The sequence below is a fragment of the Serratia sp. 2C06 genome (assembly GCF_050037615.1).
Lineage (GTDB): Bacteria > Pseudomonadota > Gammaproteobacteria > Enterobacterales > Enterobacteriaceae > Serratia > Serratia ureilytica.
In genome coordinates, this window is sequence record NZ_CP188298.1 from 1 (window position 1) to 57,671 (window position 57,671).

The 57,671-nt window shown below is 54.3% G+C and carries 52 protein-coding genes and 7 pseudogenes; 44 read left to right on the top strand and 15 right to left on the bottom strand.

Annotated features, from left to right (window positions below):
• Nucleotides 1-2: 2 nt before the first annotated feature.
• Nucleotides 3-473, bottom strand: coding sequence for a transglycosylase SLT domain-containing protein (locus ACP3TA_RS00005; RefSeq protein ID WP_426784258.1), 471 nt, complete (start codon nt 471-473; stop codon nt 3-5).
• 419 nt (nt 474-892) lie between these two features.
• Between ACP3TA_RS00005 and traM the strand changes: the two genes are divergently transcribed.
• The 3 genes from traM (at nt 893) to ACP3TA_RS00020 (ending at nt 2,785) form a co-directional block, all read left to right on the top strand.
• Nucleotides 893-1,294: a conjugal transfer relaxosome DNA-binding protein TraM gene (traM, locus tag ACP3TA_RS00010; protein WP_426784259.1), complete on the top strand. Its 402-nt coding sequence runs from the start codon at nt 893-895 to the stop codon at nt 1,292-1,294.
• Nucleotides 1,295-1,373: 79 nt separating this feature from the next.
• Nucleotides 1,374-2,036, top strand: coding sequence for a VUT family protein (locus ACP3TA_RS00015; RefSeq protein WP_426784260.1), 663 nt, complete (start codon nt 1,374-1,376; stop codon nt 2,034-2,036).
• Nucleotides 2,037-2,053: 17 nt separating this feature from the next.
• Nucleotides 2,054-2,785 carry a metallophosphoesterase family protein gene (locus ACP3TA_RS00020; RefSeq protein WP_426784261.1) on the top strand — a complete coding sequence of 244 codons (732 nt, stop codon included), beginning with the start codon at nt 2,054-2,056 and terminating at the stop codon, nt 2,783-2,785.
• Here the strand turns inward: ACP3TA_RS00020 and ACP3TA_RS00025 are convergent.
• Nucleotides 2,778-3,266 (bottom strand): hypothetical protein, encoded by a 489-nt coding sequence (locus ACP3TA_RS00025; RefSeq protein ID WP_426784262.1) that lies wholly within the window; start codon nt 3,264-3,266, stop codon nt 2,778-2,780. The genes ACP3TA_RS00020 and ACP3TA_RS00025 overlap by 8 nt on opposite strands.
• A 3-nt stretch (nt 3,267-3,269) precedes the next feature.
• Complete coding sequence (locus ACP3TA_RS00030) at nt 3,270-3,923, bottom strand: helix-turn-helix domain-containing protein (protein WP_426784263.1); 654 nt, start codon at nt 3,921-3,923, stop codon at nt 3,270-3,272.
• A gap of 203 nt (nt 3,924-4,126) precedes the next feature.
• Here ACP3TA_RS00030 and ACP3TA_RS00035 point away from each other — a divergent pair, with 203 nt between their 5' ends.
• The 33 genes from ACP3TA_RS00035 to ACP3TA_RS00195 all read left to right on the top strand — a co-directional run bounded on the left by ACP3TA_RS00035 (nt 4,127) and on the right by ACP3TA_RS00195 (nt 38,634).
• Nucleotides 4,127-4,324 (top strand): TraY domain-containing protein, encoded by a 198-nt coding sequence (locus ACP3TA_RS00035; RefSeq protein ID WP_099784891.1) that lies wholly within the window; start codon nt 4,127-4,129, stop codon nt 4,322-4,324.
• A gap of 126 nt (nt 4,325-4,450) precedes the next feature.
• The gene (gene traA / locus ACP3TA_RS00040; RefSeq protein ID WP_099784889.1) at nt 4,451-4,816 is read left to right on the top strand and encodes a type IV conjugative transfer system pilin TraA; all 366 of its coding nucleotides are present in this window, start codon (nt 4,451-4,453) and stop codon (nt 4,814-4,816) included.
• A gap of 9 nt (nt 4,817-4,825) precedes the next feature.
• A complete protein-coding gene (traL, locus tag ACP3TA_RS00045) occupies nt 4,826-5,131 on the top strand; it encodes a type IV conjugative transfer system protein TraL (RefSeq protein ID WP_038883523.1) in 306 nt (101 codons plus the stop codon).
• Nucleotides 5,132-5,140: 9 nt separating this feature from the next.
• Entirely contained in the window at nt 5,141-5,707 is a 567-nt protein-coding gene (gene traE / locus ACP3TA_RS00050) for a type IV conjugative transfer system protein TraE (RefSeq protein WP_426784264.1), read from the top strand.
• Nucleotides 5,694-6,440: a type-F conjugative transfer system secretin TraK gene (traK, locus tag ACP3TA_RS00055; RefSeq protein WP_426784265.1), complete on the top strand. Its 747-nt coding sequence runs from the start codon at nt 5,694-5,696 to the stop codon at nt 6,438-6,440. The genes traE and traK overlap by 14 nt, the downstream gene beginning before the upstream one ends.
• Complete coding sequence (gene traB, locus ACP3TA_RS00060) at nt 6,427-7,818, top strand: F-type conjugal transfer pilus assembly protein TraB (RefSeq protein WP_426784266.1); 1,392 nt, start codon at nt 6,427-6,429, stop codon at nt 7,816-7,818. Before traK ends, traB begins: the two co-directional genes overlap by 14 nt.
• Nucleotides 7,818-8,408, top strand: coding sequence for a hypothetical protein (locus ACP3TA_RS00065; protein ID WP_426784267.1), 591 nt, complete (start codon nt 7,818-7,820; stop codon nt 8,406-8,408). The genes traB and ACP3TA_RS00065 overlap by 1 nt, the downstream gene beginning before the upstream one ends.
• Nucleotides 8,405-8,623, top strand: a complete 219-nt coding sequence (locus ACP3TA_RS00070) for a GTPase domain-containing protein (protein ID WP_197817291.1) — start codon at nt 8,405-8,407, stop codon at nt 8,621-8,623. Before ACP3TA_RS00065 ends, ACP3TA_RS00070 begins: the two co-directional genes overlap by 4 nt.
• Nucleotides 8,620-9,159 (top strand): type IV conjugative transfer system lipoprotein TraV, encoded by a 540-nt coding sequence (traV, locus tag ACP3TA_RS00075; RefSeq protein WP_426784268.1) that lies wholly within the window; start codon nt 8,620-8,622, stop codon nt 9,157-9,159. The genes ACP3TA_RS00070 and traV overlap by 4 nt, the downstream gene beginning before the upstream one ends.
• A gap of 12 nt (nt 9,160-9,171) precedes the next feature.
• Nucleotides 9,172-11,802 carry a type IV secretion system protein TraC gene (gene traC / locus ACP3TA_RS00080; RefSeq protein WP_426784269.1) on the top strand — a complete coding sequence of 877 codons (2,631 nt, stop codon included), beginning with the start codon at nt 9,172-9,174 and terminating at the stop codon, nt 11,800-11,802.
• Nucleotides 11,799-12,227 (top strand): type-F conjugative transfer system protein TrbI, encoded by a 429-nt coding sequence (gene trbI / locus ACP3TA_RS00085; RefSeq protein WP_426784270.1) that lies wholly within the window; start codon nt 11,799-11,801, stop codon nt 12,225-12,227. Before traC ends, trbI begins: the two co-directional genes overlap by 4 nt.
• Nucleotides 12,224-12,457 carry a hypothetical protein gene (locus ACP3TA_RS00090; RefSeq protein WP_426784272.1) on the top strand — a complete coding sequence of 78 codons (234 nt, stop codon included), beginning with the start codon at nt 12,224-12,226 and terminating at the stop codon, nt 12,455-12,457. The genes trbI and ACP3TA_RS00090 overlap by 4 nt, the downstream gene beginning before the upstream one ends.
• Entirely contained in the window at nt 12,454-13,392 is a 939-nt protein-coding gene (locus tag ACP3TA_RS00095; RefSeq protein ID WP_426784274.1) for a DsbA family protein, read from the top strand. Before ACP3TA_RS00090 ends, ACP3TA_RS00095 begins: the two co-directional genes overlap by 4 nt.
• Nucleotides 13,392-14,027 (top strand): type-F conjugative transfer system protein TraW, encoded by a 636-nt coding sequence (traW, locus tag ACP3TA_RS00100; protein WP_197817287.1) that lies wholly within the window; start codon nt 13,392-13,394, stop codon nt 14,025-14,027. Before ACP3TA_RS00095 ends, traW begins: the two co-directional genes overlap by 1 nt.
• Nucleotides 14,028-14,038: 11 nt before the next feature.
• A complete protein-coding gene (locus tag ACP3TA_RS00105) occupies nt 14,039-14,416 on the top strand; it encodes a hypothetical protein (RefSeq protein WP_197817286.1) in 378 nt (125 codons plus the stop codon).
• The gene (gene traU, locus ACP3TA_RS00110; protein ID WP_197817285.1) at nt 14,413-15,411 is read left to right on the top strand and encodes a conjugal transfer pilus assembly protein TraU; all 999 of its coding nucleotides are present in this window, start codon (nt 14,413-14,415) and stop codon (nt 15,409-15,411) included. The genes ACP3TA_RS00105 and traU overlap by 4 nt, the downstream gene beginning before the upstream one ends.
• A gap of 10 nt (nt 15,412-15,421) precedes the next feature.
• On the top strand, nt 15,422-16,096 hold the full coding sequence (trbC, locus tag ACP3TA_RS00115) for a type-F conjugative transfer system pilin assembly protein TrbC (protein WP_426784276.1): 675 nt from the start codon (nt 15,422-15,424) through the stop codon (nt 16,094-16,096).
• Nucleotides 16,093-17,997, top strand: a complete 1,905-nt coding sequence (traN, locus tag ACP3TA_RS00120; RefSeq protein WP_426784277.1) for a type-F conjugative transfer system mating-pair stabilization protein TraN — start codon at nt 16,093-16,095, stop codon at nt 17,995-17,997. Before trbC ends, traN begins: the two co-directional genes overlap by 4 nt.
• 41 nt (nt 17,998-18,038) lie before the next feature.
• A complete protein-coding gene (traF, locus tag ACP3TA_RS00125; protein WP_426784290.1) occupies nt 18,039-18,788 on the top strand; it encodes a type-F conjugative transfer system pilin assembly protein TraF in 750 nt (249 codons plus the stop codon).
• A gap of 10 nt (nt 18,789-18,798) precedes the next feature.
• On the top strand, nt 18,799-19,113 hold the full coding sequence (locus tag ACP3TA_RS00130) for a type-F conjugative transfer system pilin chaperone TraQ (protein WP_426784278.1): 315 nt from the start codon (nt 18,799-18,801) through the stop codon (nt 19,111-19,113).
• A gap of 4 nt (nt 19,114-19,117) precedes the next feature.
• Nucleotides 19,118-19,651, top strand: a complete 534-nt coding sequence (gene trbB, locus ACP3TA_RS00135; RefSeq protein WP_426784291.1) for a type-F conjugative transfer system pilin assembly thiol-disulfide isomerase TrbB — start codon at nt 19,118-19,120, stop codon at nt 19,649-19,651.
• The gene (gene traH / locus ACP3TA_RS00140) at nt 19,648-21,018 is read left to right on the top strand and encodes a conjugal transfer pilus assembly protein TraH (RefSeq protein ID WP_426784279.1); all 1,371 of its coding nucleotides are present in this window, start codon (nt 19,648-19,650) and stop codon (nt 21,016-21,018) included. Before trbB ends, traH begins: the two co-directional genes overlap by 4 nt.
• A complete protein-coding gene (gene traG / locus ACP3TA_RS00145; protein WP_426784280.1) occupies nt 21,018-23,852 on the top strand; it encodes a conjugal transfer mating-pair stabilization protein TraG in 2,835 nt (944 codons plus the stop codon). The genes traH and traG overlap by 1 nt, the downstream gene beginning before the upstream one ends.
• Nucleotides 23,849-24,382, top strand: coding sequence for a hypothetical protein (locus ACP3TA_RS00150; RefSeq protein ID WP_426784281.1), 534 nt, complete (start codon nt 23,849-23,851; stop codon nt 24,380-24,382). Before traG ends, ACP3TA_RS00150 begins: the two co-directional genes overlap by 4 nt.
• 2 nt (nt 24,383-24,384) lie before the next feature.
• Complete coding sequence (locus ACP3TA_RS00155) at nt 24,385-24,594, top strand: hypothetical protein (protein ID WP_055313819.1); 210 nt, start codon at nt 24,385-24,387, stop codon at nt 24,592-24,594.
• The gene (gene traD, locus ACP3TA_RS00160) at nt 24,584-26,785 is read left to right on the top strand and encodes a type IV conjugative transfer system coupling protein TraD (protein ID WP_426784282.1); all 2,202 of its coding nucleotides are present in this window, start codon (nt 24,584-24,586) and stop codon (nt 26,783-26,785) included. The genes ACP3TA_RS00155 and traD overlap by 11 nt, the downstream gene beginning before the upstream one ends.
• Nucleotides 26,785-32,091, top strand: coding sequence for a conjugative transfer relaxase/helicase TraI (gene traI, locus ACP3TA_RS00165; RefSeq protein WP_426784283.1), 5,307 nt, complete (start codon nt 26,785-26,787; stop codon nt 32,089-32,091). Before traD ends, traI begins: the two co-directional genes overlap by 1 nt.
• Nucleotides 32,092-32,169: 78 nt before the next feature.
• On the top strand, nt 32,170-32,388 hold the full coding sequence (locus tag ACP3TA_RS00170) for a hypothetical protein (protein ID WP_038883546.1): 219 nt from the start codon (nt 32,170-32,172) through the stop codon (nt 32,386-32,388).
• A complete protein-coding gene (locus ACP3TA_RS00175; protein WP_426784284.1) occupies nt 32,381-32,935 on the top strand; it encodes a phospholipase D family protein in 555 nt (184 codons plus the stop codon). Before ACP3TA_RS00170 ends, ACP3TA_RS00175 begins: the two co-directional genes overlap by 8 nt.
• A 13-nt stretch (nt 32,936-32,948) precedes the next feature.
• Nucleotides 32,949-33,731 carry a TraX family protein gene (locus tag ACP3TA_RS00180; RefSeq protein WP_426784285.1) on the top strand — a complete coding sequence of 261 codons (783 nt, stop codon included), beginning with the start codon at nt 32,949-32,951 and terminating at the stop codon, nt 33,729-33,731.
• 158 nt (nt 33,732-33,889) lie between these two features.
• Nucleotides 33,890-34,141: a replication regulatory protein RepA gene (gene repA, locus ACP3TA_RS00185; RefSeq protein ID WP_426784286.1), complete on the top strand. Its 252-nt coding sequence runs from the start codon at nt 33,890-33,892 to the stop codon at nt 34,139-34,141.
• 431 nt (nt 34,142-34,572) lie between these two features.
• Nucleotides 34,573-35,520, top strand: a complete 948-nt coding sequence (locus tag ACP3TA_RS00190; RefSeq protein WP_426784287.1) for a Replication protein — start codon at nt 34,573-34,575, stop codon at nt 35,518-35,520.
• A gap of 1,173 nt (nt 35,521-36,693) precedes the next feature.
• On the top strand, nt 36,694-38,634 hold the full coding sequence (locus ACP3TA_RS00195) for a hypothetical protein (protein WP_426784288.1): 1,941 nt from the start codon (nt 36,694-36,696) through the stop codon (nt 38,632-38,634).
• A gap of 452 nt (nt 38,635-39,086) precedes the next feature.
• Here ACP3TA_RS00195 and ACP3TA_RS00200 read toward each other — a convergent pair.
• Nucleotides 39,087-40,301, bottom strand: a pseudogene (locus ACP3TA_RS00200) (IS91 family transposase).
• 179 nt (nt 40,302-40,480) lie between these two features.
• Between ACP3TA_RS00200 and ACP3TA_RS00205 the strand changes: the two are divergent.
• The 4 genes and pseudogenes from ACP3TA_RS00205 to ACP3TA_RS00220 form a co-directional block, all read left to right on the top strand.
• Entirely contained in the window at nt 40,481-43,591 is a 3,111-nt protein-coding gene (locus tag ACP3TA_RS00205; RefSeq protein ID WP_426784289.1) for an autotransporter outer membrane beta-barrel domain-containing protein, read from the top strand.
• Nucleotides 43,592-44,591: 1,000 nt separating this feature from the next.
• Nucleotides 44,592-45,768: pseudogene (locus tag ACP3TA_RS00210) on the top strand (IS256 family transposase).
• A gap of 579 nt (nt 45,769-46,347) precedes the next feature.
• Nucleotides 46,348-46,511: pseudogene (locus tag ACP3TA_RS00215) on the top strand (IS91 family transposase); the annotation flags it as partial.
• Between the two features lie 58 nt (nt 46,512-46,569).
• Nucleotides 46,570-46,755, top strand: a pseudogene (locus tag ACP3TA_RS00220) (IS3 family transposase); the annotation flags it as partial.
• A gap of 76 nt (nt 46,756-46,831) precedes the next feature.
• Here ACP3TA_RS00220 and pldA read toward each other — a convergent pair.
• A complete protein-coding gene (gene pldA / locus ACP3TA_RS00225; protein WP_342186029.1) occupies nt 46,832-47,710 on the bottom strand; it encodes a phospholipase A in 879 nt (292 codons plus the stop codon).
• Nucleotides 47,711-48,042: 332 nt separating this feature from the next.
• Here pldA and ACP3TA_RS00230 point away from each other — a divergent pair.
• A pseudogene (locus ACP3TA_RS00230) lies at nt 48,043-48,193 on the top strand (hypothetical protein); the annotation flags it as partial.
• A 21-nt stretch (nt 48,194-48,214) separates the two neighbouring features.
• On the opposite strand, the pseudogene ACP3TA_RS00235 reads toward ACP3TA_RS00230, so the two are convergent.
• From ACP3TA_RS00235 to ACP3TA_RS00245, 3 genes and pseudogenes are all read right to left on the bottom strand, one after another.
• Nucleotides 48,215-49,042: pseudogene (locus ACP3TA_RS00235) on the bottom strand (IS5 family transposase).
• A 530-nt stretch (nt 49,043-49,572) separates the two neighbouring features.
• A pseudogene (locus tag ACP3TA_RS00240) lies at nt 49,573-50,688 on the bottom strand (IS91 family transposase).
• Between the two features lie 263 nt (nt 50,689-50,951).
• Nucleotides 50,952-51,182, bottom strand: coding sequence for a hypothetical protein (locus tag ACP3TA_RS00245; RefSeq protein ID WP_342186032.1), 231 nt, complete (start codon nt 51,180-51,182; stop codon nt 50,952-50,954).
• Between the two features lie 777 nt (nt 51,183-51,959).
• On the opposite strand from ACP3TA_RS00245, the gene ACP3TA_RS00250 reads away from it, so the two are divergent.
• The 3 genes from ACP3TA_RS00250 to ACP3TA_RS00260 all read left to right on the top strand — a co-directional run bounded on the left by ACP3TA_RS00250 (nt 51,960) and on the right by ACP3TA_RS00260 (nt 53,325).
• Nucleotides 51,960-52,220 carry a hypothetical protein gene (locus tag ACP3TA_RS00250; protein WP_089186747.1) on the top strand — a complete coding sequence of 87 codons (261 nt, stop codon included), beginning with the start codon at nt 51,960-51,962 and terminating at the stop codon, nt 52,218-52,220.
• A gap of 146 nt (nt 52,221-52,366) precedes the next feature.
• Nucleotides 52,367-52,528: a hypothetical protein gene (locus ACP3TA_RS00255; protein WP_426784231.1), complete on the top strand. Its 162-nt coding sequence runs from the start codon at nt 52,367-52,369 to the stop codon at nt 52,526-52,528.
• 218 nt (nt 52,529-52,746) lie between these two features.
• Nucleotides 52,747-53,325, top strand: a complete 579-nt coding sequence (locus ACP3TA_RS00260; protein WP_226908205.1) for a tyrosine-type DNA invertase — start codon at nt 52,747-52,749, stop codon at nt 53,323-53,325.
• Between the two features lie 272 nt (nt 53,326-53,597).
• On the opposite strand, the gene ACP3TA_RS00265 is transcribed toward ACP3TA_RS00260, so the two are convergent.
• The 7 genes from ACP3TA_RS00265 to ACP3TA_RS00295 form a co-directional block, all read right to left on the bottom strand.
• Entirely contained in the window at nt 53,598-54,089 is a 492-nt protein-coding gene (locus ACP3TA_RS00265; protein ID WP_426784232.1) for a DM13 domain-containing protein, read from the bottom strand.
• 50 nt (nt 54,090-54,139) lie between these two features.
• Entirely contained in the window at nt 54,140-54,466 is a 327-nt protein-coding gene (locus tag ACP3TA_RS00270; RefSeq protein WP_089186750.1) for a carboxymuconolactone decarboxylase family protein, read from the bottom strand.
• Between the two features lie 21 nt (nt 54,467-54,487).
• The gene (locus ACP3TA_RS00275; RefSeq protein ID WP_187321722.1) at nt 54,488-54,931 is read right to left on the bottom strand and encodes a DUF417 family protein; all 444 of its coding nucleotides are present in this window, start codon (nt 54,929-54,931) and stop codon (nt 54,488-54,490) included.
• Nucleotides 54,932-54,966: 35 nt separating this feature from the next.
• Nucleotides 54,967-55,527: a TetR/AcrR family transcriptional regulator gene (locus ACP3TA_RS00280; protein WP_426784234.1), complete on the bottom strand. Its 561-nt coding sequence runs from the start codon at nt 55,525-55,527 to the stop codon at nt 54,967-54,969.
• A gap of 41 nt (nt 55,528-55,568) precedes the next feature.
• Complete coding sequence (locus tag ACP3TA_RS00285; protein WP_089186753.1) at nt 55,569-55,829, bottom strand: DUF1471 domain-containing protein; 261 nt, start codon at nt 55,827-55,829, stop codon at nt 55,569-55,571.
• A gap of 369 nt (nt 55,830-56,198) precedes the next feature.
• A complete protein-coding gene (locus ACP3TA_RS00290) occupies nt 56,199-56,426 on the bottom strand; it encodes an ANR family transcriptional regulator (RefSeq protein ID WP_193158402.1) in 228 nt (75 codons plus the stop codon).
• Between the two features lie 140 nt (nt 56,427-56,566).
• Complete coding sequence (locus tag ACP3TA_RS00295) at nt 56,567-57,595, bottom strand: CAP-Gly protein (protein ID WP_426784235.1); 1,029 nt, start codon at nt 57,593-57,595, stop codon at nt 56,567-56,569.
• Nucleotides 57,596-57,671: the final 76 nt, after the last annotated feature.

Below are 57,671 nucleotides of genomic sequence, written 5' to 3' on the forward strand. Positions count from 1 at the left end.
AACTACGGGTTCTGAACGTGGAGGGGTTGCTGCTTGCTGGATTTTATCGCCCGGTAGGTTTTCTCGATTTTGCTTGCATACTTGTAACGTCGTTGCGCCTGCTTAGGCGAATCTTTAAATCCTGCATTATAAGCGCCCACTGCCTGCCAGGTCGCTCCCCACTTCTTAAAGGCAATCGCGAGATAATAAGCACCGGTGTAGATGTTCATGCACGGATCTTGCTTCAGGTGCCGTTCTGAAACCCCTATCGATGAGAGCGAGTTAAAGTGCTGGGAGTCAATTTGCATTAACCCCACGCCGTACCCTGTTGTAGGATTTTGGCCGATAGCCACGGGATTAAAACGTGACTCGTTCCATGAAATAGCACGTAGCAGATCCGGGTCGATGTGATAATCCCGACCCGCCATGTCAAAACAATCAGCCATAGTGGCCGTTGAACTGAATAGCATTAATGCTGCGATGAGGTTCTTCATGGTTTCCTTAAAATCCCTAGACCTGGTGAAAATCTAGCCTTTTCGGGATCTCGAGTCAACAAATTCGCGCTCTTTGGGGTAACAGCATCACACCCCACGCAAAATTGTATTTTGCAGAATTATTCATTAAAAACATGTGGTTATATTCTTTAAATGATTGTTGTACTTTTATATTGCAAGAAGATAGAGTCGTGTGAGACTCTAACTAGAGTCGTTATTCGAGTTCATACTCGACTCTATATAGAGTTATCACTAAATTTCATATAGATAAGCGGACTCGACCCTAGAGGCGAGTTGTGTGTTTTTGCTTTCCTAGCTATCATTAGACTCGCAATTAGAGTCGGATTTGATTCGTGCAGGCCAACTCAAAATACATACAGATTATCTGTCAGCTAATAATGTCATGGAGTAAAAATTATATGGCAAGAATTCAAGCATATGTCAGCAAGGAGGCGGTTGAAAAGATTCACGCGATTGTTGAACAGCGCCGTCAAGAAGGGGCTGCTGAAACAGAAGTAAGTACATCTAGTGTTATTTCTATGCTTCTTGAACTCGGTCTCAGAGTCTATGAAGCACAGATGGAAAGAAAAGATGACCCGTTTAATCAGACTGAGTTTAACAAAACTCTTTTGGAAAATGTATTGAAAACTCAACTTGCAATGGCAAAGGTTCTTGGTGCAAGTACTCTAGCTCCACATGTTGCAGATAAACCAAAACTCAATAACTACCAGCAAATTATTTCAGAAATAAAAGACTCGGTTCAAGAAGATTTGCAACGGTTCTTTTTGGTTAACGACAACTTTGAACATGGTGATGATTGAAGCTGGTTTTTAGTGTGATTTTAAATATTTCCATTATAGTCAAAGTGAAAGTGATGTTTAATTTAATAAAGGAGTGTGTATGCAAGGAAATCTAAAACTATATGGCTTTTTTGTTGGGCTAACTGTTACCATAATGATTACATGTGATACCTTGGTTTACAAGGTTCTCGATGTGTATGGTTTCAAAATAACTGCAAGTGGTATTGTATTTTCGTTGTGTTTTTTAATATCAACACTCCTAACAGAGGTGTATGGCTATAAGTTGTCTGTAAGAGCTATTTGGATAATGGTTATATGTCAAAGCTTATATGTTTTGATTCTTAATGTAGCTGCTATTATACAACCTGAAGAGAATGCTATTGCAAGTGGTTATTATTTTCTATATCACGAGTTCTGGAGGGTTATGATTGGGACTTGGGTGTCTGTACCAGTATCATATTTTGTTAACGGATTTATTATATCGAAAATGAAAATAGTGTTTTCTGGAAAGTACTTTTTTGTGAGATATATCGTAGGTTCTATGACTACGCAAGCAGCTTTATTGCTAACAGCTTATCCAATTAGTCTATCCGGCAAGTACACATTCATGGATTTAGTAAATATCATCAGTACAACATGGTCATATAAAGTCGTTGTCTCAATAATCTTGTTACCCCTTGCTATATATTTGGTCGGTATTGTAAAAAGAATTGAAAAAACCGACCACTATGATTGGGGTGCATCTTACAACCCGTTCAAGTAATAGCAGAAGGATTTGCCATGAGAATTATACAAATCACTGATACACACATTTATTCTGAAGGGAATAAGATTGGGTTAAAACACCTTTCTAATCTGAGATGTATTATTGACTTTATTGAGTCAAATCTTGATCGGATTAACGCAGATTTAATCATGGTTACTGGGGATGTATCTCATGATGGTGGAGAGGCGTCTTACGAGAAGTTTTTTAAAGCGATGAGTCATGTTTCTTTACCTGTCTATGTTATACCTGGAAATCATGATAACAAACAGAGGTTGCGTTATGTTTCCGAGAAATATGATTGTGGTTTAAATGTTAATTCATTTTGTAATAAGGACTGGCGTATACTGAGTGTCGATTCTGTTGTGGATAATGAGGATTATGGTTTTATAAAAAATAATGATTTGGTTAATTTTGAAAAGGAAATTTTAGCAAGTCAAAGTAAAAGAATTGCAGTATTCTTACATCATCATCCTATTCAAGTTGGCACTCCGATTGTAGATGATTGTATGTTGATGAACGCATCTGAATTTCTTGATGTTTGCCAGCGTTTGAATGTTGCCTTTATTGGTTCAGGACATGCTCATACACTGTTTCAACGTAAGATTGGAGATGCCCTGGTGTCAGTTTCTCCAGCTGCGTGTTCTCAATGGAATAATGGAACTAGAGAGGTTTCCTTCATTGATAATAGCGCGTTTAGTGTAGTTAACCTTAGTGAACATGTGCATGTAGCACCTTGGTTTATTTGATTAATGTAAGTTTTGTTTTTTTAGGTTTTATTTTTAAGATTTGATTTTTTGATTGGGCAGAGAGCTCTCTGCCTTCTTTTATTCCTGTATAAAATGCAATTTTTGTTGCATCTAATGAATCGGTTTTATCAACGATATCTCTGTTTCTCACAAACTCTATGCCTGAAATTGATATTGAGTTAATCCCATTCCTTAGAGTCCAAGTACAGTTTCTTTTTTCTTCCAATATTGTATATTTTCTTGATTCCATTTTAATCTTTGATTCGGTTTCTGCTATATGAGCTATGTCTTTCGGATTGACATGCCTTAAAAAATCTCCCTCAACTAGTTGATTCCAACTTTTTTTTACAAACGTATGTGTTCCGAACTCTTTGAACAGCCAATATCCATCCGAAGTCCTTTCAACACTGTGATCTAATGTGTATATATAACATGGAGTAAATATCTTCTTAATAAACATAGTGATTTTGTATAATTCCATATTTTACTTCATCCTCTTTACTGTTTTCAATAACACCCCGACGATTGTGTAGTCACTATAAGACTTGGCTACGTTGTCTGATTCAAACGATATATTTGTAAATTGTAAGCTTCCATCTGAAACGAAAACTCTTCTCAAGCATATTGGGTAATTCTTTAATTTAACTAAAACAATATCGCCATCGCAATATTGTTCTTTTAAGGATATTACGCAATATGTGCCACGATCTAATTCTGGGGAGAGAGAGTTGTTTGTTATTTCAACAGCGAAAAGCGAATCATCTTCAATATTATCAACTTCTGTTGTGTATGTGCCTGTTGATTTGATCTTATTTGCTAGATATCTCTCAATATCACTATAGGTTATAAGGGGGATTGATTTTACATTTTGACTAACTTCTCCAGTAACTCTCAAGTCGTTATCTGTAAGGTCACCTACTTTAACGTTGAAATAATCTCCAATGGAGGTAAGAGTCGATATCGTTGGATTACCAACTCCCTTTCTAAGATTGTTGATGGTTGCTATACCGATCCCTGTCTCGATACTTAGCCGATTGGCGTCAACACCATGCAAACGCATGAGGTAAGTAAGGTTTTCGCCTATCATTTTCAATGACATATGATTTTCTTCTGATGTTTTAATGTGTTTTTGTTGCATTATAATGTTTTCTGCCTATACTTTAATGTGTGCGGAGTGTGATCAAGTAGCGTTGGTCCACTCTCAGTGTAGTACTGACTGTTTTACTGCATCCACTGTTTGTGACGTTCTTATGACTATTGTTGTAAGTGTAAGATGTAACAGGGATTTTTTGTCTTATGATGGCTTTTCATCCTCGTTAACTAACATAACTTACGGTTTTTATGGAAAAATCTCAATCGGAACATGAGTACAGTTCTGTTTCTATCACCCTTCAGCTTGGTCCTGATGTGAATGAACTGCTAACGCATGCTGCAAATAGGTCTGGGAGAACAAAACGTCAGGAGGCTCTTTTGAGGCTCACAGACCATCTTCAGCAAGTCCGAGATATAGCCACCCAGGGCAAGAGTTTTAAATTTTAACCAATTAATATCTGAATTTAATAAGGAGGCTAACTACAAATATCAAATCAAACTTTAGATAAACAGACCAAATCTGGATATTAAAACATATCCATACGTGATTTTTATTTTATAGGAAATTTAATAATGAATGCTTCATTAAGCGCTCAGGGGCCTTCTGTTGCCCAACGTCAGGGTTTTTCACTGCGGCAGTTGTTTTCTCGTCAACGCGTTGTGAATTTCCTCAAACTCGTTCTGCCTTTTGCCGTTCTGACCGCGTTATTCCCGCAGCTGGCGTTGGCTGCCGGGGCTTCCGGTGACTTGCTTAAAACAGGTGACGATACCGTTAAGCAGACCGCCGGCAGCGGCTCCACCATGTACAAGTGGATCATCCTCGGTGAGGTCGTGACCGGGCTGTGCCTCTATGTCTTCACGCACAGCTTCAAGTTCCTGTTCGGCTTCATCATCCTGTCCATCATCGGCAACGTCGGCATGAAGGTCGCCGGCTACTGAGGAGGCATTATGTCGGGAGACGATATCAATCTTTACCGTTTCCCGAAAACACTGAACAACCAGGGCCGCTGGTTTGGTTTAACCCCTGACGAATTAATTCCCATTGTGCTTTCTGCCTGCTGGTTCTTTTGGCAGGGCAAACAGATTGCGGGGATTATCGTGGCGGCACTGGTTTATCTGGCAATACGCAAAGTTAAAAAAGGGAAGGGCAGCGTCTGGTTGCGCGATTTGGCGTACTGGTATCTGCCCACCTTTATGTTGCGTGACCTTTATAAAAAAGTGCCGCCTTCGTGTTTTCGGCAATGGATTAAATAGGGTGAGGGAATGAAACATTCAGCCAGACTTAATTCCAACAGGATTATCGCCCTGAGTTTCGTGTTACTCGGTGTGCTGTTATTCCTGAGCATTGTTTCTATCGTCATTCTCTCCGTGACCAATTACAAACTACAGGGCGATCGTCAGGTCGTCGCCGTACCCATGTTGTTCAAGGCACCGTTTGCGATTTCAGAGAACAGTATGGACGCCGGCTATCTCGAGCAGATGGCGCTGAGCTTTGTCTCACTGCGTCTCAACGTCTCCCCTGAGACGGTTGATGCCTCGCATCAATTTCTGCTGACGATGGTCAAGCCCGCTTCGCAGAAGGAACTCAAGCTGACGCTGGCCAAGGAGGCCAACCAAATCAAGAAGAATGACGTTAATGCGGCGTTCTTTAAAACCGGAGTTCGCGTCTATCCCGCCGAAGGCCGCGTCGACATCCTCGGTGAACTCAAAACCTGGTTCGGCGACAGCAAGCCGGACTCGGTGCTCAAGCATTACGCCCTCTATATCGACAGAACTGACGGCGTGACCTGGCTGGCCAAATTTGTCGAGGTATCTGATGAAAACAAATAATCCCGTCCTCGGGTGGCTGATTGCCGGCGCGCTGACCGCTGCCGGCACCGCACAGGCCGGCACGGTGCTGGCGCCGGTCACCATTCCTCTGCAAAACGGCAGTCAGGCGGCCGTTGCGCTGAGTAACAGTGAACCCAACCTGTTCAACGTCCCCGGTGACAGCGTGCTGGCGGTGTCCGGCGTGGACGAAAACCTGGTGCGGTATGAACCTACCGCCAACGGCGGGCTGGTGCTCAGCACGCTCAACAAAAAGCCCTTCACCTTCGTCATCGAAACCGAGCGCGGGATGAATTTCTCCATTCGTGCAGTCCCACGCGCCGGCGGTGGCCGCACGTTCCAGCTGGTCAGTGGTGATCGTGGCGTGTCCGAACCGGCACGCATTTGGGAACAGTCACAGCCCTATGAATCGATGCTGGTCGACCTCAACCGCTCACTGATGGAAGGGCGGTTGCCGGTAGGTTATGGTCGGGTGCCTGTGACCGCCGAGCAGCTGGCAGCGCCTTACGGCCTGCGTGCCGAGGCTGCCCAGGTCTGGAAAGGCCACAACCTCAAGGTGGTGCGCTTTACCGTCAGTAATCCCGGCACGTCACCGCGCTGGGTGAACGAGCACGATTTCTGGGCGGCGGGAGTGCGGGCGGTGATGTTCGACACGCCAACCCGCCAGATTGTTGCCGGCGGTCGTGCAGGTGTTTGGATCACTTTCTCCGGGGAGGCAGCCGATGGCCAACATTAATGTCATCGTCAAACGCAAACAGTTCCTGTGGGCTGGCGGCGTTGCGCTGGCGCTTGCCGCGGCCGTTGGCGTGGGCTGGTACGTCTCGCAGGACAGTGAGAGTGAACCGACGCAGGCCAGCGAACCGGCCCCTGACATGACCGGGGTGGTGGACAACACCTTCGGCGAGCGGGCGACCGAAAACGCCATCACGCAAACCCAGGTGGCGCAGGCCGAAATCAACAAGCAGTTCTCCTCGCTGCGTCAGGAGATCGACATGCTGAGTAAGGCGCACCAGGAAGACCAGAAGCGCATCAGCATGCTGGAAGACGAAAACCGCAAACTCAATAACCAGACAGGTGGCGACGGGACCCCAACACCAGGGAGCACCACGCCCGGCGCCACCGCCATTCCCCCTCTTGCTGCCGGTGTGACGCCGGAAGGCGAGCCGATGCCGTCGGCCTTCCCTCCGGCTCCCGGCGGCCCGGTGCCACCGCCAACCGCCTTCTATCCGGGGCGCGGCGCGGTTCCTCCGCCGGTCGTGGACTACACGCCTGTCCCGGTGCCGGGCCAACTGTATCGCAAGGTGCTACGCCCAAAAGACGCCGGCAAGCCAAAGAAAAAGTACCCCTACATCCCGACCGGCAGCTTCGCTAAATCCATCCTGATTGAGGGGGCGGATGCCAACGCCTCGGTGACCGGGAACACGGCCACGGTGCCGATGCAGGTACGGTTGACCGGCCGGATCGAGATGCCGAACAGCAAGACCTACGACGCGACCGGCTGCTTTATCAGCATGGAGGCCTACGGTGACGTCTCCAGCGAACGCGCCATCGTGCGCACCCGCAAAATCAGCTGCATCCGCGGTGACGACATAATCGATCAGGACATCGACGGTCACGTTTCCTTTATGGGCAAGAACGGCGTCAAGGGTGAGGTGGTGATGCGTAACGGCAAAATCCTCGGCTTTGCCTGGGGCGCCGGGTTCCTTGATGGGTTAGGTGAAGGTGCCGGCCGGGCAGCACAGCCGACCGTTGGCCTGGGCGCAACGGCCAGCATGGGCGCCGGCGACATTGCCAAATCGGCCCTCGGTGGGGGGGCCAGCAAGGCGGCGTCGACCCTCAGCGATTACTACATCAAGCGCGCCGAACAGTATCACCCGGTTATTCCGATCGGCGCCGGTAACGAAGTCACGGTGGTGTTCCAGGAAGGCTTCCAGATGAAAACCATCGAGGAAGTGGCGGAGGAAAAAGAGAGCCGGCAGCAGGCGCAGACCGACGGGGGCGATCAGTCTAAGTCCGGGCAGAACCTGAACGGCTTCAACACCGATCAGATGCTGAATCACCTCGGCAAGGTTGATCCAGCGCAGTTCGGTATTGGTACAGGGAGTGGCCAGTGATGGACATAAAAGAGCAGAAGTCCACGTTGAAGGCGCTATTGCATCTGTCCGAAGTTTATTCGCGGTTTGGAAACATTCCACATTTCAGCGCCGTGGGCTGGTTGGTGATGGGGGCTGTCATCGCGGTGGTGGAGTGGTTTTGGTTTTTACTGGGCGGTGGGTTGCTCTCTGGGATGCTGATATTTGCTCTGATTTTAATTGTGCATTGGGAGCTTACCCGATTCACCCGCGCCTCTGTCTTGCAGGAAATATCGCGGTTGTTGGCGCGTTATCCAGCCCGGCTGCAATACGAATACCAGTCGTTACTCCAGGATATTGGCGCGGGGACACCAGAACCTCCAGCGGCGATAAGCGGCTTTCACGACAGAGTCCTTATTCAAATGTGGGGCTGTAAGTTAAGAGATTGGGCTTATGAGGAATATGCCCTGTTGGGACATGGATGTACGCAGAACTTACATGACGCTATGGGGCAGTCGAATGAGGCTCATTCCGATGCCGCAAACACGCTTCTTGAGAATACCCACCACAAGGTGGTGGCATTTCGCAAACCTGGACCCGTTCAACAGGACGATAAGGAGACAGACCGATGAATAACAATGACAAACCCACTATCAAGCATTTCGATGACTTTCCCTTTACGGGAGGCGCTTCTGCAGAAATCGGGAACCTCGTCGTCTGCGGCCGAACCAGTGTGGGGAAAACGACGCTGATGCAGTCCATCGTGGGTAAATACAGCGCGGATGCCGTGCGGCAGGGCATTGCTATTGCACCGACACCACCTTCTAAGGATGAGACCAAATCATGAAATCACTGCTTTTATTCCCCGTTGTGGGTGGCGTGCTGCTGCTGGCCGGTTGTGCCGGCGTCAGCAGCGAGTTCGGCTGTAACGCCACCACCTCCGACAGCTGCATGACGATGGAGCAGGCCAACGAGAAAGCCAAGTCACTGGAAGAGGACGGCGGAGCAAAGCCGGCTGCGGCCGCATTGCCTCGCCTGGCTGACGGCGACTTTGCGGCGATTGGTCGGGATACCGGCCCGGTGCCGGTTGCGGTCGGCAGTTCGTCACGCTTGCTGCCACGGCAGGGGGCAGCCTCCCCGGCACCAATGATGCCGACGTATCCGGCGATCGCTGCGCCGGCCTCCATCGTGACGACCGTCAGCACCTGCACGTTGCCACGCTGCGCCGGTGTTGGCAGCACCCGACCGGTTCGCCAGGCCGAACAGACGGCGCAGCTGTGGATCGCGCCCTGGATTGACAGCCAGGACGTCTATCACCAGCCGGGCAAGGTGCTGTTCGTGGTTAAACCGGCCGGCTGGGGCAAACCCCAGTCCGTGTATTGACAGGAGCCCTTCATGAATTTGCTCGACAAGGTCACCCATACGGCTAACAGCCTGCTGTCGGCGCTCAAAATGCCCGATGCGTCCAGTCAGGCCAACCAGCTGCTCGGCGATATGCGTTTCCCGCAGCTGAGCAGCCTGTTGCCTTATCGTGATTACGACGAAAGCTCGGGGTTGTTCATCAATGACGGCTCTATCGGTTTCATGCTGGAAGTGCAGCCGCTGACCGGCGCCAGTCCGACCGAGGTGCTGGCCATCGAGAGCCTGCTGCGTACCAAACTGCCGCGCGGCGTACCGCTGTCTATCCATCTGATGTCCAGCAAGCGCGTGGGTGACCACATCGAGTCCGGCCTGCGTGATTTCTCCTGGTCGGGACGGGATGCCGACAAGTTCAATGCCATCACCCGCGCCTTTTACCTGACGGCGGCGGAAAACCGGTTTGCGCTGCCCCTCGGTGTCGATATTCCGTTGACCCTGCGTAATTACCGGGTGTTTATCTCGATGTGCATCAAGGCCAGGCGCAATAACAAGGCCGCCTTTTTACAGATGGAGAACCTGGTGAAGGTGCTGCGTGCGTCACTGATGGGCGCCAAGATACCTTCCTGGCCGGTTGATGCCGGCGCCTTTATCAACGTGGTCGGCGAGATGATCAACCACGACCCCGATCAGTTGTATGACACGAAACGCACGCTCGACCCCTATCAGGATTTGAACTTTCAGTGCATCGACAACGGCTTCGGTATGAACGTTTACCCTGACTGCCTCAAGATAAACTTGCGCAGTGCGGGCCGTGAGAACGAGAGCGTGGCACGGGTGATGAATTTCCAGCTGGAAAAGAACCCAGATATGGCATTTTTGTGGGCCAGTGCCGACAACTACGGCAACCTGCTGAACCCCGAGTTGTCGATCGCGTGCCCGTTCATCATCACGCTGACGATGGTGGTCGAAGAGCAGGAGAAGAACCAGTTCGAGGCCAACCGCAAATACCTCGACCTGGAGAAAAAATCCCGCACATCCTATGCCAAGGTGTTCCCGAACGTGGTGGCGGAAGCCAAAGAGTGGGGGGAGCTGCGCGAGGCGCTGTCGTCCAATCAGACGGCGCTGGCCTCTTACTTCTACAACGTCACGGTATTTTGCGAAGACAACGAAAACGTGGCGCTGCGCTGTGAGCAGGATGTCATCAACACCTACCGCAAAAACGGTATCGACCTGATCGCCCCACGGTTCAAGCAGCACTGGAATTTCCTGGCCTGCCTGCCGTTCATGGCCCATCACGGTGTGCTGGATGACCTGCGCAAACACGGCGCCGTGCACCGGGCCAAGACGCTGAACGTGGTCAATCTGATGCCGGTGGTAGCCGACAACCGTCTGGCACCGTCCGGCCTGCTGGCCCCCACCTACCGCAACCAGCTGGCGTTTATCGATATCTACGCCAAAGGTATGAAAAACCCCAACTACAACATGGCGGTGTGCGGGACGTCCGGCGCCGGTAAAACCGGACTTATTCAGCCGATGATCCGCAGCGTGATCGACGCCGGTGGTGTGGCCTGGGTGTTTGATATGGGCGCCGGCTACAAATCGCTTTGCGAGAACATGGGCGGCGTTTATATCGATGCTGAGTCGCTCAAGTTCAATCCCTTTGCCAACATCGTCAACATTAATGAAAGCGCGGAACGCCTGCGCGATCAGCTGTCGGTGATGGCCAGCCCGGACGGCAACCTGGATGAAGTCTCCGAGTCCCTGCTGCTGATGGCAGCGAAAGCGGCCTGGCTGTCCAAGGGGCGTTCGGCGCGCATCGATGACGTGGTGGATTTTCTGAAAGAAGCCATGGATGCCGAGGAGTACCGCCAGTCACCGCCGATCCGCACACGTATTCATGAGATGACCATCCTGCTCGACAAGTACACCCGAGGGGGCATTCATGGCGAGTTCTTCAACTCGGACGAACCGACGCTGCATGATGACGCCCGCATGGTGGTGCTGGAGATGGGGAGTCTGGAAGACCGGCCCGATCTGCTGGTCGCCGTGATGTTCTCCCTCATCATCTTTATCGAAGGTCGGATGTATCAGACGTCGCGTAAGACCAAAAAGCTCTGCGTCATCGACGAGGGCTGGCGCCTGCTGGACTTTGAGAACAAGAAGGTCGGCAAGTTCATCGAGAAAGGCTACCGCGTGGCCCGTAAACACGGCGGTGCCTACATCACCATCACGCAGAACATCAAAGACTTTGACTCCGAAGAGGCATCGAGCGCGGCGCGGGCTGCCTGGGCCAACTCGGCGTACAAAGTCATCCTGATGCAGGAGGCGATGGCGTTCAAAAACTACAACCAGGAGTACCCGAACAATTTCAGTCAGTTGGAACAGGACGTTATCAATCGCTTCGACGATGCGGTGGCGCAGGGCTTCAGCTCGTTCCTGTTGATGGTGAATGGGCGCAGTTCCTGGCACCGGCTGTTTGTCGACCCACTCAGCCGCGCCCTGTATTCGTCGCGCGGGGAAGACTTTGAGTTTATCCAGAGCCGGCGCGCGCAGGGAATGTCGGTGCACGATGCCGTTTACGCGCTGGCCTGCCAGGAGTTTGGAGACGAGATGGCGCGACTGGAGCAGTGGGTCGCGCGGCAGGCTAACCGGAGGATGGCGGCATGACAGGCACTGAACTGCAGGTGATTGAGCAGGGGAGCGCGGGCGGACAACGGTCAGACCGCCGGCTGGCGCTATGGGGCTGCGGCGCGGTGGTTCTGGCCGTGCTGCTGAGCAGCCTGGTGGCGCTGTGGCTGGTGCAGCGCCAGCCGGTGATTGTCACCTTCAACATGAAGCAGACCATGGAAGCGTTCTACGAGAGCGCCGGGAAAAAGGCCCTGCCCCCGGAACAAAGCAAACAGCTGGCAGAACGGTTTACCGGTGCGCTGGAAGCCAGTATCACGCACTACCAGCAGCGCAACAACGTGATCATTCTGGTCTCGCCGGCGGTGGTGGGCGGGGCAAAAGACGTGACGCGCGAACTGCAGCGGGATATTGCCCGTCGCATGCAGGGGAATGCTGCCGTGCGTCAGGAAGGAGGCCATCCATGAACCTGAGTGTTGGCGCCAGGCTGCTGGTTCTTGGCGTGGTCGTGGTGTGCTGGGCGGCGCTGTACTGGCCAAAAGATAACGACGCACGCCAAAACGCGTTTGTTGACGTGGCTCGCGAGTACCTCCTGGCACACCCGGAGGAACTGGCGCCGATGTGCAAGACATTAGAAATACGGCAGCAGGGGAACATGAATAACCCCGCTAATGCAGTGAAAGGAGTTCAACCATGAATCGAAATCTCCGAGATAGGGTGTTTTTGCTGGCGGTTATTGCTCTATTCCCTGTGGCTGCCGCCATTGTTGCCCTTCAATTCTTACCGGCGAAGAACAAGCAGCCAGAGGCCGCGACGTCGACGCCCCCCCAAGTTCACTGGGAGACACCTCGACTGCGTGGCATCGATTATCCGCCGACGTTACCGTCCGTTAACGCCTTGCCCGAGCCGAGTCCGGTGTTTACTCCGGCGCAGCAGGAGGCCATCGGCCCGCTTGCCCGCGATTACCTGCTGGCGCACCCGGAAATCCTGATGCAGATGAGCGAGAAGCTGGAGGCGCAGCAGCAACGGGCAGCCGATCGCACGGTGCAAACCACGTTGACCACGCAGCCGGAACTGCAGGCAGCGTTATTGCACAATCCGGCGACGCCGGTTGTGCATCCTGACGGGGCTGTGACCGTGGTGCAGTTCTTCGACTATCAGTGCATCTGGTGCGCGCGTATGGCGCCGGTTGTGGCTGAGTTTGTACGGGACAATCCCGATGTGCGTTTCGTGTTCAAGGAATTCCCCATTTTCGGCAGTCGCTGGCCGATGTCGGTGCAGGCGGCACGTACCGGCCTGACGCTGTGGCAACTCAAGGGCGGTGAGGCCTATCTGACCTACCACAATGCGGTGTTTGCCTCCGGTGAGAACGAAGGTCGGTTGTCGCAACCTACGCTTAATGCGGCACTCCTGGCGGCCGGCGCCGCGCCGATGACCGTACTGCCCGAGACGGAGAAATCGCTGCTGGCCACACGTGAACTGGCCCAGCAGCTGAATATCAGCGGCACCCCCGCCTTTATTGTTATGCCGACCCGTGATGCGCGGGCGGAGCAGGTGACGCCGCTGTACGGCGCCGTGGATGTGAAGGCGTTGCAGTCTGCGGTCGCACAGGCAAAAGCAGGAGGCCACTGATGCGCGTTGTCTGCCTGGTGTTCTCCTTATCACTGCTGCCTTGCATGGCGGTGGCCAAAGACTTCGGCACCTGGGGCGACCTGTACCCGGTCGCCGAGCCGGACATGCTGCAGACCATTCACGAACGGCTGACCGAATTGCAGCGCAGCGGCCGTTGGGATGAGGAAATGACGGCGTTCAAAGAGCGCACCGTGAAGCACAGCCAGCGGCCTGAGCCGGTCGCCGGCATCGGCAAGACCGAACGCTATGCCGAACGCTTCTTCGATCCGAGCGTGCAGCTCTCTTCTGACCTGAAAGACGACAAGGGGCGAGTCTTTGCCCGCAAGGGCGACGTTATCAACCCGCTGGCCACCGTGCCGTTCGCGCAGACGCTGTATTTCATCGACGGCGACGATCCGCAGCAGGTTGCCTGGATGAAGGCGCAGCAGACAGAGACCCTGATGGTGAAGATCATTTTGGTCAACGGCGACGTTCCCAAAACCTCTGCCGCGCTGGACAGCCGTATCTACTTCGATCAGGGAGGGGCGCTGTCGCGCCGGTTCGGGCTGACGACGGTGCCGGCGCGCATCACGGCGGCGCCGAGCGGCCTGCGGCTGCGCATCGAATCCATTCCTGCCGCCGGCAGCGCGAACTGAAGGGGACCAGTATGTTTGTGACACGTAAACGTTTTATTGCGACCGAGAATCAGCTGCAGAGCTGTCGCCAATTGCTGGCCGCGCGCCACGGCGAGTTGATGGCCATCCGCCAGGCGGCGTCGGCAAACGGTGGGATCTACAAATGCATTCTGGAGTGCCGTGAAGTGGCTCACGAGCTGCGTGAGCAGTTGCCTGCCGATCAGGACGGTCACAGCCCTTATTTGTTCGACAAGCTGGCGCTTATCGACAGTCTGCTGGGCACCCTGGCTGCGTTATTACCGCCGCAGGATGAGGCACGTCCCACCGCTCGGATGGTTGCCGCCGGTGATGTGCAAGAGATTTACCGGGGAACGCAGTGGGCGACGCATTGCCAGGAGCGTCGCGCATGACCAGGTGCTGGCTCTCGGCGTTGCTGGTCGTGGCAGGACTGTTTTCTGCACCGTCACAGGCGGCGGATGCGGCCTGTCAGGGGCGCTTTGTCAACCCGATCACCGATATCTGCTGGCGCTGCATCTTCCCGCTCTCGATCGGGAGCATTCCGGTCGGGAAAGGGGATTTGCCGGATACCAGCAACCCGGGCAGCCCTATCCAGTTCTGCCCCATGCCGCCCCCGATTTTTCAGCGTATCGGGATGGCGATGGGGTACTGGGAGCCGATGGCCATGACTGACGTGACCCGTTCGCCGGGCTGCATGGTCAATCTGGGGGGCTTCAGTATCAACCTCGGCAAGATTGGCACCGGCACCGGCGGCAGCAGTGGCAAGGGGGACGTGACTACCGCGTTCTATCACGTCCATTGGTACAAGTACCCGCTGACCTACTGGCTGAACATCATCACTTCCGCGGGCTGCCTGCAGGGCGGGGACATGGACATCGCCTACCTGTCGGAAATCGACCCGACCTGGGTCGACAGCAGCCTGACCACCATTCTCAATCCGGAAGCCGTGGTCTTTGCCAACCCGCTGGCGCAGGGCGCCTGCGCGGCCGACGCCATTGCCAGCGGCTTCCATCTGCCGATCGACGCATTGTTCTGGTGCGCCGGCAGTCAGGGTTCGATGTACCCGTTCAACGGCTGGGTGGCCAAGGAAATCAGCCCGCTGCAGTCGTCGGTGCTGGTCTCGGAAAAGATGGCGTTCAAACTGCACCGCCAGGGGCAAATCATGGAATCCATCGGCAAAGACCGGGCGGTCTGCTTCGAATACCCGTCGCCGATCATGCCGAAAGAGCGCTGGCGTTATCAGATGGTGAACATGTACCCGGACAGCGCCCGCTGTCACCCGATGGGGCGCAGCGTGATGCGCTGGGAGGTGGGCCACAACTCGCCGGCCAGCAAGAAGAACTTCGGCTACGTCATGTGGCGCAAGCGCAACTGCGTCTTTTTATAAGGAGAAAGTCATGACGACATACAGCAAGGCGACAGGGCTGCTGACAGTGCTCCTGATGGGGGCAACCGTACCGATGATCGCTGTCGGGCAAACGGCGGCAGATCCTGTTGCTACCGCACAGCAGCAGGCGACCGTCCAGGTGGACAGCAACCGGGCATGGCTGCGCGAGCAGGAAAAGCGCTCGGCTGACCTGCACCGAAACACCCCGGTGCCGGAGTTCCTGCGTAATCAGCCTCCGCGTTCACTGGCGCAGGACGACCAGTCCTTTATTGACCAGCTGGCAGCGAAGCAGCGCCAGGATGCCGCCGAACAACCGGCCGAGGGGGCGCTGTACTTCGTGTCCTTCGCTATTCCCGAAGAGGGCATGCGCCGCATGCTGCAGGAGGCGCGTCGATTCGGCATTCCTGCCACGTTGCGCGGCATGGTGAATGGCGACATGCGCGAAACGGTGCAGCGGGTGCAAAAACTGGTGGAAGCCGGCGGCATCGACGGCGTGCAAATCGACCCGCAGCCCTACAGCCAGTTCGGCATCACCGCCGTGCCGGCGTTGGTCGTGCGCTGCGCGGCCGGGTTCGATGTAGTGCGCGGCAACCTGCTGATGGCGCAGGCGCTGAAGAAGGTCGCCAAAGACGGCGATTGTGCCGCTACCGCGCAGGCGCTGCTGGACAAGGAGAGCGGAAAATGACCCACCTGGTGAAGTCTCTGCCCGGACTGCTGGCAACACATGCCCTGGTGCTGGGGACGTTTATCTTCGCCACCGGCGATTGCCGGGCGGAAGGCGATGACGTGTTCCAGACCGGTAGCGAGTTTGCCAAACAGATCGCCGGGCAGGGCACGGGGACGCTGCAGAACACCAATCCGGCCAACGTGCTGCCGAACTACACCGATAACCCGAAAGAAAAAGGCTATTACGGCGGCGTCACAGCCGGGGATGCCAACACCCTCAAGACCGACGGCGGCACCGCCTGGGGTCAGACCGAGGTCGGGCAGGCGGTGACCGATTCGGTGCTCAAGAACCCCAAGGAGCCGATTTCTCACGATGCGCCCTTTATTCAGGCTGGCAAGGAGATTGAAGGCAAGGCCGAGAGCATCGTCGGCAAGACCGGCCCGGACTGCAAGGCCGAACAGGTAACCCGCAGTGAGTTCACCCGGCATGTGTGCGAGCGTGATACGGCGGTGATGCGTACCTGCGAACGCGCCACCGACATCGGTGGCCACTATGAGACCCGTTATGAAGACCGTAACGCGCACATCGACAAATCGATGATCCGTTGGTGGAAAGAGGGCAACCGCATTCACGGCACCTTTACGGCGCCGTTTACCGGCAAGCTCACTACGGGGTCGATATACCTCGAACTGCAGGACGATCTGCACAGCTATGGCGTGCCGCTGGCCTTTTCACTGCTGGGGAATGAGGTGCGCTATGGCCGTCAGGACTGGGGCAGTCGGCCGCTGAACGTCGGTAACGTCACGCTCACGCAGGGTCAGCAGGTCGATATATTCCTCACGATGGACCCCGGTGGCCACCTGGATACCTTTCTGGATGCGATGGTCAGGCAGCTGAGCGGCGGCGGGGGCGGCTCGCCGATGGTGTTCTACGTGAAGTTCGACGGCAGTTCGTCGGTGCAGGTCTGGGTGCCGACCACGTCGACGCCGGCCGACTGTCCACTGGCGCAGGAGGCCGGGGCGGTGAAGGTCAATACCGTCTGCAGTGAGCCGGGCGGTGAACGTTCGGTCACGGTAAACGGTCAGACCTACCCGGTATGGGCCAGCTGCTGGCGCTTTACCGATACCTATCGGTTGCAGGAGGCCGGCCAGGGGAGCTGCGAAGCCTATGCCAACAATCCGGCCTGTACCCTCGCCACGCACGGCTGCGCCTTCACCGATGAAGATGGCCAATGCCTGCACGAGAACGTGACCTACTCCTGCGAAACCCGCACCACCGGTAACGTGATGCTGTGCGGTGGCCAGATGTACTGCCTGGACGGGGAGTGTGACAAGGCGCAGAAGGGCACCAAGGGTAACGACTTTGCGCACGCCGTTTCCGAGCTGGCTGCGGTGGCGGCCGCCGGCAAGGACGTGGCGGCGCTGAACGGTATCGATGTGCGCGCTTTCACCGGTAAGGGTCAGTCCTGCCGCAAGGCGTTTGCCGGTTTCAGCGACTGCTGCAAGGACTCCGGGTGGGGTAACAGCGTCGGGTTGGCGCACTGCGACAGCGAAGAGAAGGCGCTGGGCAAGGCGAAAGAAAACAAATTGACCGTCAGCGTCGGCGAATACTGCAGCAAGAAAGTGCTGGGTGTCTGCCTGCAGAAGAAGCGCAGCTACTGCCAGTTCGACAGCAAGCTGGCGCAGATTGTTCAGCAGCAGGGGCGCGCGTGGCAGCTGGGTATCGGTTTTGGCGGCGCCAAATCACCGGACTGCCGGGGCATTACCGTGGACGAGCTGCAGCGCATCAACTTCGACCAGCTGGACTTTGCCAATTTCTACGAAGACCTGATGAAGAACCAGAAAGTGCCGGAAGACGCGGCACTGCTGGAGAAGGTTAAGCAGCAAATCGCACAACGTATGCAGGAGGCAGCCAAGTGAAAACGCGCGGGACTTCAAATGTCAATTTGGCGGCACGCGGGTTGGCCAACCGCAGGGCGGCAGCGCTGTTGGGCCTGAGCCTGCTGGGTGCGGCGTTCACCGCGCAGGCCGGCGGCTGGCAGTGGTATGAGCGGGAGGCCAAACCTGCTGACGAAGACATGCCACCGCCGCCGACGGTATCGGTCGCACCGGCCGGCGCACTGGAAAAGCTGCAGCTGCTGCAGCAATCGCTCAAGGAGAAGCTGGCGGACGCGATCCTGTACCCCAGCACAGAGAACTTTGTGAAGTTCTTCCAGATGCAAAACTACTTCACCCAGCAAGCGGGGCTGTTCGAGCGCTCCGCGCAGCGGGCGTTCTTGGCGCACCCGGAGCTGGACTACAACCTGAAGCACAGCCACTACAACGGCACGGTGAAAAGCCAGCTGGCGGCCGACTTTGCAGCGCAGCGCGAGGCCATCGGCCAGTTGGCGCAGCGTTATGGCGTGATGCTGTTTTATCGCGGCGCCGAGCCGATCGACGGTCAGCTGGTCAGCGTGGTGAAGGGTTTTCGGGACAGCTACGGGCTGTCGGTGGTGCCGGTGACCGTCGACGGGGTTGTTAATCCGGCTATGCCGGAGAGCCGCCGCGATGCGGGGCAGGCGCAGCGGCTCGGCGTCAGTCACTTCCCGGCTCTGATGCTGGTTGATCCGCGCAGCGGGGCGGTCAAGCCGCTGGCCTACGGCTTTATCAGTCAGGACGACCTGGCGCGGCAATTCCGCGACGTGTTGACCGATTTCAAACCGAACTATTAAAGGAACGTGGATGCGTAAATTTAAATTTCCCCAGATTGACGTTGCCGGCATGTGGATGGTCGGGTTGGGGCTGTGGTGCAACATGATAGCGGGCTGCGTCTGGTCTTTGCCGGATTTTGCCTGGGGACTGGCCAAGCTGTTGGCCGTCAGCCTGGTGATTATTGGCGGCTATCGCATTCTGGATGCGATAGCGACCCGTGTGGCGGATGAGCGCCTGGCCCCCGAGAAGGCGGCCTATCGTGCGCAGCATGGCAAAGGAGAAAGCATTGATGCAACGTGCACGGATGAACCTGTTCAGGAGGACCCCCATGCCCCCACGCACTGAACGAATGATGATGACGTTAGTGGTGCTGCTCGGCCTTGGCATGTCGACGGCCAACGCGAGCACGCGCGATGAGATTGCTCAGCTGCAGCAATCAGCGCAGCAGCGGGCACAGGCGGGAACGGCGGCCGATAGCCGTGCCGCCGCCCCTCAACCGGCACGGTGGCTGACGCTTAGCAACGGGGCGCGCGTCAACCTCAATGACTGGACGGTGGTGCTGTTCATGCAAGGGCACTGCGGCTATTGCCAGAAGTTCGATCCGTTACTCAAGGCGATGTCGGAACAGCACGGCTTCCCGCTGTTTGTCTACACCTTCGACGGGCAGGGCGACCAGACGTTTCCTGAAGCCATCCCGGCACCGCCGGACGTGATGCGTACCTTCTTCCCCGGCCTGCCGGTAGCCTCGCCGACGACGTTTTTGGTGAATGTACATACGCTGGCGACGTACCCGCTTATCCAGGGGGCGGCGGATGAAGCCGGCTTTATGGCGCGGCTCGACACGGTGTTGCAGGACGCGACCATGCGGGGAGGTACACGATGAAATGCAGGTTGACACAGCTGTGCTGTGGCGTGGTGATCGGGTTGTTTGTCGGCGCCGCTTCGGCCGACATGAACAGCGACATGAACCACTTTTTCGACAAACTGGGATTTGAATCCAACACCACCATGCCGGGCGTCTGGCAGGGGCAGGCCGCCGGTTATGCCTCCGGCGGCTCCATCTATGCGCGCACCGGGGTGCGTCAGGTACAGCTGGTATCGATGACGTTGCCGGATATCAATGCCGGCTGCGGCGGTATCGATGCCTACCTGGGATCGTTCAGCTTTATCAATGGCGAACAGCTGCAGCGCTTTACCAAACAAATCATGTCGAACGCCGCCGGCTACTTCTTTGACCTTGCGCTGCAGACTACGGTGCCGGAGCTGAAGGATGCCAAGGACTTCATCCAGAAGATGGCCAGCGACATCAACAGCATGAACATGAGCAGCTGTCAGGCCGCTCAGGGTATTGTCGGCGGGCTGTTCCCGCGCACCCAGGTCTCGCAGCAGAAGGTCTGTCAGGATATCGCCGGGCAGTCGAACATCTTCGCCGACTGGGCGGCATCCCGTCAGGGTTGTACGGTGGGCGGGCAGGGCGAATCGGTGCGCGACCGTGCCGGGGAGAAGGACAAGGAACGCGTCTCCAAAAACATCAACATCATGTGGGATGCGCTTTCCAAAAATCAGATGTTCAGCGGCAACAAGGAGCTGAAAGAGTTTGTGATGACGCTGACCGGCTCACTGGTGTTTGGCGCCAACGGCGAAATTACCCCACTGGCGCCGAAAACCACCGACCAGAGCATTATCCGGGCGCTGATGGAAGGCGGCACGGCGCGCATCTATCACTGCAATGACAGCGACAAGTGCCTGAAAGTGGTGGCCGACAGCAGCGTCACCATTAGCCCGGAACGGGCACTTAAGGGTCAAATTCTCAACATGCTGACCAGCATCAAGAGCAAGGCGCGGGACGATGTGCCGCTGACCGAAAAGGAAAAGGGGCTGATTTCCGGCACGCATGTGCCGTTGCTGACCTACCTGGTCGACCCGCAGATGCTGGGTGTCGATAACTCGCTGGTCTACAGTCTGGCGGATTACGTCGGCTACGACATCATGCTGCAGTACCTGCAAGAGCTGATGAGCGGCGCCCGCGCCATGCTGGCGGTGGGCAACTACCCGGAGGCGACGATGGAGCAAATCAACAGCAACTTCACTCAGGCCAACCAGCTGCTGGCCTCGCTGCAGTCCCGGGTGCAGGTGCAGACCGATGCGCTGCTGGTTGTTGACCAGCAGATGCGTTACATGCGCCAGCAGGTGTCGGCACGCATGCTGACGCGTTATCAGGATAATTATCGCTTCGGGGGAGGTCAATAATGGCAGCAGAAATCTACGTTATCGGTGGCGGTGACTGGATGCGCGAGACCCTCAATGCGGTAGCGGCGTTCCTGCATTCCGACAGCTGGTACTACATACGTCATGTGGGCACACTGGCCGGCCTCTATGTCCTGATGGTGCAGTGGATACGCACGCACGACATCATGCATATCCTGACCTGGATTTTTGTGTTGATAGGCGTTGCCATAGTAGTGAGCAGTGGACCGCGGGTGCAGGTCGTCGATATCACCAACCCGCGGGACGTCTATGTCGTCGATAATGTGCCGCTGGGCATCACCCTGCCGGCATCGCTGTTTACCCAATTCGGCATGCTAATGGTGCGAGGCTATGAGGTGGTATTCAGTCAGCCGGATGTGGCGACCTACAGTCAGACCGGCATGCTGTTCGGCGCTTCTTTAATGGCGCGCAGCACCGACTTTACCGCGCAAAACCCGGAGCTGACCGACCTGTTTGCCGATTACGTGCAGAACTGCGTGATTGGCGACATCCTGCTAAACCGCAAATACAGCCTGAATGAGCTGATGAACTCGGCTGATCCGTACACGCTCATCTTCAGCAAGCCGAGCCCGCTGCGCGGCCTGTTTGGCAAGGACGGCAAGTTCATGACCTGCGAGCAGGCGGCTGCGCCGCTCAAGAACATGCTGGGTCTGGAAGGGCAGACCGGCAGCCCGACCTGGCATTACTATGCCCGTCAGCTGTTCGGCGGCAAACCGGATGCCGACCTGCTGTTCGGCCAACTGCTGGGCAACAGCTACCAGTATTTTTACCAGAACAAGAACTCGGCCTCCGACATCATCAAGCAAAATGTGGTGATGAACGGCCTGCGCAGCGGAATACTCAGCTACGCCTCGCGCAGTAACGACACCGCCGGCATGCTCAATATCGCTACCACCTCGGCGCTGGAGAAACAGCGGCTGTCGCAGGCCACCATGGGCCAGGTGGCGATGCGCATGTTGCCGACCCTGCATGTGGTGATGATGGGGATCATGATGGGCGTATTCCCAATGATTATCCTTGTGGGGCTGGTCAATCAGGGCTGGCAGGTATTCAAGGGCTACGTGTTCGCCTGGCTGTGGCTGATGAGCTGGCCGTTGCTGTACGCCATCCTCAACAGTGCCATGACCTTCTACGCCCGCAAGATGGGCAGCCCGGTGGTGCTGGCCAACCTGTCGGTGGTGCAGCTGAACTACTCAGACATCGCCACCACGGCGGGGTATATCTCGATGTTTATCCCGTTCATCTCCTGGTATATCGCCATTGGTCTGGGCAACGCACTGAACAGCATCGGCCACTCGTTCAACAACGCGGCGGCCGGCGCCAGCAGTGCGGCAGCGAGCACCACGACGGACGCCAACTACAGCTTCAACAACATGCAGTCGGATAACGTCACCGGCAGCACCTGGGATACCAACAGCGTGGTGCGCACCGGGCAGATGACCAAACAGCTGGGCACCGGCGGCAGCCAGACCCGGACCGCCGACGGCAGCCAGGTGTTCGATGCTACCGGCTCGACGTCGCGCATTCCGGTAGATATTGGCGTGACGCGCCAAATCTCGACGGCGCAGCAGCAGATGGCGCGTGAAGCGGAGAGCCAGGCAGAAACGGCGATGCACGGCTTCAACAGCAACATCAGCAGCGCCTGGACGCAACTGTCGCAGTTCACCGGCCAGCGTGGCAGTAGCGATACGATGACCAGCGGCGCCGATACGGCGCAGAACAGCCAGTCCAGTATCGCCGCCCACAAAATGGCGAGCGCGGTGGAAAGTTATGCCAATGCCAATAATGTCAGCAAAGAACAAGCGACACAGGCGTTGGCGTCGCGGTCGATGGACGTTTCTGGTGGAGGAGAAGTGCGAGGCGGTCTTAGAGGTAGTTACGGACTTAAAGTCCTGGGTAATGGTGTAACAGCAGAAGGTTATGCAGGGCTATCTGCAGGCTTTAAAGGTACTGACCATGATGCGCATTCAGCAAGCAGTGGTACGCGGGCAAGTCAGGATGCGCGTCACGATCAGAGTGCTCAGGCTGTGGCCGACTTTAAGGAGGGGATGGATTATCTGACTAGCCAGCGCACCAGCCAGTCCGGTAGTCATACGGATAACAATGCAGACTCGCTTGTCGATCAGCTGTCTGCATCGTTGTCCGGGGCCAAGAGCAGTTACGAGCAGTACAGCAGCGCGCATACCCGCAGTCATGAACTGTCCGAGCAGGCTTCCCGTACCGAAAGTCTCAGCGCCGATATGCGTGAAAACCTGAGCCAGCAGTTTGCGCAGTATGTGATGCAGCGGTCGCCCGATGAGGCCGGAAATATTTTGACCGGGCATTCATCTGAGGCAGTGTCTGCGCGTCAGCAACTGGCCCGCGAGTTTGTACGTGACCAGGTGGCGCCGCAGGTGGATGCGCAATATCAGGCCAATCGCGAAGGTCTGGGGGCGACGATGGGCTCCGCAGGAGGCGGCGGTAATGCCGGCGACATCACTGGCGACCATCAACGCCATCAACTTGCGGTAGACGAAAGAACCGCAGCCGCCGGCATCAAGAGTAACGTAGGCGAGCAGGTTAATAGCATGGCTGAAAATAACCAAGCAGCCCAACAAAAAGCTCAGTCTGATATTAATAGTCAACAGAATATTGTCGAAGGGCAGAGAAATGCCCTGCAAAAAAATCACTCAGCGGAACAAGCTGAAAAAGATAAAATTTATAATCTTGAAAAGGAAAGCCAGAAGGGTATTCCAGGTGCGAGCAGTCAAGATGAAATGATGGAAAAAGCAAAAATTATGCAAGATAAATTCAATAAGGAACGGGGTGGAAAATGAAAATAAAACATAAGACGATACAAGAAGAAGCAAAGAGACTTAAGTCCATTTTTGACGCAGGGGATGTCGAAATTCCTTCATTTTGGCACTGCGCATGGCCGGGACTGCTTCTTGTTGCATGGTTAGTTATGTGGCCATTGATTGCTTTCGGAATACTTAGCGAACCATCTGAAGGGATTGTAATAGCTATTGGATTCGGCGGTTTTCTTGGTTTTTTGGTTGCCATAGCTATTTTTAATACTAGAAGTCTATATCTTTCCATTCCGTCAGGTTTTAGAAACGAATCGAAAGTGTTTGCTCTGGTTAGAAATAAGATTAAATACTACTTAATGACGTTCGTAGTCGTAAATTTCTTAGTAGGTTGCTTTGCTGAAAGCAGTAAAGCAGGTTCTTTCTTGTATACGTTCGTGACCATAGCTGCGATGGTTATTCTGGCATTTATATTTGCAGCCGACATCGGCCGTTATCGCCTGTCCGCATTTACCTCGGTGCTGGAACTCCTTAAATCCCGTAAGCAGGGAGGGGAGTAACGGTGGCTAAAGCGCACAACAAGAACCATGCCACCACCCTGCGTCTGGATGACGGCGCATTGGGGCGTCTGCAGCGCATGGTGGCTGAGAATCCCTTCTACAACCCCTCGCATGTGATGCGTGGCGCCCTGCTGGCGCTCAGTCGGTTGACCTACAGCGAGCGGGAGGCCTGCATTCTGGACGCGGCGAAGGGAGGCGTTGATGAGCTTTAACGCCAAGGACATGACGCAGGGCGGGCAGATCGCCTTTATGCGTCTGCGGATGTTTGCCCAGATTGGTAACCTGATCTTCTACGGCCTGTTTATCGCCTTTCTTATCGTGGCGGTCAACGTCCTACTGTGGCGCATTTCGATGCAGAACCTCACCAACGGCCTGATTTACTGGTGGGTACGAATGCTCGACAGCTGGCCCAGCATTACGCCTTCCGAGTCGGTTTATCACCTCGACTACTACGGCAAGCAGCTGGTCTACACCGCCAGTCAGGTCTTGGCCGACCGCTATGTCGTCTATTGCGGGCAACTGGTCTGGCGTGAGGCCGTGTTTGCCGCCGGCGTGGGCGTGGCGGCTTGTGTGGTGGGCGGTATCGTCACCATTTGGGTGTTGGGACGTCAGGGTAAGCAGCAAAGCCAGGACGAAGTCACCGGGGGCCGCACGCTGACCGACAAGCCTGCCGACGTCGCCAAAATGCTCCGGCGCGACAACCGGGCGTCGGATATCCACATCGACGCGTTACCGTTGGTCAAAGACTCAGAAATCAAGAACATCCTGCTGCAGGGCAGCGTGGGGACAGGTAAATCGGTCACCATGCGCAAGCTGATGGACTATGCGCGGGCGCGCGGCGACATGGTGGTGGTGTACGACAAATCCTGTGACTTCATCAAGGACTACTATGATCCCAAAATCGACAAGGTGCTCAACCCGCTCGATGGTCGCTGCGTGTCCTGGGATCTGTGGTCGGAGTGCCTGACGCTGCAGGACTTTGAGAACGTAGCCGATATTCTTATTCCGATGAGCGGCAGCGAAGATCCGTTCTGGCAGGGGTCGGCACGCACTATCTTTGCGGAAGCGGCCAACCGCATGCGTAACGATCCGGATCGCAGCTACGCCAAGCTGCTCAATACGCTGCTGTCTATCGACCTGCCGCGACTGCGCGCCTATCTGGAAGGCACGCCGGCATCGAACCTGGTGGATGGCAAAATCGAGAAGACCGCCATATCCATCCGTTCGGTGCTGACCAACTATGCCAAATCGATCCGCTACCTGCAGGGCATCGAGTCGCTGGGCGACACGTTCACTATCCGCGACTGGATGCGCGGCGTGCAGGACGGCGGCAAAAACGGCTGGCTGTTCCTGACCTCCAACGATGACAGCCACAAATCCCTCAAGCCGCTGATCTCCATGTGGCTGTCGGTGGCGTCGCACAGTTTGCTCTCGATGGGCGTCAACCTTAATCGCCGGGTGTGGATTTTTGCCGACGAACTGCCGACGCTGCACAAGCTGCCGGATCTGGTCTCTCTTATCCCGGTGACACGCAAGTTCGGCGGGTGTTTCGTGCTGGGTATCCAGTCGTATGCCCAGCTGCAGGACATTTATGGCGTCAAGTCGGCCGCTTCCCTGATTCAGGTTCTCAACACCCGATTCTTCTTCCGCTCCCCCGATAAGGAAACCGCAGAGTTCGCCGCCGGTGAAATCGGCGAGAAGGAGCAGAAAAAAGCCTCCGAACAATACTCCTACGGCGCTGACCCGGTCAGAGACGGGGTGTCGTTGGGTAAGGACAAAGAGCGCGAAGGGTTGGTGAGCTACAGCGATATTCAGTCACTGCCCGATCTTTGCTGTTACATCACGCTTCCTGGCCCCTATCCAGCGATAAAAATGAAGCTCAAGTTCCAAAAACGCAACCAGAAGGCTCCACCATTTATCGAGCGTAAGCTCGACCTAGAGGCAGATAACCGTCTGGAGACAGCGCTGGATGGACGTGAACTGGTGCTCGGCAATGTTAGTGCGCTCTTCGCGCCGCTGGAAGAGAGCCATCAGACCGTGACAGCACCGGGGACCGCCAGGATAACGGACAAAGGCGATAAGAAGCCTGTCGCCGGGCCGGCTGACAGCGACAAACCGGCGATATCGACTGCGGCCAATACGACGGGTGCCGCCACTTCAGGCGGCGGTACGGAACAGGAACTCAAGCCCAGGGTGGAAGAGGCCGAGCAGTTGCCGCCGGGGATCAGTGGCGACGGCGAAGTTGTGGACATCGCACAGTATGAAGCCTGGCAGGCGCAGCAGCAGGCCATGGGGCAGCAAGCCATGCAGCGCCGGGAAGAGACCAACATCAATATCGACAGGCATCGGCGCGAACTGGCCGAAGTTCATTATGGGGACAGCGAACCGGGAGATGAATTCTGATGATGAGCATTGGCCAGGTCGGCCCCGCCGGTAAAGCCGGCGACTACTACACCCATCAGGACAACTACTACGTGTTGGGCAGCATGGACGAACGCTGGGTGGGCCAGGGCGCAGAAGCGTTGGGCCTGTCTGGGAAGGTGGACGTCAAAGACTTCGTGGCCGTGCTGGAAGGTAAGCTGCCGGACGGCAGTGACCTGACCCGAATGGTCGGTGGCGAGAATAAACACCGCCCCGGCTATGACCTGACGTTCTCGGCGCCCAAGGGCATCTCTGTTCTGGCAATGTTGGGGGGCGACAAACGCCTTATCGCCGCGCATAACCACGCGGTAGAAGTCGCGGTGCGGGAGGTGGAGAAGCTGGCCTCGACGCGGGTGATGGAGGGCGGTGTCTCCGAGACTAAGCTAACCGGTAACCTGGTGGTGGCGCTGTTTAACCACGATACCTCACGCGACCTTGACCCACAGATGCACACCCATGCGGTGGTAGCCAACGTCACGCAGCATGACGGCAAGTGGCAGACGCTGTCCTCCGATACGGTCGGCAAGACCGGGTTTATCGAGAGCGTGTATGCCAATCAGGTGGCCTTCGGCCAGATATATCGACATGTGTTCCGTCAGGATGTCGAAGCCATGGGGTACAAGACCAAGACGGTCGGGCCGCACGGTATGTGGGAACCCGACAATATGGACTCAGTGATTGATGTGTTCTCCAAGCGCAGTCATGCCATCGACGCTGCTGCCGGCCCTGATGCCTCACTCAAGTCACGGGATATGGCGACGCTCGATACCCGCAAGGCCAAGGTCGCCAGCGATCCGGCCGAATTAGCGGTTGTCTTGATGCAGGAAATGAAGGCCACCGGTTTTGATATTCAGGCTTACATGGCCGAGGCGCAGTCTCGCACGATGGTGACGCCGTCCCCAACGCCGCTGGAAGCAGGGGGCGATGCGCTGGTCGACCAGGCCGTGGGGCAGGCCATTTCAGCGCTCTCTGACCGGCAGGTCAACTTCACGCATAACCAGGTGGCCAACAAGGCTATCAGCTATCTCTCCGGGGAGCCGGGCATGCTGGACGCGGTACGTGACGGCATCGACCGCGCCATCGAGCGCGAGCAGCTTATCCCGCTCGACAAGGAGAAGGGCGTCTTTACCTCCGATATTCATCTGCTCGACGAGCTGAGCGTGGCGCAGCTGAGCCGCACGCACCTTGACGAGAGCGCGGTGGTGATCGGTGCGCCAAAGTCTGACCCGCGCACCGGCAGCATACCAACCTACAGCGATGCCGTGCAGCAGCTTGCGCAGCATGCGCCGGCGATGGCGGTGTTGTCGGGAATTGGGGGGGCATCGGTAAACCGTTCCCGCGTGGCGGAAGTGGTGGAGCTGGCACGCGAGCAGGGCCGTGATGCCACCGTGCTGACCGTTGACCGGCAGTCACAGCAGTATCTGCAGCAAAGCGTCCATCTCGATGAAAGCCGCGTGGTGACGCGCGCTGCGCTGGGTAGCGAAGCGCTGTTTGCGCCTAACAGCACACTGGTCGTTGATCAGGCGGAGAAAATGACGCTCAAGGAGACCGTAGCGCTGCTGGATGGTGCGGTGCGTAACAACGTCCAGCTGGTGCTGATGGATACCGAAAAGCGCAAGGGAACGGGCAATGCCCTCGCCGTCATGAAAGAGGCCGGTGTACCCCGCTATCAGTTCAGTGGCCGTCAGGCGGTGGTGGCAGAAATGGTGAGCGAGCCGGACAAGGCGCAACGCTTCGGCCAGCTGGCCAAAGGCGTGGTGCAGGCATTTGTCGAAGACCGGCCGGCGGTGGCACAGGTGAACGGCCCGGCCGACCAGCGGATGTTGACGGCCATGATCCGTGACGAGCTGAAAAATACCGGGCTGCTGGGACGCGAAGAGACCACCGTTGCGACGCTGACACCGGTATGGCTGGATAGCAAAAACCGCGGCGCCATCGATACCTACCGGGAAGGCATGGTGATGGAGCGCTGGGATGCGGAGAGCCGGCAGCGCGAGCGGTACGTTATCGACCGGGTCGGTGCACAAACGCGCAACCTGGTGTTGCGTAACGCCGAGGGTGAAAAGCACACGCTTGCCGCCAAAGCCGTGGACAAGGACTGGTCGTTGTTCCGGGCCGGTACGATGGGTGTTGCCGACGGCGAACGCCTGCGGGTGCTGGGTCAGGAAGGACGGGGCAAGGATGCGCTGAAGGCCGGCTCGGCGCTGACGGTTGTGCGTGCCGGCGCCAGCGAGCTGCAGGTGCGCGTGGCCGGCGAGCCGGATGCGACGCAGAAGCCGGCGGACCGAGCGCTTGCGGTCGGCAGCGATGTTTTCAGCGCCGTCAAGGTGGCGCCGGCGTATGTGGAAAGCCTCGGCGCCTCGGTGAGCAGTACGGCGGCGGTCTATGCCGCGGTGAAGAAAAACGAGCTTAACAGCGCCACGCTGAGTGGCATCGCCCGCAGCGGCGGGCACATCACCCTGTATTCAGCGCTCGATGCGCGCAAGACGCAGGAGAAAGTGGCCCTGCATCCGGCGTACCGTCTGGCGGGCGAACAGGTCAAACAACTGGCCGGTAAGGAGGGGCTTAATGCCGCGATCGCCGGGCAAAAATCGGGGCTGTTTACTCCGGCGCAGCAGGCCATTCAGCTGGCCATTCCGACGCTGGAAGGGGATAGCGTCGCGTTTGGCCAGGCCAAACTGCTCGCCGGCAGTCTCGGTTTTGCGGCCAAAGGCGTGTCGATTGAGGCCATCCAGACGGAAATCGAAGCGCAGGTCAAACGCGGGGAGCTGCTGAAAGTGGATGTCGCGCCCGGCGTCGGGGCTGATTTGCTGGTTTCGCGCGCCAGCTTTGAGGCGGAGAAAAGTATTATACGACTGATAGCCGACGGGAAGGACAGCCTGCCGCCGCTGGTAACGAAACACGACACGACACAGAGTAGTGAGCCCGGCCAACAGATGCACAGGGATGAGACATCGGCGTTGACCCAGGGGCAGCGGCAGGCTGTTGACCTTATTTTAACCACAACCGACCGCTTTGTGGCAATACAAGGTTATGCCGGAGTGGGGAAAACCACCCAGTTCAAGGCGGTCCTCGCCGGGATAGAGCAGTTGCCTGAAAGCGAACGTCCTCGCGTGGTGGGGCTGGCGCCAACACACCGCGCGGTGGGGGAAATGCAGGCAGCCGGCGTCGATGCTCAAACGCTGGCGTCGTTCCTTCACGATGAGGGGCTGAAGGTCGCCGGCGGCGAGAAACCGGACTACCGCAACACGCTGTTTGTGGTGGATGAGAGTTCGATGGTGGGCAACAGCGACATGGCGCGCGCCTACGCGTTGATTGCCGAGGGTAACGGCCGCGCGGTGATGAGTGGTGACGAAGCCCAGCTGGAAGCGATTGCGCCGGGCGCGCCGTTCCGGCTGGCGCAGGGGCGCAGCGCCATCGATATGGCGGTCATGAAAGAGATTGTGCGCCAGACCCCCGAGCTGAAGACGGCGGTGTACAAGATGATTGAAAACGATGTGCCCGGCGCGCTGGACGTGGTGCGAGCCGTGGCGCCGGCCAACGTGCCCCGACAAGCTGATGCCTGGGTGCCGGCGCAGTCGGTCGTTGAATACCCCACGAATGGGCCGGATAACATTCATGCCGCGATTGTCAGCGATTATCTGGGGCGCACCGAGGCAGCCCGGCGGGATACGCTGATCATCACCCACCTTAATGCCGACCGGCACATCATCAATGCCGGCATTCACCAGGAACGTAAAGCGGCGGGCGAGCTGAAGGGGGAAGCCGTCAGTCTGCCCATCCTGGAGACTGCCAATATTCGCGACGGCGAGCTGCGCAAGCTGGACACCTGGGCGCGTCACCGGGACGCCGTCGTCCTGCTGGATAACACCTACTACCGCATGGCCGACATCGACAGTCAGTCCCGTACCGTCAGCCTGCAGGACAGCGAGGGCAATACCCGGCAGTTTTCCCCGGCAAGTGCGGTGCGTGAAGGCGTCACGCTGTACAACCCGCGCACCATCGAGGTGAACGTGGGCGACCGCATGCGCTTCTCCAAGTCGGACGTCGAGCGCGGGCATGTGGCCAACAGCGTCTGGACGGTCGAGGCGATAAAAGGTGACATGGTCACGCTCTCCGATGGACAACAGACCCGGACCGTCAATCCCCGCGAGCAGCAACAAGACCGGCACGTCGATTTGGCCTATGCCATCACCGCCCACGGTGCCCAGGGGGCCAGCGAACGTTTTGCCATCACGCTCGAGGGGGTGGAAGGCGGGCGTGAGCCGCTGGTCAACCGGGCGTCGGCCTATGTGGCGCTCTCGCGCGCCAAGGAGCACGTGCAGGTGTACACCGACAACGAAGCCGGGTGGCTGAATGCTATCGGCAAGGCGAAGGCGCGCACCACGGCCCATGATGCAGTGCTGGGGATGGCGCCGGGCAGCCAGAAAGCGGCCGCCGACCTCTACGGCAAGGCCGAACCTTTGGCAGGTAACGCCCTGGGGCGCGCGGTGCTGCGCGGTAGCCAGCTTACCGGCGACACGCTGGCGCACTATGTGTCGCCGGGCAAAAAATACCCGCAGCCCCACGCCATGCTGCCGATGTATGACGCCAACGGCAAACCGGCCGGCGCCTGGCTGGCGCCACTGGCTGACACCCAGGGAAAAAGCGTCGGTGGACTGCCGACGCAGGGCCGGGTGCTCGGCAGTGACAGCGCGCAATTTGTGGCGCTGCAGGGGAGTCGCAACAACGAAACCCGTCTGGCCGGGACGATGCAGGACGGTATCCGGCTGGCGGCGCGCTATCCCGACAGTGGCGTGGTGGTGCGCCTGCAGGGGGACGACGTGCCGTTCAATCCCCAGGCGATGACCGGCGGCAGGGTGTGGGTGAATGACGAAACGCTCAAGGCCACTGCACGGGAGAGCGGCGCGTCCGACAATGTCATTAAATTGCCGGAGAGTCCGGAAGAACGCCTGCAGCGTGAACTGCAGACGCAGGCCGACAAACTGGGCCGTGAACCGAACGCCCCTGACCCACAACGGCTGGCCGGGCTTAACGATGAGCAGCTGCGTGCGTTGCTTGCGCGCGGCGAACTGCGCGCCGAGGACGTGAAAGACCGTCTGCCGGAGGCGGTCATGCGGGAGGTGATGGGGCAGGATGTGGCACAGCGGGTTGATGCCGCTGTCCGCCAGGTGGCGCGCGAGCCGGTATCGACTCGCAGCCGGCTGCAGCAGGATGAACATAACCTGGTGCGGGATACCCATGCGGAGCGGGAACTGAACAAAGAGAAAACCCTGGGCGGCGACTGACGCGCTGCGCTTGTCCAACGCCGCGCGGGACAGGTGACGAGCCCCTGCCCCGCACGGCATTACCAAAAGGAAGAACGGATGAACACAACCCAAAACGTATCAACGACGCAGGGCGTCTTGTTAACCACTGCTGTCTTGCTGTCCGGGGCTACGACGCTCTGGGGATATGTGCAGTGGGACGTGCTGAGCGACCTGCCGCTGTATTGGCGCAATGCGCTCGTCCCGTTGCTGCTGTTGGTCTTCATGGGCATGAAGCACCTGCAGGCGCGGCTGAACAAGGCGGCTCCGCATGAATAAGGCACCGCGACTCCCCGCCCGCGTGTTTGGCGTTGCCGCCCTGGTGTTCAGCGGCTGGCTGCCGGCATCGCCCCTGTTGGCGACGCCGGTGGTACAGGTGGGGTTTTCGCCGGAAGGGACGGCGCAACAGCTGGTACTGAGCGTTATCGGCGAAGCGCGGCGCGATATTCGCCTGATGGGGTACGCCTTTACTTCGCCGGAGGTGGCGCGGGCGCTGATTGCGGCGCACCGGCGTGGGGTGGCCGTCGGGGTGGTGGTCGATGCGAAGGCCAACCAGAACGGCGCCGGCCGGGCGGCACTGAACCTGCTGGCTAACGCCGGCGTGAACGTCAGGACGGTGAACAGCTATAAAATTTTGCACGACAAGGTGATCGTCGTGGATGGCGTGACGACAGAAACGGGAAGCTTTAATTTCAGCCGATCGGCACATCGCGCCAACTCAGAAAATGTGGTGGTGCTGCGCGACATGCCGGAAGTGGCCAAACAGTACCTGGCTCACTGGCAATCCCGTTGGGCGCAGGGCCAGGACTGGCAGTCGACTTACTAAGAAAGGAAATCGGATGGCAATGTTCGATCCGCACAGCGGAAAACTACAGCAGGTACACGAGGTAGTGCGCTTCACCCCCCTGCAGCAGGACGTACTGAAATTTTTGGCGCTGGTGCTGATGGTGTTTGACCACGCCAACCGGGCGCTGGGGCTGCATGAGCCAGTGTTGTTGCTGCTGGGGCGGGGAGCATTTCCGCTGTTCGCCTTGCTGTGGGGGTACAACCTGGCGTCGCGGCCTGTCCGGCAGACGCAGGCGACTCGGCTGTGGATATGGGCTGTGGTTGCGCAGCCGGGCTATTGGCTGGTGATGCGTCATGACGGGCTGGCATTTACCGATCCGAATATTTTGTTCCTGTTCGCTGCCGTGACACAGGCGCTGGCCGTGGCGTCGTTGCCGATGCGCAAGAGCGCACCTAACCCGGTATTGGCCGGCGGCGTTTTGCTGGCGCTGTGGTGGGCGTATGGCGCCACAGACGGCAGTTACGGTACTGCCGGCGTTCTGTTGCTGTTGGCCAGTTATGGGCTGTGCGTTTCCCTGCCGGGGTACGTGACGGCCGTCTGGCCGGTGCGCGGGCTGGCGATCGTGGCCTGGCCGCTCTTGGTGCTGATGCTCAATGCCGAGCTGGGCGGCACGATGATGCTGGCCGGCCTGCTGCTGCCGGCAGTGCTCATCCTGGGGACGCTGCCTCTGGCGACGCCGTTCAATCAACGGCGACTGTTGCCGCGGGGGTTTTTCTTGTACGGCTATGTAGGGCACTTGTTGTTGCTGGCGTTGCTCGCCTGGTTGGTTCGTTAAGACGGTAAAAAAATCGATGATGCAGATCTCAGTATGTAGGGCAATATCCGCCAATATCATATGTTCTGGACAGAAAAGATCGCTTTGAAGCTGCTAAGCCAAGGTTTTTGTAGTAGTCTCTGCTAAATGATCCTTTTTAGATCCTTGGGGAGGCTGAAATGACACAAGCCGCAAGCGTAATAACTTCCTCATCGAGAACGAAACGTTCCTATCGTAAGGGGAGTCCGTTGAGCGCCGCTGAACGGCAGCAAATCTCTCTGGAACGGAAGAAAAGCACACACAAAGAAGTCCGTGTTTTTGTTAGAGACTCACTCAAGCATCAACTTCAAAGCATGTGTGAACGAGAAGGTATTACACAGGCCGAAATGATTGAGCGATTGATTGAAATGGAGTCGACAAGACACATTTGAAATGCAACGACATCACATTCTTGATCGTTGTAGCCGTGAGTGCTAGATTACTGATCGTTTAGCAGAATTTTTGGTTGGCCACGCCGCAAGGTGGCAGGGAAGTGGGTCTGGAGGTTGTTACCAGAACACTGAAAAGCAAAAACCCCGATAATCTTCTCTATCTTGGCGGACGGGAAAGATTAACGGGGCTCACTTAAAACTGTATAGAAGCGTTGCTCTATGCAGGGAGTATAGTTTTATGCCTTTTAAAGGTCAACTCCTTCGGCGCAACATAAGCGCAGGGCTACTTGAATAGCCAATTTGCGAATGTTGAGCACCACATCAATGAATCCCGTGGCTCCCGGCGTGGCGAGGCTAATGCGCTTCGGCGTGGACAACAAAAAATTCATCGGCGCTATACGCCAAACCTATGCTGCCGGGTGCCGAAAGGCATGGCGAGCAAAGTTGTTGCTCGCATGAGTAGTCACGACTGGCGGCGTAATGATGATCTGATCGAGCTGCGCCGGCAGGGCTACATCCCCTATACCCAACGCAATAACCCAGACTATCGTCCCAAACCGATGCGTATTGCCGCGCGGTCGGAGAGCCGTGAGGCGCTGACGGTGCTTTCCCTCGTGCTGGGGGCAAACTGCGACTATAACCCGGACAGCGACTACCCGTTCGAGATCATGCTGCCGTTCGAGGACGTGGCCAAAGCCATGGGAGTGCTGCACGTCTACGAAAGTGGCCGAAAGGCTTATGACGTGGCGTTGCATGCGCTGTCGGTGCTCGAGCAGCTGGACTATCTCATCGTGTCGCGCGGGCAGGATACTGACACTGGTCAGAACAAGCCGCTGCGCATCTGGCTGACGGAGAACTTCTTCACCAGCCGCGGCATCCGGGTGGACGAAATTCGCCAGTGGCTGAACCAATACCGGCTGTGGGCGATTAAAAACGGCCTGACTGAAACGCTCAGGCAAAAATACGAGCGCCACCTGGTTCGCATCGCGCATCTGGGGATCGACATCGAGCGCAAGCACTCGCTGAAGAACCGGCTGAAAAAGATCCGGCGGTGGGTGGTGAGTCCCGACCTGCAAAACCTTAAGCGCGGCGCGGAACAGGCGATTGGCAATGAACTGGCCAGGCGGCAGCAGAACGAGCAGCGATTGGATACGCTGCTGGATGACACCGCCGCCGGCATCAAAAAGCTGGCCGCAGCCCGTCGCCAGAAGCAGAACGGCTTTTATCAGGCCTGGGTGCAGTGGACGATGGGCAGCTCGCCGCTGAAGGCGATGGAGCTGGAAAATACGCTCAAACGTGAACAGCCTGGACTGCTGAACAGCGATCCAGAGGCATTCTACCGGCTGCTGCTGGAGCGTGCTGGCGCCATTCCAACCTAATTTTCCGAACATAGCTTGCTTTACCCTGCCTGACCTGCGGGGGTTTTGTGCTGCCAGTTTCCCACCGCTGATGCCTGGTTGGCTATTGATCCCGCATGTTTCGGCAGAGGCCGGCATGATTTTCGCGACCGCCGACGTCGATCGGGGATGCAGACAATAGCGCCCGACGAGGAATAACCCTTTAACTTCGACATTAACTTCGAAAAGGTACTCAGTAATATGCTTAATTTCGAAGGTTGTTTCTGAACAAACTAAGCCCTTTAAAAAGGGAGTAACTCAGCGCACCGGCTTACGCCGTTGCCGTTGAGTACCTCCCTCACTTCGCTCGGGCAAAAAACAACATCACCCTTAACATTCCAATCTTACTCGGCAAAACCTGAAGTAGCTCCTGCAGCAACAGCTGCAGGCAAAAGACTCTGAACCCAAGCAAGAACTGGCGAGATTTCCCAACCAATAAAATTCGCCAACCTTAGCCCCACAAACCCCCTCCCACCGCTGAAAAGCGCCGCCGCCCCCCGGCCGAAGGCCGGGGAACTGTGTCGCTTTTATGATGAGTGTTGTAACTAAAGTGTTAGGTGTGGCTGTAGGTGGTGGCGCTTTGGGGTTTGGTGTACACGCCCGTAAGCGCCCTTACAGGCCGCTAACGCGGAGATACGCCCCGCCTCTGGCGGGACCACTCCGACGGCGTAATGTTGCTTCCGTATGGCTTTTAGTGGGTTAGCTTAGCAGGGCTGTGAGTGGGTGCGGTGAAACCTATCAAAACCGAACCGGCTGCGCCGGGCTACCGGCGCCCCTTGCCTGTGGATGTCCTTTTTGGCTGAGGCTGGCGCCTTCATGCGCAGAGCGCATATCGCGCTGTTTTGTAACAACGATGGCACAACAGATGTACCTTGCGGAAACAGTATTAATGTAATATTTTACTGTATATATATACAGCTATGTGACTGTCTCGCACCACTCCCCAACAACAGTTCAAATGAGGACATCAAGATGGCTGAACAAAAGAAAAATGACCAGGTACAGGATGGCGTCAACGACGACATCACCTAATTGAAATCACTCACAACGCTTCGCTGCTAGGAACAGAGAACACAGTATAACATTGTAAATATAACCCTCCAATAAACTAGGGTTATTCAAATAAACTAACATCACTTTATTTAAGGGTAATACATGCCAGTTACTATTAAACAGACTCAAGAAAACTCACTTACCGCCTATCATGGTGTTAAATTTGGGGATGTTGATACTGTCTTAAGTGGAATTAAACGTCCAGATGGATCAGCCGGTAACTTTGACAATGAGTGGAAAGGATTCTATGTCGCAGATCAGCAGCGTGGGGCAATAGGATATGCCACGGTGTCTGATGAATATGCAAATGCAGCCATGGCGAAAGGGGATTATAGCGCGTATGAAAAAGCAGGGGCCTTACTACAAGTTGATTTCCCAGGACCTGTCACTGTGGTTGAAGTAAACTCAGAAGCTGATGCGGTAGCAATAAAAAAAGCACTTGGTCTTGATGCAAATAAACCTCTAATTGACCAAATGGGACACCCTGACACTATCCGTTCTAAATGGCCAAGCTCAAAATTAGTGGTTCTAAAAAGGGAAGTTGAGACACTTCCAGGAACTTATGAAATAATTATTCCTTGGAATCTCGCCGAAGCAGGAAAGCCAGTAGTAGTTGAACGTTTTGATAAATTAAAACGCGGTGAAGATGCTCGACAGGCTCTAGACTCCAAGCTTAGTTGTGGATTAAATGCCCGCTCTAAAAGATCAGTTTCTACCGGCGACAGAATATGTGGTCTTGACTGGGAAAGAATAAGAAAAAAAGCCGTCGATAAAGCTAAATCAGTCACATCTGACAAAATGTTTATCAACTCCTTGCCCAAGAAAGAAAAAAACAACCCTGCCACTAAAAATGACATAAAAAAAATCTACGAGTCATCAGCTAATCACTCTATCCTAAAAGGGGGAAGTAAAGTTATTCATAAGGCATCATTAGTCTTGTGGGTCGCTAATACTGCCGATGTTTTAACTAGTAATTCGTCATCAACTCTTGATAAAGCTACTGCTATTATCGGTATTGTACCCGGCATTGGGGATGCTTTTTCACTGGCTGATTCTATTGAGCATGAAGATGTTGAAGGCATTATCACAAGTTCGATTGCCTTAGCGGCATTCACTGTTGCGCAAGCTATACCCGTGGTAGGCGAACTCGTCGATTTAGCCTTACTTACAGAAGTAGCTATTTCATCGCTAGTTAACGTAATATCTAATTATATCCAGTCCACGCAAAGACCTGCCGTAACACTGCCAGGGACTATTTCTCCGGTAACTGTTAACGGTATAACACTAAAATGGCGTTCAGAGGTAGATCAGACAATTTCGTTGCCTCCAGATTATGGCCGAAAAGTTCAGATTTTAGAAATTTCTGCAGAACAGGGAAAAAGTGCCCCTCTGGTTGCTATTGTAGGGCATCAGAATGACGGCTATTTCAATCTTGAGCCTGAGCGGGTGATTATCATCCAAGACGATAAAATAACTACCGTTAACACATCATTTGTATCTCAGAAGTCAACTTACGTGGCCTTCCCGACTTCACCAATAACAGTAGCATACGGACGCCCCGTTTCTCTACGTCTCTCATATACGACAAAAAATACTGGTAACCATACGGTCAGATCTCCATTCATAAATATCGCAATTGGTAATAATGGCCAATCTTCGCCTCCTGCACCACTTGACGTACCACAGGGTGTTAATGACCTCCTCGATAAAAATTTCTGGGTGTCAACTCGATTTTATGTTCACAGCACCAAAGAGAGCTACTCGAAAGTCAGCTATTTCAACCAGGGCGGCTATGTGGCTAGTCTAGAAATTTCTATCGGGAGTAAAATTTTATCGACCAGCAAGCTAGCTGTGGGACAAACAGAAGTTATAGATCTCACTGAACATAATATACCCGAGGGCTCAATATTAAGCACTAGAATCAATATCAGTCTTGGTCCATACAAAGAGGGACCCCAAATAAAATATGGTATAGGAAGTGGCGAGACAGCCAATCTTAAATCATGGGGAACAATATTCAGCCCTCAGCTAGATTTTGGTTAATCAGCAACCCATCTTACCAGTGATGAGCGGCCGGAAAAATCTGGGGGTTCCGGCGTAGAAACCCATTAGCACTGGTGGTAGGGCAACGCGATGAACGTGGAATCTCAACCATGCACCAACTGACGAGGCTTCTGTCTCGTCGGTTTTTTTCTTTCTGGATCGGGGTTTGAGGGGCAATGGAACAAAACATACAGGGGGTAGTGTCCGGGTAGCTGCGATAACTGCCAACTTTTTGCTCCCTCCTCCTTCACGTATAAACGAATGTTTGTGCAACCATCTCTGTCCCAACGTAACGATGCGGCCTCGTGCATGGTTAGGAGATTGGATCGTTTCTTTTTGAGGGCGACTGTCCATGAATAGTAGCGCGACGTCCCCCCTGATGGGGCGGTATCGCCGATGGGTTATGCGTAAAAATGCCTGTTTTGCTGTATTTTTAATCCCAAACCTGTTTTTTAGGCGCACTTATCCAGAGTCGGTGACTGAAGCCATCGTTTTTTCTCCATCCGTTTCAGCCTGGCCGACAGTAATTCTGTCGCATGCCTGCCAGCCTCGGCGCCGGCAAATCGTAGCCGATCACCGCACAAGATGCATTGGTACGGATCTGTGCCCAAGAAGCCTTTCATCAACACCGCGAACCCGGGCCGTTTGGGCTCGCCATCGACAGCGCTTCGTAGACCTTCGGCAGCAGCGAACCGCGCTTGCGGTTGGCCAGAAAGCCTTAGTAACGCACCATTTTAAAGTGTCGGGCCGGGATATGGCTGACGTAACGCTGCAGCATCTCCTCCTGGCTGATTTTCTGGCGTTTGCGTTTCTGCGTGCGGTGATCGTAATACTGATGGACTACGGCACAGCCGCGGAAGTGGCTCAGCTGAGAAGCGGCCACCGGCGGGCGCTTCAGGTACCGGCCGAGGTATTTCACGCTGCGCCAGGCACCGCGCGTCTTTTCGGCAAAATGCACTTTCCAGGCGCGGCGATATTGCGCATGCAGATAACGGTGCCACCGTTCTTCATTACGGATATGACCGAGGCCCGGCAGGCCGCCGGGATTGATTTGCGCAAAGTTGTCGCGCAGCAGGTAAACCACGGCGTTGCGCCAGATGGCTTCCACTTCTTTCTTTTTTAAAGAACAGATGGCGCCAGACGCCGTGTTTGATGTCGAGGCCGCCGCGGGTGACAGAGACGTGGATATGCGGGTGCTGATTGAGTTGCCGGCCGTAGGTGTGCAGTGCGCAGAAGATGCCTATTTCGATCCCCTGCCTGCGGGTCCAGCGGAGCATGGCCCGGGGCGCGCAGCGAAACAGGTCGTTGAGCAGGGACCAGTTGTTGTTGAAGAACGGCCACAACAGGTGAGGCATGGTAAACGTGATGTGCTGCCAGTCGCAGTCGGGCAGGATGTGCTGCTGTTAGGCGATCCACTGCTCGGTGGCCTTGAGGCCACAACTGCTGCAGGCCTTGGACTTGCAGCTCTGGCAGAAAAAGCGGGCATGGGTGCAATCCGGTGAGGCACAGCAGTAGCGGCGAACACCCATGGCACAAGTGCCGCAGGCGAGCATGCGCTCGACGGCGAGTTTGGTCCAGTCGCTGAGGGTGTCATCGTGTTTGTCGAGATAGCGGCTCCAGCCGTCGTCATGCTGGAACAGAAGCTTTGCAGGTCGCGGTATGTACATGCAACACAGTATAAAATGCGTCGATGAAGGTAGAAAAGACTTCGGCTGCGCAGCAGGCGTGCTACCGTTCCACAGGCGTGGCGGTGTTCAGATTGTTGAGCTATAATTATTTAGTGTTAACAAAGTGTTACGCAAAAATATTATATAACATATGCAAACAACAAAGGACGGTATCTGGGATGGAGAAGAAACTTAGAGGAGTCAAATCCGCTAGTGCGGCCTTCGGCTGGCCTGAAATCGGAGTTCATCGCGCACAATGGAGCGCGATGCTGATCTGCCTGACGGCGATCGGCGGGGCGCAGGCCTCCAGCTACATAGAGAATGGTCAACCTGGCGATCCGGCCAGCTGGCGCACCGCCGAATTCAACGCCAACTGGGGGCTGGGGGCGATCCACGCGGATCAAGCATACGCCGCCGGGTATACCGGAAAAGGCATCAAAATCGGTATTTTCGATCAGCCGGTCTACGCCGAGCACCCGGCGTTCGCCGGTGATAATAAGGTGCTCAATCTGGTTACCGAAGGCATCCGCGAATATACCGATCCCTATATTCCGGTGAAAAAAGGCGACGCTTTCCACTATGACGGCACGCCGAGCGTGGATTTCAGTGGCTCGCTCGGTACGCACGGCACCCACGTGGGCGGCATCGCCGCCGGCAGCCGCGACGGCGGCGCCATGCACGGGGTGGCATTCAATGCGCAGATCATCAGCGCCGAAACCGGCGATCCCGGCCCGGAGGACGGCATCATCCTCGGCAACGACGGAGCGGTGTATAAGTCAGGGTGGGATGCGCTGGTGGCCAGCGGCGCGCGCATTATCAACGACAGCTGGGGCATCGGTATTACCGAACAGTTTTATGAAGGCGGGTATGACCCGGCTTATCCGAATTTCACCGTAAACGATGCGCAAAAGCAGTTCGATCAGATCAAACAGATCCTGGGCACCAAGCCCGGCGGTGCCTATCAGGGCGCGATCGACGCGGCGCGCAGCGGCGTGGTCACCATCTTCGCCGCCGGTAACGATTACAACCTCAACAACCCGGACGCCATTACCGGCCTGGCCTATTTCGTGCCGGAGATTGCACCGAACTGGCTGACGGTCTCCAGCTTGCAGGACCCCTCTAATAGCGGCGACTACAGCATCAGCATCTTCTCTACCCGCTGCGGCTACACCGCCAGCTTCTGCGTTTCGGCGCCGGGGTCCGATATATACAGCTCGGTGATTGAAGGCACCAGCGTGGAGAATCTGACGGCCGGCTACGCCAAATACAGCGGCACCTCGATGGCGGCGCCGCACGTGGCCGGCAGCGTTGCGGTGCTGATGGAGCGTTTCCCGTATCTGAGCGGCGCACAGGTGGCGGAAGTGCTGAAAACCACCGCCACCGACATGGGCGCGCCGGGCATCGACGCGCTCTACGGCTGGGGGATGATCAACCTGGGCAAGGCTATCAACGGGCCAGGCATGTTGGTGACCGCCGAGGATATTCCGGCGGAGTTCCGTATTCCGGATCCGACGGGCGTGGCCTACGGCCCGACCCAGTTCGTGGTGGATCTGCCGGGCGTCGGCGCGGTGCTGGACAAGGGTAAACCGACCGAGCGCGTCTGCAGCGATGTGCTGTGCGGGCTGGACGTCTGGAGCAACGATATCTCCGGCCACGGCGGCCTGACCAAGCAGGGTATCGGCACCCTGGTGCTGACCGGTAACAACACTTATTCCGGCCCGACGCTGGTCAATCAGGGGCGGCTGGCGATCAACGGCTCGGTCACCTCGGACGTCAGCGTGCAGAGCGGTGGCATCGTCGGCGGCAGCGGCACGGTCGGTTCGCTGACCGCCCGCCGCGGCGGCACCGTGGCGCCGGGCAACTCGATCGGCACCCTGAACGTGGCGGGCAACGTCAGCTTCGAACCGGGTTCGCGCTACGCGGTGGAAGTGGGGCCGAACGGCCAGAGCGATCGGATCCAGAGCAGCGGCTCGGCGACGATCGGCGGCGGCGAGGTGGCGGTGACGCTGGAGAATAGCGCCAACCTGCTGACGCAAAGCGAGGTGCGCAGCCTGCTGGGCCAGCAGTACACCATCCTGAGCGCGCAGCAGGGGGTGAGCGGGCAGTTTGACGCGGTGGCGCCGAACTACCTGTTCCTCGGCACCGGGCTGAGCTACCAGCCGGCCGGGGTGACGCTGAGCGTCGGGCGCAACGGCACGAGCTTCGCCAGCGTGGCGCAGACGCCGAACGAGCGGGCGGCGGCGGCGGCGGCGGATACGCTGGCGGCGGGCAACCCGGTGTACGAAAGCGTTCTCAACAGCGGCACGGCGGGCGAGGCGCGGCAGGCGTTCCGTCAGCTGTCGGGGCAAATCCATGCGGATATCGCGTCGGCGCTGGTGAACGACAGCCGCTACCTGCGTGAGGCGCTGAACGGGCGGCTGCGTCAGGCGGAAGGGCTGGCGAGCTCGTCGGCCATCAAGGCGGACGAGGACGGCGCCTGGGCGCAGCTGCTGGGGGCGTGGGACCACGCGTCGGGCGATGCCAACGCCACCGGCTATCAGGCCTCGACCTACGGGGTACTGGTGGGGCTGGACTCGGCGGCGGCGGCCGACTGGCGGCTGGGGGTAGCGACCGGCTACACCCGCACCTCGCTGCACGGCGGGTACGGGTCGAAGGCGGACAGCGACAACTACCACCTGGCGGCGTACGGCGACAAGCAGTTCGGGGCGCTGGCGCTGCGTGGCGGGGCGGGCTACACCTGGCACCGCATCGACACCAAACGGTCGGTGAACTACGGGATGCAGTCGGACCGTGACACGGCGAAGTACAGCGCGCGCACCGAACAGCTGTTCGCAGAAGCGGGCTACAGCGTGCAGGGCGAGTGGCTGAACCTGGAGCCGTTCGTCAACCTGGCGTACGTGAACTTCGAAAACAACGGCATCGCGGAAAGCGGCGGCGCAGCGGCGCTGCGCGGCGACAAGCAGCACACGGATGCGACGGTGTCGACGCTGGGGCTGCGCGCGGACACCGCGTGGCAGGTGACCCCGGGCACGACGGTGGCGCTGCGCAGCGAGCTGGGATGGCAACACCAGTACGGCGGGCTGGCGCGCGGCACCGGGCTGCGGTTCAACGGCGGCAACGCGCCGTTCGTGGTGGACAGCGTGCCGGTGTCGCGCGACGGCATGGTGCTGAAGGCGGGGGCGGAAGTGGCGGTGAACGAAAACGCCTCGCTGTCGCTGGGCTACGGCGGGCTGCTGTCGCAGCACCATCAGGACAACAGCGTCAACGCCGGCTTCACCTGGCGCTTCTGACGTTCAGCGGTCATTACAACGACAACGGAGCCGGCATGCCGGTTCCGTTTTTTATCCCTGCATAAAGGGGTTGTAAGCAGGAAGTCGCCAAAACTTTGTGGTCTGCTATTTTTAGTAATTTTTCGAAACATCGTAATGCCATCAGCAATCCCCTTAGCCAGACACCCCATCTATTTCTGAGTTTTCTGTTTATGCAGCAACGACTGACTTATCAAGCCATACCATGATCCCATTTTAGCTTGGTGCTTTGTGGTATACAGGGCTGTTGTTAATTTGCAAACTTTTACTTTGCCATGGAGTTGTAGTGGCACACTGTTGTGGTATACCCAAAAGAAAAGATTGATGGCATCGGGAGGTGAATTTTGATTTGCAGTTATTGTGAGGACGTGAAGGATGTTGCGAGCATGAAAAGATAAACGCGAGCAAAGTGGCAGTCAATGTGAGCAAAAAAAGCGGATAAACGCGAGCACGCCGGTTTTCAAACGCGAGCCGATACACATAACCGTTACCGATTTCTGTATTTAACGAAATGTTATTTTCATTAAATATGGGGCTAGGGGTGTGACGCTCAGTGTGTAGTGGTCAACTAATACTGGCCACTATAAATTATTTCACTTTATTACGAGCCTGATTGTATGAAGTCATCTTACATCGAGGACAAAGTAAAAAGAAGAAGAAAGATAGCTTTTGTTTTAGCTTCTTTGATGATTTTTTATTTACATAACCTACGCAGCGAAGATTAGCTGTCAAGTTGTATTGATGGAGTCCATACATGAATGGACGAACTATATCTCAATGAGCGTAATCGTAGGAGGTATCTATTCTGTATTTTGCCAAGAAAGTAGAAAAAACTCATTGAATTATTCTTCATGGGCTTTAGCGTTGGTTTTTTATGTTCACTGAATCTTTACTCAGTTTGTACTGTGTGGAGCCTGTACATAAATTTATGTAATTGCCTGATTTTGATATGTTCAACCCAATATCAAAAGCAGGTTAATTTATGGACGAAAAACAGTTGCAGGCTATGGTTAACGAACTGGCCAAAAAATCTCAAAACCCCTGAGGATCTCAACCAGTTTGATCGCCTGCTGAAGAAAATCAGCGTCGAGGCAGCGCTCAATGCTGAAATGACTCATCACCTCGGCTACGATAAACATCAGTCCAAACCGGCGACCAACGCCCGCAACGGCTTTACCCAAAAAACTGTCATCACTGGCGATGGCCCGCTGGAGCTGCGTGCATCGCGCGATCGTGATGGTTCCTTTGAACCCCAGTTGGTGAAAAAGAACCAGACCCGGATCACCGGGATGGATAACCAGATTTTATCTTTGTACGCCAAAGGGATGACCACCCGTGAGATAGCGGCGGCGTTCAAAGAGCTGTATGACGCCGATGTCTCGCCAGCGCTGGTCTCAAAGGTAACTGATGCCGTCATGGAGCAGGTCACCGAATGGCAAAACCGGCCACTGGATGCAGTCTATCCCATTGTTTACCTTGACTGTATCGTCCTGAAAGTCCGGCAGGACAGTCGGGTCATCAATAAATCCGAGTTCCTTGCCCTGGGTATCAACATCGAAGGCCAGAAAGAACTACTGGGTATGTGGCTGGCCGAAAACGAGGGCGCGAAGTTCTGGCTCAATGTGCTGACCGAACTAAAAAATCGCGGCCTGAACGATATCCTCATCGCCTGTGTCGACGGCCTGAAAGGCTTCCCGGACGCCATTAACACAGTGTATCCGGAAGCCCGCATCCAGCTGTGCATCGTGCATATGGTGCGTAACAGCCTGCGGTTCGTCTCCTGGAAGATCTATCAGGCTCCCACGGAAGAAGCAGGCCAGCAGGCGCTGGAAGCGTTCGCCAGCGCATGGGACAGCCGCTACCCGCAGATAAGCCGGAGCTGGCAGGCAAACTGGACCAACCTAGCGACGTTCTTCGCTTACCCGGCAGACATCCGCAAAGTGATCTAAACGACCAACGCCATAGAGTCGCTGAACAGCGTGATCCGACATGCCATCAAAAAACGGAAGATGTTCCCGACGGACGACGCAGTGAAAAAGGTGGTGTGGCTGGCAATCCAGGCAGCATCACAGAAATGGACAATGCCACTGAGGGACTGGCGTATGGCGATGAGCCGTTTTATTATCGAGTTCGGTGACCGCCTGGACGGTCACTTCTGAGAAAAGGCATTTACACAGAATCGTGTACAGGGTCCCCAGCGCACCTCTCGCACGAGAAAGCCGCCTGCGGGGTTGATGTGTGGAAAAATTACGCTATGCTCTTAACCAGCTTAATGACACCATCCTCATAACAAGAAAGGCCGTGATATATCCCTGCTGTGCGACATGCCCACCGTCATGTCGCATTTTTTTACCCCTTGCCCGTCAGAGAAAATTAAGTATGATAGCAGTGCTGACTTTGCCTCTACCCGGTTTGAGCCAGCCGATATTTCTACCAGAAACAATCCATGTGTATACGTAGATTCTTCCTTATGCGCCGCCCAAACGGCGCTTTTTTTATGCCTCATCTTCGTTTCATGGTTAGGTAAACTCAATCGGCCCTTTTTGAGTTTACCTAACCATGAACGTAGCACCTCTGCGGGACGAGCACGGCAGCACTGCCGCCTCTACGGTCTTTAAGCCCGAGCCTCACATAAACGATGGTGCCGCCTTACGGCCGGCAGCACGCACGGTGGCGCATACCCCACCGCAGCACCGACGCCCTTTTCCTGTTCCCTGCCGCCCTGTAGACTCTGCACCATGTATATTCCCCGCCCGGCAAAGCTGCTGTTCCAGCACAATGATGGCTGGGGCGCTATCTCGACAAACACGGCGACGGCCTCAGCGACTGGACCAAACTCGCTGACGAGCGCATGCTCACCTGCGGCATGGGCGTGCGCCGTTACTGCTGTGCCTCACCGGACTGAACCCATACCCGCTTTTTCTGCCAAAGCTGCAAGTCCAAAGCCTGCAGCAACTACGTTCTTCTGGAGTCTGAATACCGAATGGGTGCCGACGAAGAGCTATAACAGCTTCAACGAAGCCGTGAGCGCGATAATCCGCTATTACAGCACCGTGCGGCCTCACTGGTATAACGTTGGTCTGACGCCCAACGAATCTGAGCGGCTGTACTACTTACAGTCTAATGCGATGGTAAGTATTAGTTGAATACTGCAGGAATACCGGTGGCAGAGGGCATCGTTAATTTAAGATACAAAAGCAGTCCGGTTATGGCGGGTCAAGATCACATAATATCGTTCAGCATTACACCAACGCCCACCCGTGTTTGCCGGAAGCTATAGTCGATCAGCGATTCGCCGTATCCGCTGAACACTTGGGTATAGAAGCGCACGTTGCGGGTGATCGGATAGCTCCAGCCCAGTTCCGCGCCGCCGTAGCCGCTGTTCCAGTTGTAGTGGCTGTCGACGCTGAATACGCTGTCGCCCCAGGCGTAACCGACCTTCAGCCGATAGTATCCCATGTATTTGTTGATGTCCGGGTTGTCGTCGTTGCTCGAGCTCTCCGAGAAGCGGAACCAGGGCTTGAGATCCACCTGCCAGTTGCCGTTTTGCGCCATCAGCCGCGCATAGCCGCGATTCCAGCTACGCGACGTCGGAACCGAGCGGCCGTTAGACTGATGGTTAACGCCGATTTCAACATCGCGCAGCGTCCAACCGGCAAAGCGGTAATCGGTCGCCCACCCCACGAACAACTGCGGCTCGTAGTTGGTTTCGCGGAACGGCGAAGACTCGCCGCGGTTGGACAATTGCCACCAGGAGCGCTGAGTATAAGACGCGCCGAGCACCGAGTTGTCGCCGGCAATGCCCCGCAACAGCGGAAACGCCAGGCTAAGTTGGTATTTCACCTCGTCCTTGCGCGCCTTGTCGGCCCAGTTGTACGTCTTGATGGCCTCTTTGTTGATATCGCTGGTGTCGGTGTAGAGCAGGTAATTGGGATCGTAAGGATACAGCGTGAACGGATTATCGTGCTCCTGCAGCAGGTTGGCGATAATGCTGCCGCGCACCGCCGGCTTATCGTGAATCTGCTGCTTTTTGGCTTCTTCAGCCAATGCCAGCGCCGGCATCAGCAGCGTGGCGGAAACGATCCCTGACAAAATGCGCATAACCTCTCCTCACTCCAACGAAAAAGGGCAAGCCGGAAAACATCAGGCCATTCTACACACAAAGGGCGTTTTACCGCAGCGCAAGCCGGTATTATTGGAATAGTCTGGAAAGCAATAAAGGCTAAGCATGAAATCATTATTTCATTAAACTGGACTGACTAGTTGGCTCCCTTAAAACGCAAAAGAAAAACGGAAACCCGCTATGTCGACCATACCACTGGCCCTGGAAGCTCCCCGCTGACGTGCTTGATGGTTAGGAAACTCAATCGCCTCCTTGGCCGCTCCTTCCTCTTGGATACTATGCTAAAACAGGCTTAATTCGGAGAACTACCATGGAAAACATTGCGCTAATTGGTATCTGACCTAGATAAGAACTTTTTCCACACCCATTGCCAGAATAGCAACGGGAAGGCGGTTTATCGAAAAAAACTCACAAGGCAAAAGCTGCTTGAATTTCTGGCACAATTTACGGCAACTAGGCTGTGTCCCTTAATTGCATAAACTTCAATAAAACAATCGGATGCAACCCAGTTTCACCATCGCCAGATAACTCCTCGCCGTTTTGTCGTAACGTGTGGCGATGCGACGGTATTCTTTCAGGCGGCCAAAACACCGCTCAACAACGTTGCGATTCGGTAAGCTTCACGAACGAGTTGTGAACGATCGTCCAACGCCACGTTTTCATTAGATTTTCACGGGATAACTGCTTTTATACGACTTCTTTTCAGGTCGTTACGTAGTACATAACCTGATTACGCTGTGTCAGCAAGCACTGTATAACCACGACACTTCATGCTGCCGTTCTGGCGCTGAACACCAATACCGTCCAAAAGACTTAATGCGAACTTGCTTTCGTGGGCCTGACACGGGCTTAACACAATATTCAACGGGAGACCGCTTCCGTCTGTCGCCAGATGGATTTTGGTGTCAAAACCGTCGCGATAGCGACCCAGGCTGTGATCTCCTGTGATATCGAGATGTTTTTTTGTGCCCCGGCGGCGCATCTGAGCGCACGGATACTACAGCCATCCATTGCCGTCGCTGACCAGTCAACGAGACCATGGTTATCATGAGGCGCTGGTAACTTATTAAAAAAATGTTAATTACTCCTGACTTTGACCACCGGTTAAAACGGTTGTAAGCGGTCTTCCATGGACCCTATCGGTCAGGCAAATCGCGCCATGGGGCATCAGAGCACAACACCCAGAACATACCGTTGATAATCATATTATTGTCTGCCCATGGTCGTCCGGCCTGGGGTGTTGCAGGCTGATCGGGCAACAGCGGCTGGATGAGAGACCATGCTTCATCGGAAAGGTCGTAGCGAGCTATAGTTCAATGTGTTTTGGAAACAAACAGTTACTGTAGCTCAGGTGATTAAGGGAGATAGACTTGTTGACTACTACACCACTCACAATATATGTATCATACTCAGACTATTCCAAAGGAGGGGCTATGAGATTTATATATTTATATATTTTCATTCTAGGTGGTTGTACTAGTTATCATCCTGAAAAAGACCAATGCCAATATTTTTCTGGCGAAACTTCAGCGAAGTGTGTTTCGGGAAGTTACTATGATATTACAGGCGCAGGTGATTTGTTTACCACTACACCACCACCCAGTAATAAAAAAAGTAGTATTTAGATAGGGAGCTGAGGTGCTGAGGGAGCCACACAAATTGACGCTAATAAACAAGCACCATTTTGTGGAAAATCCTTGATGGTTAGGAAACTCAATCGACCCTTATTGGGTTTCCTAACCATGAGCAGCGACGATAAAGATCTGCATGCGGTGAGGTCTGAAGCGGAGTAATGCGTTAAAATGCCATTTTTGCTGTGCTTTGAAGATGTACCCTATTTTTATTCACCCTTATCCAGAGAAGGGGGGGGAAGCCATCGTTTTTTTGCCATCCGCTGTAGCTGGTCAGAGAGCAGTTTGGTGGCGTGCTCGCCCGCCACGGCGCTGGCAAAACGCAGCCAGCCCTCGCACAGGATACATTGGTACGGATCGGTACCCTGGAAGCCTTTCATCAGCACTGCAAATCCGGGCCGCTTCGGTTTTTCACGTACCATCATCGCCAGCGCGTTGTAGACCTTCGGCAGCAGCGAACCGCGCTTGCGGTTGGCCAGAAAACCGTAGTAACGCACCATTTTAAAATGCCGCGCAGGGATATGGCTGACGTAACGTTGCAGGATCTCCTCCTGGCTGATCTTCTGGCGTTTGTGCTGCTGCGTGCGGTGGTCGCAATACTGACGGACCACGGCACAGCCGCGGAAGTGGCGCAGCTGAGAAGCGGCCACCGGCGGACGCTTAAGGTACCAGCCGAGGTATTCCACGCCGCGCCAGGCGCCGCGTGTCTTTTTGGCGAAGTGCCTTTCCAGGCACGGCGATACTGGGCATGCAGTTAGTGGTGCCACCGGTCTTCGTTACGGATATGGCCGAGGCCCGGCAGGCCTCCAGGGTTGATTTGGGCGTAGTTGTCGCGCAGCAGGTAAACCACGGCGTTGCGCCAGATTTTCTCTACCTCTTTCTTTTTAAAGAACAGCTTCCGCCAGGTGCCGTGTTTGATGTCGAGGCCGCCGCGGATGACGGAGACGTGGATATGCGGGTGCTGATCGAGCTGCCGGCCGTAGGTATGGAGCGCACAGAAGATACCGACTTCGATCTCCTGTCGGCGCGCCCAGCGTAGCATGGCGCAGGTGGCGCAGCGAAACAGGTCATTGAGCAGGGGCCAGTCGTTGTTGAAGAACGGCCACAACTGCTGCAGGCTTTGGACTTGCAGCTTTGGCAGAAAAAGCGGGTATGGGTTCAGTCCGGTGAGGCACAGCAGTAACGGCGCACGCCCATGCCGCAGGTGAGCATGCGCTCGTCAGCGAGTTTGGTCCAGTCGCTGAGGCCGTCGCCGTGTTTGTCGAGATAGCGCCCCAGCCATCATTGTGCTGGAACAGCAGCTTTGCCGGTCGGGGAATATACATGGTGCAGAGTCTACAGGGTGGCAGGGAACAGGAAAAGGGCGTCGGCGCCAGCCGTCTCACGTCGCAGACGTGCTCATTTTATGCGGGTGTTAACGCTGCGGCGAGGGCATGAGCCACCTCGCGGCCAGTCGGGCTGTCAGATGACGCCGACGTTGAGGTGAGGCTGGTCTTAAAGACGGTAGAGGCAGCAGCACTGCCGTGCTCGCATCCCAGGGGCTCTACGTTCTTGTCGTTCTGATATGCGGCCGGGGTGGTTTAACTTACTAGCCGAACGCCTGTTCGCGAGCTTCCAGCTCAGCGGCATCAACCAATAAACAGTCCACAGACTCGTTTAGCGCTTTCCAATTCAGTAGCGTCCTGATACCTTCCGAGCGGCGATGTCTGTGTGCCTTGAGTGCTTCGCGACGCAGGACGTTGTCGGCCATCGCTTTGCGCGCCTGGTCTCCGCGTGCCTTCAGTATGGCTAAATACAGCCGGTATTCCTGCTTATTCATGGTATACGTCCTTTTTATGATTTAATGGCGCCCAAGATCCAGACTCTGCCTCAAGGTCGCGCACATCGTGTGCCTTGAGCGAACAACTCTGTGTTTGGATACATACTTTTATATCATTATTTTCTTTTTGGGCAACTTCCTCATCAAACAACTGTGATGTCCAACCATTCCATCCCAAGTGGCAGGGATTTGAAATGTATTTAGTGTGCTTGCTGCGTAAATGTAGTTTGCACAAGAGGAGATTCTAAGATAAATATTCCCACCACGACTGTTTATGGAAAGATTAGAAATATCTTGATTAGCCAATCATTAAAATTTATTCATGTCACGGCTAGTCAATATCATGTAAGGTTGTTTAAAGAAAGTAATTTTACTCTGCCATCTTATCTTGGTAATTGATTGTATTCTTGTAGATTTGTAGTGCTGCTGGAGATATGAATGTTGATAGGGGGTAATGCGTTCATAATCATTAAGCCACTAATAATGCAGAAAAAAACACCATCTCCCTATTGAACTCACCTGTAAAACAACAGGTGCCTTAACTATATTTTCAGCGCCATTTATTCGACACTGTTAATGTTAATAAAGAACGTATCCCTCTTACTAACCTACGTTAAGAGCGTGCTTCAACAGCGCTAATTAAATCACAAAGTGTAAGGCAAGGAAGTTAGTTATATTAAACATTAAGTAAAATTCTTAAAAAGCCCGTTTCTTATTTGACTTCGCTTCATTAATGGTTATGATTACTATTTGTGCAATTAAATCAAGGAGGCTCAGGTGAGCGAATCAGAAACTAACAAGTCAAAAATCGAAGTTCTTAATGATTATCTCTCTCAATTGAAAGAGATGAAGCATTATGCGCAAAGCAATATTGAAAAATTATCTGCGCAGTGGTTGGCTTTTGATCAAGGTGAATACAAAGATAAGACTAAATCAGAAAATATAAATAAAATAATTAGCAAGCAAAGTGACTGTCTTGATGAAATTTGTCTGGTTATTGAGGATTTTGAAATACAGATAAATAAAGATAGCGATTAAACTTAACCCTCATCAATATTACTATCAGGCCGTTATTCTTGAATGCGGCCTTTAAACTAAGAGTGCCACCATGAGAATATATGTCGTTGCTTTAGCAATAACTTTAACACTAACCTCTTGTGTGTCACCGCAGGAGCAGTTAGATCTTGACCGAAGAACGTGCCTTTCCTACGGATACAGAGATAGTTCAGAAAAACTGGCAGACTGTATTAAGGATTTGCAAATGCAAAGAAAAAACTTTGACAATGAGATTTTTATTAATAAGTCAAAAGGCTTGGATAAAAAGAGCTAAGTGGATTTTAAAATAAAAAAGTTCGATAAGTTCCAAAACCTGCCAGGTGTTGCAAGTGAAAGTTACTCTGCTTTCGTTTTACGGCTAATCATCTTACAGCTGCACCACCATACTGACATGTTTAAGAGATTCTTCTTAAAGTAGTAAAATCCAGGTAAGATAAAGATTATATTTGATTTTTCTTTTTGGTCTCATTATATTGGTTGTGACATTTTTCCAGTTGACGGGGCCAAATTGAGAATTGAAAAAAAGAGAAAGTACCTTACTGAGGATGAAGTGAGGCAGGTAATAAGGGCATCTCAAATGAGCAAGCATGCTGTGAGGAATGAGTGCCTGATTCAGCTGTGCTTTCTTCATGGTTTTCGCGTTAGTGAGATTGGGAAGTTGAAATTATCGGATGTAAACCTCTGTCGTGGTATTATTCATGTTGACCGATTGAAAGGCGGACTGTCCACAACTCAACCCTTGCTTGAATGTGAAAAAAAAATTATTGAAAGATGGCTTGAGATAAGGAAACAGCTCAACGGGAGTGACTCTAAATGGTTGTTTATATCACAAAAAGGTAAAGCACTATCACGACAGCAGATATACAATATAATAAAGAGGTGTGGTATTCTTGCCGGTTTAAATTTTCCGCTTCATCCGCACATGTTGAGGCACTCATGTGGTTTTGCTCTTGCTAACACTGGGGCTGATACACGCCTGATACAAGATTATCTTGGGCACAGGAATATACAACATACAGTTCTGTATACTGCCAGTAACTCAGGCCGTTTCTCTGGTGTTTGGGACATGAGTTTATATTTGAACTAATTTAAACTACAAATCTTTATCCGGTTTTTTAAAATTAAACTAGCTAAATTTGCCTGCCTAAAATGTCAATAAACTTCTGTATCATAATTGACGTGACGCTACTCGTCAGTTTTCGACTCGTATGCCAGCGCACCTAGATGCGCTGGCATACGAGCTGAAAAATCACCAACGGTTTAAAAAAATTATGATAATACTCATCTCAATCATTGAAGTCTATCGACAGTTTTTTATCACTCCTTAGTTTTCATATTATAAATAGCGATTATGGATATCTATTCTCTAGATTCATGCAGATATACTGCAGAACCTATAAATTTCGAGAAACGCTCACACCATATCTGAACAGTAGTGAACTCATTGACGTTAACACTGTCAGGAATGCTTTTTCGGAAGTTACCAAAATTTTTAAGCTCTCCAATAAGCACTGCCTCTTTTTTCATTTCTAAAAAGGAGTTTTTATCTACAGCTTGCGCTTTGGTCAGATAAATTTTGTAGTCCGGGCCGGGAGCTACCTGACCCTTGAACGCGATTTCACTGTCCGTTACATAAAGTTCACCTTCCGCCCAGTGAAATACATCGCTGCCTTTCTGATTGCGATTAAATTCACCCTTATATTTTGCAAGCTTCTTCACATCATTAATTTCATTTAGCGAGGCATTTTCTTGGGCAGTCAGTATCGGCAGTAGATAGATTCCTAAACCAGTACCCGCTCCCAGAAAAGTCAGGTGTGAAATAAGCAAAAAAACTTTCAATTTGGTCTTCATTATTTTCCTCCATAAATTGACAGCAGATACCTACAATTGTGCATATATTTTTATTGACTGATGGACTCTATCACATGTGAAGAGTATACAACTGCTGCGCCGGCGTTTAGGGAAATAGCCACGGCGAGCGCAGCGGCAATTTCCTCTCTGGATGCACCGGCTTTCATGGCGGCATGTGAGTGGATACTGATACAGCCGTCGCACCGGGTCGTCACGGCGACCGCCAGGGAAATCAGCTCCTGTGTTTTCTGGTCCAGCACGCCCTGACGATTGGCAGACTCAGCGATAGTCTGATAGCCCTTTAGGGTTTCGGGGATTTCATCCCCGAGCGAGCCAACGTTTTTCAGCAGGTTTTTTCTATATTCATTCCAGTTCATACTCATGATTTTGTCCTTATATTACAGGGAGGGTTTTAAAGCCCTGATATGAAAATATCTTTTCAGGTCATGTTTCAGCAGGACCGCCCCGGCACCAATCAGCAATACATCCTTTATGATGAAACTGTCAATTTTACCCAATTGAGGCAGCAGGCTCAGCGTGGTAATACCTGTGACGATAACGATGATATCTCCCAGTAAGCCGGCGGAAGGTCGTAAGAAACCAATAAATAGTGTTAGAAAGGTGATGGTTTCCACTACGCCGAGGAAATAGCTCCCTCCGTGGACACCAAAGAGGGAATACAGGATATTCAGCCATGTTGAGGAAATAAGAGGTTCGAGGGCCATCACTTCAAAATCAAACCATTTATAGGTGCCGAAGAGCATAAATATTGCAATAACAGACAGGCGAAGAATAATCATATCGTAGTCTGAGCGAATAAAGCCGCTAATAAAATTTTTCATTCCATTACTCCAGCAAAAAAATTCCTTTTCAGACATCAGACACGGGTATCTAGCATCATCAGTAAAGCGGCCACGGCTCCTGAGTAGGCATCATGAGGGGGGATCCTGTTCAGCATCAGTGCTCCTTTCAGTGCTGTGCAGACAATGATGGCCAGCTCATCGGGTGGGAAGACGGATTTAAGTTCGCCGCTTTTTTGCCCGGAGGCGAGGATATCTTTAAGTATGAGCATTTCTGTCTGTACCAGCTTGCTGACAGCCTTTTGTAGCTCGGGGCTGAACTGGTGACTGTCAGATAGCATGGCGTAAACACCGCACATTTCCCCTCTCTCGGCACAACCAGCAAACGCATCAAGATATGCCCTGAGGCGGAGCACACCCGGAGGAACCTCATGTAGAGCGGCATCAAGCTGGCCGAACACCCCGATTTTGTATTCGCAGTAGGCTAAACCCAAATCGGTTTTCCCCGGGAAATGATGGTGAATGCTGGCTTTTCTGATACCAATCTCTTTCTCCAGGTCGGCATAGCTGAAACCTAAAAATCCGCGTTGCTGGATCAATGTATCTGTCAGATGAAGTATTTTTTCGTAAGTAGACACGGCTTTTTCCTGTTATGCATGAGGGGGCTTTTATCCGTACCTTAGCGGTAGATAACAGCGGTTCCATAAAATTTATTTTTGCCGTCAAGCGAAGTGATTCTGAAGTATTTGGCACCGGACTGTTCTGCTTTGGCTTTAAGTGCATCGGCAACCTCTCCTGGTGTTGACAGATTACCGGCAGAAATATGGCCTGACGCAATCAGGCCTGTAGCATTCTGACGGTTAATCTCATCGGCGGCGGCGGCGTATCCGGCCAGAGTGAGCGTAAGCGCGGCCAGGGTAGTGCGGAGAATGTGATTCATGATTGTCATTCCTTTATATGGGGTATGTACGCAGACTACCTACCAGAAGGTAGGTAGTCAAGTTGTTTATACTGTGAATTCATAGGTTGCTTAAGTGACATGAAATTTATTCTATAAAAATAAGCAGGTTATCGTGCTTTCGCAACCAGTTAAAGCGATTTTAGTCGATATGAAAGATAAGAGACGTGTGCAAGAGAAAAGGTTGCATTGGATATCGCTCAACATTCATCGTTACCGGCGCACAACTCCAATACTCATATTCAGAAGGCAGGATGCCTCTGATATCTGTATTTTTGAAATGATGATGATTTTTCCCTGGTGCTGACTTCTCGGCTCACAGTAAGACTGGTGAGGGGTTAAACGTTAGTGTCAAGAGAAACGTGTTTTCTTCCACACGCCATCGTTCTTTCGCATTCTTTGGCAAAAAAGATAACGGCTATAACTCCATTCCTGATTATCGTGTGACTTAGCGCGTTGGCTGGCTATCAACCAGTATTCAGCAGCAACTCCCCATTCTTTAGCCAACTCCAGCTGAGCTGCTTTTTCAGATACATTGTTGAAACTTTCAGTATCTTTATTAGTTTCCGTTGAACACATTTCATGATCCCTTTGAGAATATGTTGTAACCACGCTTAGCTCACCCATTTTTTTGTAACAGAGGATGGTTTAAGTGAGCGGTAGTATTTTTAAAGGAGCAAGATTCTTATCTTGCTCCAGGTTAATTTTGCTAACTGATTTTAGGCGTGTTTTCTAGATGATTTCGCGCCAAGGCGTCCCGTGAATCCACTGATAATGGCGCCAATTACCAACGCGATGAAAGTCCAGAAAGCAGATTTAGCCAGCGCAGATGCTGCTGCTGCTGCCTGTTCCAGGGCTTTTTGTTTAAATTCATCATATTGTTGTTTGGCGTCCTCGATTTTCTTTTGGACATCTTCGAATTTCTGATTCAGCAGGTTATCGGCTGATTCTTTTGCTTCGATGATATTATCTACGGCCTTGTTAATTTCATCGTGTGTCATATCAGAATTATCAGCCAAGGCTTTTGTTAATGTGTTGCGATCGACATCTTTAGTGATGGATTTGCCTCGTTCCTGCAATTTATCCATAACATTCTTAATGATGGCATCTGCGTCCTTGGGTTGAGTAGCCAATTGTTTAACCGCTGAGGCGATGTCTTCTTTGGCTCCATTAAGTTGCTGCTGCACAAACTCCGGCTGCAAGGAAGGAATTTTACTCTTGCGCAGTGCCTCCTTCACATTAGCTTGAAGTTTTTGAGGTTCGACATTGGTATCGATATCCAGACCCTCAAATATCTTACCCCCCAGATTACCCGCTTCCTGAATGCCGCTTCCTGCGATAGAGCCGGCTCCGGAGAGAATGCTGCCAGATGCAGAGGCCAGTGAGCCGATGGCGCTGCCGGTAGCTTTAACTGCGCTACCCACCAACATTGCGCCTAGTATGCTGGTAATAATCAACGATGTGGCCCAGACGAGGAAACCATGAATGAAGCCATCATTAGCGGCCAGTCGGCCTGCAACAAAAGCCCCAGCAGCCAGGCTGACAACAATGGACCCACCTGTCCAAAACAGCATGGTTATGCTCGCCCCATTATCGGCATCCTCACCGAGAGGGTCTACAATAGCCAGTCCAAGACTGGTGCCGAGAATCGACAACATCAATGAAATGGACATGACGGTTAATACACCGCCGACGATGCTGCCCCACGATACCTTTTTGGTGACCATTACGTCTTGAGTCAGTTCCATGTTTTGATACCTATGATACTTGAGTTATGAAAATAAAGGCCGCGATAACGGCCTTAGAAAAACGCGCAATTATTAT

What these genes read in the sequence shown, in the direction of transcription:
- ACP3TA_RS00175 (WP_426784284.1), top strand. Translation starts at nt 32,381, where the DNA reads ATGAATAAGGCACCGCGACTCCCCGCCCGCGTGTTTGGCGTTGCCGCC.
- traH (WP_426784279.1), top strand. Translation starts at nt 19,648, where the DNA reads ATGAAATGCAGGTTGACACAGCTGTGCTGTGGCGTGGTGATCGGGTTG.
- traD (WP_426784282.1), top strand. Translation starts at nt 24,584, where the DNA reads ATGAGCTTTAACGCCAAGGACATGACGCAGGGCGGGCAGATCGCCTTT.
- traL (WP_038883523.1), top strand. Translation starts at nt 4,826, where the DNA reads ATGTCGGGAGACGATATCAATCTTTACCGTTTCCCGAAAACACTGAAC.
- ACP3TA_RS00130 (WP_426784278.1), top strand. Translation starts at nt 18,799, where the DNA reads ATGCGTAAATTTAAATTTCCCCAGATTGACGTTGCCGGCATGTGGATG.
- ACP3TA_RS00025 (WP_426784262.1), bottom strand. Translation starts at nt 3,266, where the DNA reads ATGGAATTATACAAAATCACTATGTTTATTAAGAAGATATTTACTCCA.
- ACP3TA_RS00030 (WP_426784263.1), bottom strand. Translation starts at nt 3,923, where the DNA reads ATGCAACAAAAACACATTAAAACATCAGAAGAAAATCATATGTCATTG.
- ACP3TA_RS00090 (WP_426784272.1), top strand. Translation starts at nt 12,224, where the DNA reads ATGAACCTGAGTGTTGGCGCCAGGCTGCTGGTTCTTGGCGTGGTCGTG.
- ACP3TA_RS00005 (WP_426784258.1), bottom strand. Translation starts at nt 473, where the DNA reads ATGAAGAACCTCATCGCAGCATTAATGCTATTCAGTTCAACGGCCACT.
- ACP3TA_RS00105 (WP_197817286.1), top strand. Translation starts at nt 14,039, where the DNA reads ATGTTTGTGACACGTAAACGTTTTATTGCGACCGAGAATCAGCTGCAG.
- ACP3TA_RS00195 (WP_426784288.1), top strand. Translation starts at nt 36,694, where the DNA reads ATGCCAGTTACTATTAAACAGACTCAAGAAAACTCACTTACCGCCTAT.
- traV (WP_426784268.1), top strand. Translation starts at nt 8,620, where the DNA reads ATGAAATCACTGCTTTTATTCCCCGTTGTGGGTGGCGTGCTGCTGCTG.
- traN (WP_426784277.1), top strand. Translation starts at nt 16,093, where the DNA reads ATGACCCACCTGGTGAAGTCTCTGCCCGGACTGCTGGCAACACATGCC.
- traE (WP_426784264.1), top strand. Translation starts at nt 5,141, where the DNA reads ATGAAACATTCAGCCAGACTTAATTCCAACAGGATTATCGCCCTGAGT.
- traB (WP_426784266.1), top strand. Translation starts at nt 6,427, where the DNA reads ATGGCCAACATTAATGTCATCGTCAAACGCAAACAGTTCCTGTGGGCT.
- traW (WP_197817287.1), top strand. Translation starts at nt 13,392, where the DNA reads ATGCGCGTTGTCTGCCTGGTGTTCTCCTTATCACTGCTGCCTTGCATG.
- traM (WP_426784259.1), top strand. Translation starts at nt 893, where the DNA reads ATGGCAAGAATTCAAGCATATGTCAGCAAGGAGGCGGTTGAAAAGATT.
- traA (WP_099784889.1), top strand. Translation starts at nt 4,451, where the DNA reads ATGAATGCTTCATTAAGCGCTCAGGGGCCTTCTGTTGCCCAACGTCAG.
- ACP3TA_RS00295 (WP_426784235.1), bottom strand. Translation starts at nt 57,595, where the DNA reads ATGGAACTGACTCAAGACGTAATGGTCACCAAAAAGGTATCGTGGGGC.
- traI (WP_426784283.1), top strand. Translation starts at nt 26,785, where the DNA reads ATGATGAGCATTGGCCAGGTCGGCCCCGCCGGTAAAGCCGGCGACTAC.
- pldA (WP_342186029.1), bottom strand. Translation starts at nt 47,710, where the DNA reads ATGCGCATTTTGTCAGGGATCGTTTCCGCCACGCTGCTGATGCCGGCG.
- ACP3TA_RS00270 (WP_089186750.1), bottom strand. Translation starts at nt 54,466, where the DNA reads ATGAACTGGAATGAATATAGAAAAAACCTGCTGAAAAACGTTGGCTCG.
- trbI (WP_426784270.1), top strand. Translation starts at nt 11,799, where the DNA reads ATGACAGGCACTGAACTGCAGGTGATTGAGCAGGGGAGCGCGGGCGGA.
- traK (WP_426784265.1), top strand. Translation starts at nt 5,694, where the DNA reads ATGAAAACAAATAATCCCGTCCTCGGGTGGCTGATTGCCGGCGCGCTG.
- ACP3TA_RS00015 (WP_426784260.1), top strand. Translation starts at nt 1,374, where the DNA reads ATGCAAGGAAATCTAAAACTATATGGCTTTTTTGTTGGGCTAACTGTT.
- ACP3TA_RS00275 (WP_187321722.1), bottom strand. Translation starts at nt 54,931, where the DNA reads ATGAAAAATTTTATTAGCGGCTTTATTCGCTCAGACTACGATATGATT.
- ACP3TA_RS00290 (WP_193158402.1), bottom strand. Translation starts at nt 56,426, where the DNA reads ATGTGTTCAACGGAAACTAATAAAGATACTGAAAGTTTCAACAATGTA.
- ACP3TA_RS00180 (WP_426784285.1), top strand. Translation starts at nt 32,949, where the DNA reads ATGGCAATGTTCGATCCGCACAGCGGAAAACTACAGCAGGTACACGAG.
- ACP3TA_RS00065 (WP_426784267.1), top strand. Translation starts at nt 7,818, where the DNA reads ATGGACATAAAAGAGCAGAAGTCCACGTTGAAGGCGCTATTGCATCTG.
- ACP3TA_RS00170 (WP_038883546.1), top strand. Translation starts at nt 32,170, where the DNA reads ATGAACACAACCCAAAACGTATCAACGACGCAGGGCGTCTTGTTAACC.
- ACP3TA_RS00245 (WP_342186032.1), bottom strand. Translation starts at nt 51,182, where the DNA reads ATGAATAAGCAGGAATACCGGCTGTATTTAGCCATACTGAAGGCACGC.
- ACP3TA_RS00285 (WP_089186753.1), bottom strand. Translation starts at nt 55,829, where the DNA reads ATGAATCACATTCTCCGCACTACCCTGGCCGCGCTTACGCTCACTCTG.
- ACP3TA_RS00265 (WP_426784232.1), bottom strand. Translation starts at nt 54,089, where the DNA reads ATGAAGACCAAATTGAAAGTTTTTTTGCTTATTTCACACCTGACTTTT.
- ACP3TA_RS00070 (WP_197817291.1), top strand. Translation starts at nt 8,405, where the DNA reads ATGAATAACAATGACAAACCCACTATCAAGCATTTCGATGACTTTCCC.
- ACP3TA_RS00190 (WP_426784287.1), top strand. Translation starts at nt 34,573, where the DNA reads ATGGCGAGCAAAGTTGTTGCTCGCATGAGTAGTCACGACTGGCGGCGT.
- traC (WP_426784269.1), top strand. Translation starts at nt 9,172, where the DNA reads ATGAATTTGCTCGACAAGGTCACCCATACGGCTAACAGCCTGCTGTCG.
- ACP3TA_RS00205 (WP_426784289.1), top strand. Translation starts at nt 40,481, where the DNA reads ATGGAGAAGAAACTTAGAGGAGTCAAATCCGCTAGTGCGGCCTTCGGC.
- trbB (WP_426784291.1), top strand. Translation starts at nt 19,118, where the DNA reads ATGATGATGACGTTAGTGGTGCTGCTCGGCCTTGGCATGTCGACGGCC.
- traU (WP_197817285.1), top strand. Translation starts at nt 14,413, where the DNA reads ATGACCAGGTGCTGGCTCTCGGCGTTGCTGGTCGTGGCAGGACTGTTT.
- ACP3TA_RS00150 (WP_426784281.1), top strand. Translation starts at nt 23,849, where the DNA reads ATGAAAATAAAACATAAGACGATACAAGAAGAAGCAAAGAGACTTAAG.
- ACP3TA_RS00020 (WP_426784261.1), top strand. Translation starts at nt 2,054, where the DNA reads ATGAGAATTATACAAATCACTGATACACACATTTATTCTGAAGGGAAT.
- ACP3TA_RS00035 (WP_099784891.1), top strand. Translation starts at nt 4,127, where the DNA reads ATGGAAAAATCTCAATCGGAACATGAGTACAGTTCTGTTTCTATCACC.
- traG (WP_426784280.1), top strand. Translation starts at nt 21,018, where the DNA reads ATGGCAGCAGAAATCTACGTTATCGGTGGCGGTGACTGGATGCGCGAG.
- trbC (WP_426784276.1), top strand. Translation starts at nt 15,422, where the DNA reads ATGACGACATACAGCAAGGCGACAGGGCTGCTGACAGTGCTCCTGATG.
- repA (WP_426784286.1), top strand. Translation starts at nt 33,890, where the DNA reads ATGACACAAGCCGCAAGCGTAATAACTTCCTCATCGAGAACGAAACGT.
- ACP3TA_RS00095 (WP_426784274.1), top strand. Translation starts at nt 12,454, where the DNA reads ATGAATCGAAATCTCCGAGATAGGGTGTTTTTGCTGGCGGTTATTGCT.